The sequence below is a fragment of the Salicola sp. AFF1 genome, from assembly GCF_056783195.1.
The window spans coordinates 56,182-112,907 of the sequence record NZ_JBXAYL010000005.1 but is presented as its reverse complement, the minus strand read 5'-3'; the positions used below and the strand labels follow the sequence as shown (position 1 = coordinate 112,907).

Sequence of the window (56,726 nt, the reverse complement as noted above, 5' to 3'; positions counted from 1 at the left end):
CCGCCAGATTGTGCTGGCACTCGCGGAAGAGGTCGACAGTACGCGGGTTCAGTTGGTCCCCAGGGAAGGCGTACCCACGAATGTGATCAAGGATGTCGCCCCAGGCGTGCTGGCACGGCTTGAGCCGCTCAAGGGCGGCCCGCCAGGCGCCGACGTGGCCCTTTACCACCACTTTCCGGTGGTGGAACACCCGGACCCGGGCAACGGGCTGCCTGTACTGCTGTTCTTCTGGGAGGAGTCACTGGTACCAGCGGCGACCATTGCGCGGATCAATGCCGGCTACCGGGGTGTACTGGTGACCTGCTGGCTGGTCAAGAAGGCCCTTGTGGATTCCGGCTGCCGGGTACCAGTGGCGGTGGTGCCCATGCCGTTGCAGGATGGCCTGGATGACGCCCCGGAGGGCCCGGCGGGCGGGATGCGTTTTCTGCACGTATCGTCCTGCTTTCCGCGTAAGGGCGTGGATGTACTGCTGCGTGCCTTCGACCAGGTGCTTACGCGGGTGCCGGACGCAATCCTGACCATCAAGACGTTCCCCAATCCCCACAATGAGACCGAAGCACTGATTGAACAGCTGATCCGCCCGGAGCACCGGGAGCGGGTGGAGCTGATCCTCGACGATTACAGCGATGACGCGATGGATGCGCTGTACCAGAGTGCCGATGCGGTGGTGCTGCCCACGCGCGGTGAAGGACTGAACCTGCCCGCCATTGAGGCCCTGAGACGGGGTCTGGCACTGGTCACAACGGGCTACGGCGCGCAAACGGACTTCCTGCATGGCGACGGAGTCTGGTTCTGCAATTTCCGGTTTGCGCCCTCCCAGAGTCATGTAGGCCCGCCCGGGTCGGTGTGGGTGGACCCGGACACCGAGGACCTGGAACGCCAGTGCCTGGCCGTGGCGGAACGCCTGCGCGAGGGGCCACCCCCTGTGCCGGATGCCGCCCGCGAGACCGTCACTGAACGGTATTTTTCGCCAGAGTCGCGCCAACGCATGGCGGCCGCGCTGACGCAGCTGGCCCGTTACAGCCCACAGGAGCCGCCCGGTCTCTCCCGGTTGAGCCTGCTGAGCACCTGGGGCGATGCCTGCGGCATTGCTGAATACAGCCGGTACCTGGCGCGTGGCTTGCTGGAGGGCAGCCCGGCGCTGGCCCTGGAGGTGCTCGCCCCTCATCAAGGCGTTGGCGAGCAGCCACCGATGGCGGACGCACTGAGCGGCATTACCCCTTGCTGGGAACCACAGCGCCAACTCCCTGCTGCGCTGCTCAGCCGGCTGCGCGGCGATGACCAGCCGGTATGGCTGCAACATCACCCGGGACTCTACCCGCTGGATGACCCCCTGGCCGAGGCGGTTGGCAAGGCAACAGCCCACGGCCGTGTACGGGTGATCACCCTGCACGCGACCCGCCCGATACTGGCCATGAGCGCCACGGAACAAGCCGCCGTGGCGAACTGCCTGAACCGGTTCTACCGGGTGGTGGTGCACCATGTCTCGGACCTGAACGTTCTGCGCCAGCTGGGCGTGGTGGACAACACCCTGGTGCTTCCTCACGGCGTTGCCCGCGCCCCGGGAAGCGGCGCCGTTACGCCGGAACCGGTGGAGCCTGCACCCCTTAACATCGCCTCCTTTGGCTTCATGATGCCGCACAAAGGCATCCTGACGCTGATCGAGGCGTTTGGGGCCTTCGTCGCCCGCGCGCCGGAGGCACGTGCCGGGGCACGGCTGAACCTGCTCAACAGCCTCCATTCCAACCCCGACTCGAAAGCCCATCGCACCGCATGCAGCGAACGCATCAAGGCCCTCGGGCTCGAACAGCAGGTGCGGCTGGTGACGGAATTCCTGCCGGATGAGCAGGTGTTCCGCGAGCTTGGCGCCGCGGACCTGGTGATACTGCCCTATGAACAGACGCCGGAGTCCGCCAGTGGCGCCGTGCGCATGGCGGTGGCGGCCTCCGATCGGGTGGCGGTCACGCCCGCCCGGATCTTCGACGAAGTCCGCAACGTAACCCTCGCTATTGATGGTTACCACGCGGATGCGATTCAAGATCTGCTGGAAGAGGCCTGGCAGGGCCTGGATGAAGATCGCCTGGCAAGGCTACGCGAAACACGCCAACAATGGCTGGAAGAGCACGACTGGCGCCATGTGGCGGCGGCGCACCACCAGCTTCTGGAGGCGGCCGAAGCGGACACCAACTGGTTACACCTGAGAGGAGGTTGCTGATGGCGGCACTGCTGGAACGGCTCCGGTACTGGGCCTCCTACCGCTTCTTTGTGCTGAGCGCGGTCCGCACGGACATCAAGGCCACCTACGCGCGCAGCCGCCTGGGGCTACTGTGGATGCTGATCCAGCCGCTGGCCCTGGTGCTGATCTACAGCCTGATTCTGTCCAACCTCCTGTCCGCCAAGCTTCCGGGGACCGAAAGTATTTACGCATACCCCATCTACATCATGAGCGGCATCCTGGGGTGGACGCTGTTCTCGGAGGGGCTGAACCGGGGCATGCTGAGCTTTATTGAGCACGGCGACCTGATCCAGAAGGTGGCCTTTCCCAAGGGGCTGCTGCCAGCCATTGCCTTCGGGACGGTGAGTGTCAACGGCCTTTCGCTGCTGGCGATGATGCTGGTGGTCTTTCTTTTCCTGGGGCACTGGCCAAGCCTTGCGTTCCTGTGGCTGGCACCGTTATTCGTGCTGGCACTGGCGTTCAGTATTTCACTGGGACTCTTCCTGGGCCTGATCAATGTATTCTTCCGGGATGTACACCAGGCCGTATCCGTGGTCCTGCAGTTTGTATTCTGGCTCACCCCTATTGTCTACGCCCTGCCCATGCTGCCTGAGCCCTACCACATCTGGTTTGAGTTCAATCCGGTCAAGCACCTGGTTGAGGGCTTCCAGCAGGTTATCCTTTATCACAGCATGCCGCCGCTTTCCAGCGTGGCCCTGCTCACCGCCCTGACGCTTATTTTCATGACCCTGACGCTGCTGCTGTACCCGCGCGTCCATGACGAACTCGCGGACCACCTATGAACGCAATCGACATTCGCAACCTGGGCAAAGCCTTTCGCACCTACCCCAGCGGCCGCCACCGCATCATGAGCTGGCTCGGCTTCCGGGTAACCGGTATAGAGGAACACTGGGTGCTGCGCGACATCAGCTTCAAGGCCGAGCCCGGCGAGGCGGTGGGTCTGGTGGGCGAAAACGGTGCTGGCAAGAGCACACTGCTGAAGATGATTGCCGGCACCATGATCCCGACGGAAGGCGAGGTTCACCTCGAAGGGGATGTGCGCGCCATACTGGAACTCGGCATGGGATTCCAGGGAGAGTTCACGGGGCGTGAGAACGCGCGCCACGGTCTGAGCATGATGGGACTGGATGCCCGGGAGGTGGAGTCCCTGCTGCCCGAGGTGGAAGCCTTCGCGGAGGTAGGGGAATACTTTGACCGCCCCCTCCGCACCTATTCCAGCGGCATGCAGATGCGGGTCACCTTTGCGGTAGCGACCGTGCGCCGCCCCGAAGTGCTGATCGTGGATGAGGCCCTTTCAGTGGGTGATGCCTATTTCCAGCACAAGAGTTTTGAGCGCATCCGGGCCATGCAGCACGCGGGTACGACCCTGCTGATCGTTTCCCATGACCGGGGGGCCATCCAGCGGATCTGCGACCGGGTAGTGTTGCTGGAAAACGGACGGGTAAGCCAGGAGGGCGCCCCGGAAGCCGTGATGGACTACTACAACGCCATGCTGGCGAACAAAGGCAACCGCGAGCATCACGTTCAGACCCGGCCATTGGAGGACGGGCGCATTGCGACGACCTCCGGCACCTGGGAAGCAGAGGTCACCCGAGTGGCCCTGATGGACGCGGATGACGGCAGCCCCGTGGAGGTGGCCCGGGTGGGGCAGGAGCTGCTACTGGAGATCGAGGTTGCGGTGAACGAGCAACTGCCGGAGCTGGTTGTGGGCTATGTACTGAAAAACCGCCTGCGCCAGGAAATATTCGGGACCAATACATTCCAGCTTGGCGAGATTGTCCAGGATGCTGTGGCGGGGGAAACGCTGACCTACCGCTTCCACTTTGAGTGCCGACTGGGTGAAGGCAGCTATTCCCTCTCGGTAGCCGCCCACACCGGCGAGGCCCATGTGGAACGCAACTACCACTGGCAGGACCTGGCCTACACGTTTGAGGTAATCAACGTGAACCTGGCCCGTTTTCTGGGCAGTGCCTGGCTGCCTCCGAAACTGGAAGTGACCAGGAGGGCGCCTTCGTACTGAGTCAGCCCGAGGCAGCCATCAAAACAGCCAGATCCTGTTGCTCAAGGTTGCCACTGATCACCAGCAGCTCGAACTGGTGAAAAAGGTTCTCGTACGTCTTGGCAGCCAGCTTCTGCTTCACGTCTGAAAGGCGATTGCGGGCATCCAGCACATCGGTCAGGTCCCTAACGCCAGCCTCAAAACCGCTCTCCGCTTCCTCCAGCGCCGCTGAAGCCGATTCCATCGATGCGCGCAACGACTGGATGCTGGCGTGGCTGCCATCAAGATTCTGAAGGATGTTGCTCAAATCCACCTTAAGCCGCTCTCGCTGATGTGCCAGCGCGTATTCGGCGGCACGCAGCTCGTTGTTCGAAGCCCGCCTGGAGGCGGAAACCCGGCCACCACTATAAATGGGCACACTCAGCTCAAGTGCCAGCCGCGCCTCACGCCGGAGGTTGGTGGCCCAGGTATCGTTGTCCGTGTAGCGCGCACGCAGATGCAGTTCCGGGTAATGCTCAGCCCTGGCCCGGTCACGCTGAGCCTCACGCAGCTCAACGTCAGCGCGGCGTTTTTCAATACTGGCGGCGTGCTTGAGCACCTGCTCTTCCCAATCCCTGCGCGCAAGCAGCTCTGGCGTGCGCCGCCACAGGTCGGTATTCACTGGATCCAACCGCTCAAACCGGGTGGCCGAGAACTGGGTAAGACGGTTACGTGCCGTCTGCGCCTCATTACGGAGCCGCACCACCCGCGTCCTAGCCTGGTCAATCTGCGCCTGGGCCTCCAGTTTGTCGCCCCGGGTGGCAAAGCCGCGCTCACGCAGCCCTTCAATGCGCTCAAGCCGCTTGCGATGACTGGCCAGTTCCTCCTGGGCGACCTCAAGCTGGCGCTCTGAGCGCAGCACAGCCAGATAATGCTGGATCACACTGAGCTGAACATCCGTTGTCTTGGAATACTTCTGCTTTTTTGTGCTCTTGAGCTCCGCCTGGGCCTCGGTAATACCGCTGAACGCCTTTTGCGAATAGATGACCTGCCCCATCGTTATATCAAACCGCCGATGGGTCTCCCGGTCTTCTTCGGTCGTTCGCCCGCCGAGGGGGCTGTTGATGTTGCGCTGGTAGTCCGAGGTCCCGTAACTGGCGGTGGCCTCAATCTGGGGCTTAACGGCGGAATAGGCCTTGTTCACTCCTTCCCTGCTCGCCTCGACCTGCTGCTCGCCCTGGCGAATCTGGTTGTTACGCGCGAGGGCGTTCTCATAAGCGGTCACCAGGTCAAGCTGTGGTACTGGCCCCGCCGATACCGCACCAAACGGCGCCAGCGCCAGTAGCACGCAAACCGCCCGAACCGTTGCGCTTTTCGTGCCCGTCATCACTATTTACTCCTCGCGGAACGCCCGCTCGACCAACCGGGTAAACGGCTTCAGAAGATATTCCATGAAGGTCCGCTCGCCGGTGTTGATCATCACTTCCGCCGGCATGCCCGGCACCATGTACATGTCCTGCTTGCGCATGCGCTCCTTGCCGGCCTCAGTGAGCTGCACCCGGGCCTCGTAGTAGCGGCTGCTTTCCCGCTTTTTCTCGTCCTTGAGCGCATCCGCCGACACTCGCGTCACCCGGCCCTGAAGCCGTTGCGCCGTCTGGTAGTTGAACGCGGAGAGACGGATGTCCGCAGTCTGACCCACCTCGATGCGATCAATATCGGTTGGATTTACACGGGCTGTGATGGTGAATTGCTGGTCACTCGGAACAATTTCCATAATAGTGTCGCCGGGGCCAATCACCGCGCCCTCGGTGGAAACCTTCATGCCTACAATACGTCCCGCTGCCGGCGCCCTAACCGCCAGACGCTCCATTTTATCCTTGAGCGCCACACGGCGAGAACGCAGCTCAGCCAGCTTTTCCTGAGTCTTGCGCAGGTCACTGGCGACCTGCTCAATGAAATCCTGCCGCGTCACGAGCTTTTCAGCCCGGGTTTCACCAATGCCAATCTTGAGCTCACTGGCCTTGGACTGGGAAGTGATTTTCTCACCTTCCAGCGCCAGCTTTTCCCGCTGCATCTTGTTGATCCGAACCCGGTCGGACAGTTCCCGCTCGAAAAGCTCCTGCCATTCCGCGATTTCCTGTTCATAGCTGTTGATGCGCTGCTCCAGGTTGCCAAGCAGGGACCGATACCCCTCAAGCTGCGCCCGCTGCGATTCAATACGGGTGGTATAGATGTCGAGCTGGCCATGGAGGGATTCCCGGCGGGCCTGGAACAATTCCTTCTGACCCTCAAGGATGCTCTGGATTGAAGACTGATCCCGCCTTTCCAGCAGGGTTTCCGGGAAGTCGATGCTTTCGGCCCCGGAACGTTCCGCGAGCAACCGCGCCTCACGCCCAAGCGCCTCCCAGAGCTGCGACTCAGTGGTACGCAGCTGGGAGCGGGTCTGGGCACCGCTGAGGCGCATGAGCACCTCACCTTCTTTAACGCGGTCACCATCCTCAACCAGGATGTCGGAGACAATACCGCCTTCCAGGTGCTGGACGACCCGATTGCTCGAATCCACGATCACTTCCCCTGGCGCGATCGCTGCCCCCTCGAGGTGGGCAGTAACCGCCCAGCCACCAAATCCAATAAAGGTGACCAGCACTATAATCAGGCCGATGCGTGTCCGCCAGCTGGTATCCGCCGGAAGGGCATCGCCAGTATCAGCCGGCCCCTCACGCTCATTGCGGATGTATTCGCCGCTGAGCACGGCACTGCCTTCTTCGGTCTCGGCAGCGGCTTCACCCTGTTGCTCGCCGTTGGCCGGTTCAGGCTTATTCCGTTCGCTCATTCCGCGCCCTCCTTAACTGCAGGGCGGTTGTCTCCGACTTTGATGGTCCCCTCCTGAAGGCCACGAAGTACGTCATCCCGGGTGCCATAGGCCACCGCCTGACCTTCCGACAGAACCAGGATTCGATCCACGAGCCGCAGTATCGGGCGGCGATGGGAGATCAGGACAACGGTACAGCCCGCCGCCCGCAGGTTTTCGATGGCCTGAAGCAGTGCCTGCTCGCCCTGATCGTCAAGGTTGGAGTTGGGTTCATCCAGCACAACCAGTGCCGGCTTGTCGTAAAGGGCGCGGGCCAGCGCCACACGCTGACGCTGACCGCCGGACAGGGCACCACTGTCGGTCGTGATGTGGGTATCGTAGCCCTCCGGAAGCCGCAGAATCATTTCGTGCACCCCGGCCATCCGGGCTGCTTCAATCACCTTCTCGGAGTTCACTTCACCGAAACGACAGATATTTTCACTGATTGTACCTTCAAAAAGCTCAATATCCTGTGGCAGGTACCCGACATGGGGCCCCAGCTCCACATGGTTCCACTGGTGCACGTCCGCGCCATCCAACCGCACCTTACCGTTCGCCGTGGGCCATACGCCCAGCAGGGCCCGTGCCAGCGAACTCTTGCCCGCCGCGCTGGGCCCAACCACGGCGAGCACTTCACCCGCCGGCAGTTCAAAGCCAATACCGCGCAGCGCAGGGACATTGCTTCCCGGGGGAATCACAAACACACCTTCAAGGCTGACATGCCCCTCAGGCGCGGGCAGAGACATCCGCGGCTTTTCTGCCGGGTACCGCTCAAAAAGCTGGTTGAGGCGCTTCCAGGCCGAACGGGCGCTATTGAAGCCTTTCCAGGAGCCGATCATGGTATCCAGCGGAGAAAGCGCACGGCCCAGCAGTATGGAGCCGGCAATGACCATCCCCGGGGTGATTTCTTCGTGAATGGCAAGGTAGGCCCCGAGACCGAGCATCATGGACTGGAACATCAGCCGCAGGGTCCGCGAAAGGTTGGTCAGGATGGCAGCGCGGTCACTGGCTTTGGCCTGATTGGAGAGAAAACCGAGATGACGCTGCAGCCACTTGTGGCGGAGGTTGTTCTCCATGCCCATAGCATGCACAACCTCGGCGTTGCGCAGCGCCGCGCCAGCGTACTGGTTGGACTGGATGCTCAGGCCATTGGCTTCACTGAGGAGGTCGTTGGTGAGCTTCTCGTTCGCCACCGCGATAACCACCAGAACAATGGCCGCAAAAATCGCAAAGTAGCCGTACCAGGGATGGAAAAGGAACAGGACCCCGATGAAGATGGGAAGCCATGGGCCATCAAAAAAGGCGAACATTCCCTGGCCGGTGAGGAACTGGCGCAGGCTGGTCAGGTCCGAAATGGGCTGGGAACTGTGACCGCCGGGGTTGTCCACAGCGTAACGGAACATGGAGGAAAACAGCTGTGTATTCAGGTGCTGGTCCAGCCGGTTGCCGAGACGGACCATGAGGGCGGAACGAACCATCTGCAGCAACGCCAGCGTGATGAACAGCATAACCACAACGAGCGTGAGCATGACCAGCGTCTCAGTGCTGCGGCTGCCCAGGACCCGATCATAGACCTGCAGCATGTACAACGGGGGCACAAGCATCAACAGGTTAATGAAAAGGCTGAAAAAGCCTGCTGAAAGGAAGCCGTTACGACAGGTGTTCAGGGCGCGCTGGAGTTCCGTCAACTCCTCATCTTTCGCATTCAGGCGCTTGAGCATTGTTGATGAACCACCCGTTAGGGTCAGGGGTAAGTGGGGTGCAAGATAGGGACGCAATCCTAATGCGGCCCATATGAAGGTGTCAATTTAAGACGTGTTCAGGTTTTGGAGATTTACTTGTTGCAATTCCGGGGTAACTCCAATAATATTTTGTTTCGTCATGTAGCGAAGCCTCACCCTTCCTGAAGACCTCCCCGGCCGCTCAGCCTGCGCAGGGATGCACAGGTAGCCGGGTTTTGGTTGCGGGGATTACTCGACTCCAGGCCTCACTCCAGACCAAGCACATCCTGCATGTCGTACAGCCCAGCCGGTTGCTCAACAAGCCATTGAGCGGCACGCACTGCCCCTTGGGCAAAGGTCATACGGCTGCTCGCCTTGTGGCTGATCTCGATGCGCTCCCCCAGCCCGGCGAACATCACCGTGTGTTCACCAACAATATCCCCTGCACGCACGGTCTCGAAGCCAATGGCCTCGCGCGGGCGCTCGCCGGTAAACCCTTCACGCCCATAGACCGCACATTGCTGGAGATCGCGTCCGAGCGTATCCGCCACCACCTCGCCCAGGCGAAGCGCGGTCCCGGAGGGCGCGTCCTTCTTGTGCCGGTGATGCGCCTCAATGATCTCCACGTCAGCGTCATCCCCCATAACCCGGGCGGCGGTCTGAAGGATCTGGAGGAGCAGGTTCACGCCCACGCTCATGTTGGGCGCGAACACGACCTTCAGCCCCTCGCTTTTCGCTTCGAGCTGCTGTTTCTCGGCGTCACTGAAGCCGGTGGTGCCGATCACGGCGGCTTTCCCCGCCTCCCGGCAGACATCCAGGTGCTCCAGGGTGAGATCCGGGAAGGTGAAGTCGACGACCAGATCGAAGTCATCCACCACCTCGGCCAGATCCGCGGCCAGCAGCACGCCATTGCGGCCAACGCCGGCAATCTCGCCAACGTCCGAACCGATCAGCGAACTCTCCGGATGGACGGTCGCCGCCCCCAGCGTTACGCCCTCGGCCAGCGTTACCGCCTCAACCAGCGTCTTTCCCATTCGACCGGCAGCGCCGGTCACCGCAATGCGCGTCATTTGCCCTCCAAACCCGTGACCCGGGATCCGCAATCTAGAACTTCATGTCCTCGAAGAAGTTCTTCACGCCTTCAAACCAGGAGCTCTTGCGCGGCCCATGCTGCTTGCCGTCGCTGTCCTCCTGGAGCGTCGCCTCGAACTCCCGCAGCAGCTCTTTCTGCTTCTTGGTGAGATTAACCGGCGTCTCTACCACCACACGGCACAACAGGTCGCCGGGCGCACCGCCACGAACGGGTGTAACGCCCTTGCCACGCAGGCGGAACGTTTTACCACTCTGGGTTTCCGCCGGGATCTTCAGCTTGACCCGACCATCCAGCGTGGGCACTTCCAGTTCACCGCCCAGGGCCGCATCCGTGATGCTGATGGGCACATCGCAGTGCAGGTTGCGCCCGTCGCGATCAAAGATCGGGTGCTCCTTGACGGCGACCTGGACGTACAGGTCCCCCGGCGCCGCACCGTGCATGCCCGGCTCGCCTTCACCGGAGAGCCGGATCCGGTCGCCCGTATCCACGCCTGGCGGCACTTTGACCGAGAGGGTCTTTTCCTCTTCCACAAAGCCTTCGCCACGGCACGCCTTGCAGGGGTTCTTCACAATCTGGCCGGCCCCGCGACAGTTGGGGCAGGTCTGTTGCACGGAGAAAAAGCCCTGCTGCATGCGCACCTGGCCCATGCCGCGACAGGTCCCGCAGGTTTCCGGGCGGGTTCCCGGTTCCGCGCCACTGCCGTGGCAGCTGCTGCACTCGGTCGCACTGGGGATCTCGATCTTGACGTTCTTGCCGCGCACGGCGTCCTCAAGATCCAGCTCCAGCGTATAGCGCAGATCCGCGCCCCGGCCACTGCGGCCGCGGCCGCCACCGAAGATGTCACCAAAGACATCCCCGAAGATGTCGGAGAAGCTGGCGCCACCTCCGCCGCCGAAGCCACCGCCACCACCGGCGGAACCGTCCACACCGGCATGGCCGAACTGGTCATAGGCAGCTTTCTTTTCGGGGTCACTCAGGACTTCATAGGCCTCGCTGGCCTCTTTGAAGCGCGCTTCGGCGTCTTCGTCATCCGGGTTGCGATCCGGATGATACTTCATCGCCAGCTTCCGGTATGCTTTCTTGATCTCCTTGTCGTCAGCGCCCTGGGAGACGCCAAGGATCTCATAATAATCGCGTTTGGCCATGACAGTCTGTCAACCGTAATTCAAGTGTTCACAACAACGACGAACGCGGGAGAAGGCTCCCGCGAACGTCGCTCAAAGGGTGTGGATGATGCCAGCGGTTTTACCGCTTGTCATCGTCATCGACTTCCTCGAACTCGGCATCAACCGCATCATCCCCGCCGCCCTGGCTCTGGCCGGCTTCGGCCCCGGCGGCGCCTTCCTCACCTTCCTGAGAGTACATCTTCTGCGCCAGGCTGGAGGAGGCTTCGGTCAGGGCCTGGGTCTTAGCCTCGATCTGCTCCTTGTCGTCGCCCTTCATCGCCTCTTCCAGTTCGGAGATGGCGTTCTCGATGGCGGCCTTCTCTTCCTCGGAAGCCTGGTCACCGGCCTCTTCCAGGCTCTTACGGACCGCATGGATCATGCTGTCGCCCTGGTTCCGTGCCTGAACGAGCTCCTCGAACTTCTCGTCTTCCTGAGCGTTCTGCTCGGCGTCCTTGACCATCTGGTCCACTTCGTCCTCGGTGAGACCGGAAGAAGCCTTGATCTCGATGGACTGCTCCTTGCCAGTTGCCTTGTCCTTGGCGGAGACGTTCAGGATACCGTTGGCGTCGATATCGAAAGTGACTTCGATCTGCGGCGTGCCGCGCGGTGCCGGCGGAATGTCCTGAAGGTCAAAGCGCCCGAGCGACTTGTTCTGGTTCGCCTGCTTGCGCTCGCCCTGGACCACGTGAATGGTCACCGCGGTCTGGTTGTCCTCGGCGGTCGAGAAGGTCTGCGACTTCTTGGTCGGGATCGTGGTGTTCTTCTCGATCACCGGCGTGGCCACACCACCCATGGTCTCGATGCCCAGGGTCAGCGGTGTCACGTCCAGCAGGAGCACGTCCTTGACGTCGCCAGAGAGCACGGAGCCCTGCAGGGCTGCACCCATGGCCACGGCTTCGTCCGGGTTCACGTCCTTGCGCGGGTCTTTGCCGAAGAAGTCTTTAACCGCTTCCTGTACCTTGGGCATGCGGGTCTGGCCGCCCACCAGGATGACTTCATCGATGTCGCCGACTTTCACACCAGCATCTTCAATGCAGGTCTTGCACGGATCGATGCTGCGCTTGACCAGGTTCTCGACCAGGGACTCCAGCTTGGCACGGGTCACCTTCACGTTCAGGTGCTTGGGCCCGTTCTGGTCCGCCGTGATGTACGGCAGGTTCACGTCCGTCTGCTGGGCGCTGGAGAGCTCGACCTTGGCTTTCTCGGCGGCTTCCTTCAGGCGCTGCATGGCCAGGGAGTCGCCGCGCAGATCGATGCCCTGGTCCTTCTTGAATTCATCCGCCAGATGCTCAATCAGCGCCAGGTCGAAGTCCTCGCCGCCCAGGAAGGTGTCACCACTGGTGGCCAGCACCTCAAACTGCTTCTCGCCGTCAACATCCGCGATCTCGATGATGGAGATGTCAAAGGTACCACCGCCCAGGTCATAGACGGCCACGGTGCGATCCTTGCCCTGCTTGTCCAGGCCATAGGCCAGCGCGGCTGCGGTCGGCTCGTTGATGATGCGCTTGACCTCAAGCCCGGCGATGCGGCCGGCGTCCTTGGTAGCCTGGCGCTGGTTGTCGTTGAAGTAAGCCGGAACCGTCACAACCGCTTCGGTCACCGTCTCACCGAGATAGTCCTCGGCGCTCTTCTTCATTTTCTTGAGGACTTCAGCGGACACCTGCGGCGGTGCCATCTTTTCGTCCTTCACCTGTACCCAGGCATCGCCATTGTCGTTCTTCACGATGTCATAGGGCACCATTTCGATGTCCTTCTGCACGACATCGTCATTATAGGCACGGCCAATGAGGCGCTTGATCGCAAACAGCGTGTTCTTCGGGTTGGTCACCGCCTGGCGCTTGGCCGCCTGGCCCACCAGCGTCTCGCCTTCATCGGTGTAGGCTACGATGGAGGGCGTGGTACGGTCGCCTTCCGCGTTCTCAATCACCTTAACCCCGTCACCATCCGGAACGGCCACGCAGGAGTTGGTGGTGCCCAGGTCAATGCCGATAATCTTACCCATGGAAATCACTCCAATATTGTTTGATCGTTGAATTCAGATCCGGTATCCGGTTGCCGTTACTGCCTTTAATTGGGTTTAACGGCGCAATTTCAAGCCTGCTCGTCGACGTTTCCGCCCTCGGAATCATCCGCCTTGGCCACCATGACCATTGCCGGGCGCACCACACGATCATGCAGCAGGTAGCCTTTCTGCATCACCGCAATCACGGTGTTGGGCTCCGCCTCGTTGCTCGGGACCATGGACATGGCTTCGTGCTTCTGCGGGTCAAAGGGTTCGCCCACGGGCTTGATCTGCTCCACGTTGAACTTCGACAGGGCGCCCACGAACATGTCGAGCGTCATGTCGACCCCTTCCTTGATGCGGGTCAGCACTTCCTCGTTCTGAACTTCCTGGCCCTGGGTGCTTTCAACCGCCTTTTCAAGGCTGTCGACCACCGGCAGAAGCTCTTTCACGAACTTCTCGATGCCGAACTTGTGGGCCTTTTCCACATCAATATCGGCGCGCCGGCGAATGTTCTGCATCTCCGCCTTGGCGCGCATCACCTCTTCCTTCTGCTGCTCAAGCTGCTCACGCAGCTGGGCCGCTTCGCCCTCACCGCCTTCGGAGGACGCCGCCTCTTCCGCCGCCCCGGGTTCCGGTGCGGCGTCTTCCGCGCCCGCACTCTCACCCGTCTCGGCTTCGTTCACCTGTTCATCCTTACGGGTTTCGTCATCGCTCATGATCGACCTCATCGCTCGGTATCGGATTCGTTGGCCCGCTTGGGGACGTCTGCCGGCCAATATGGGGCCCCTGTTGCCGGTTTCAACCACCCCGTCACACTTTCTTGCCCCTGGCGTCACTGCGGCCAATTGAAGCACCCGCCCAATAGCTGTACAAATAACCATATACTGTATATGGATACACACCAGGAGCCGCTTATGCTGACGCACCTGACCGTTGCCAACTACGCCGTTGCGGAACGCGTGGAGCTGACCATCAAGGAGGGGATGACAGCGCTTACCGGCGAAACCGGCGCCGGTAAATCCATTGTCATGGACGCCCTGAGCCTGGTGACCGGCGCACGCGCGGATGCCGGCGCCGTGCGCGAGGGAGCGGACAAGGCGGACCTCAGCGCGGTGTTTGACGTGTCCCGCATTCCCGATGCCCGGGCCTGGCTGGCGGAGCGCGACCTGGAACAGGATGACGACTGTGTACTCAGGCGCGTGATCCGGCACGACGGGCGCTCAAGGGGCTACATCAATGGCCAGCCCTGCACCCTTTCCGACCTGAAGACCCTGGGCGGCATGCTCATGGACATCCACAGCCAGCACCAGCACCAATCGCTGCTCAAGCGCGAGACACACCACCGCCTCGTGGATGAGTTCGGTGGCAACACCGGATTGGCGGAACAGGTGCGTAACGCCTTCAAGCAGTGGCGCGACCTCAGCCAGCGCCTGGAACAGGCCAGCAACCAGCGTGACGAACGCAATGCCCGCACCGAGCTGCTGCGCTACCAGGTGGAAGAGCTCGACCGGTTGGATCTGGGGGCGGACGAACTGGCGCAGCTCGAGGCGGAACAGAAGCAGCTGGCCAACGCCGAGAGCCTTCTCTCGCAGTGCCATGAAGCCGCCCAGCACTGCGGCGAAGGTGAGCCTGCGGCCGCCGGCCTGCTGGATCAGGCACGCCAGAAACTGGAACGGCTGCCGATCGACGTGCCACAGCTTGCTGAAACCTCCCAGATGCTGGAAGAAGCCCGCATCCAGGTGGAGGAGGCCAGCGACAACCTGCGGCGGTTCATCGACGACTACGACTGCAACCCCCAGCGCCTCCAGGAAGTGGAAGAACGCCTGAGCTGGATCTACCAGATTGCGCGCAAGCACCAGATCCAGCCCCAGGCCATCCCTGAGCACCAGCAGGCTCTGCGTGCCGAACTGGAGGAGCTGGAGAATGGTTCCGAGAGCCTGGAGCAGCTGCACGAACGGCTTGAGGCGGCCCGTGCCGAGTGGGCTGGACTGGCGGATGAACTGAGCAGCGCCCGACGGGAGGCGGCGGAACGCCTGGACGCTGGTGTGGGCGCGGAACTGCGCCGGCTGAGCATGCCGGACATCCAGTTCCAGACGCATTTCGCCGCCCCCTCCCAGGACGGCCAGCCCGCCGCTTGCGGCCATGAAGACATGGCGTTCCTGGTCAGCACCAATGCTGGCCAGAGCGCCCGCCCCCTGGGCAAGGTTGCCTCGGGGGGCGAGCTTTCGCGCATCAGCCTTGCCATCCAGGTGGTCGTGGCCCAGACCTCAACCATTCCGACGCTGGTCTTTGACGAAGTGGACGTTGGTATTGGTGGCGGGGTAGCCGAGGTGGTGGGCCGCCTTCTACGCCAGCTCGGCGATAACGGCCAGATCCTGTGCGTGACACACCTGCCCCAGGTGGCCAGTCAGGCGCACCAGCACCTGTCCGTGAGCAAGTTCACGGAGGATGAACAGACCTATTCAACAGTGGAAAGCCTCGATTCCGAAGAGCGCATCAGGGAAGTGGCGCGGATGCTCGGCGGCGTTGACCTCACGGAGCAGACCATGGCGCATGCCAGTGAGATGCTCCGTAAAGGACAGGCAACCCATCACTGAGGCTGCAGCCACCATCGCCTGCCCATTGGGCAGGCGCGGCGGGGGTGTTCACAGGCGGCCGGCGCCGCCGTGATTGACGGTCATTCCTTGGGCTTCACGTACAGGATCATGCTGTGATCCACCAGGTCGAAGCCATGATCTTCGGCAATTCGACGCTGGCGCTCTTCGATGACTTCGTCATAGAACTCAATCACACGCCCTGTCTGGGTGCACACCATGTGGTCATGATGCTCTTCCCCGGCCAGCTCGAATACGGCATGACCGCCCTCGAAGTTGTGGCGCAGCACCAGCCCGGCCGCCTCAAACTGAGTCAGAACCCGGTACACCGTGGCCAGCCCCACGTCGTCCCCCGATTCCAGCAGCTTCTTGTAGACATCCTCAGCACTGAGATGGTGATCGCCTTCGGCATCTTCCGCGGCTTCCGCGGCTTCCAGGATACTCAGGATCTTGACCCGCGGCAGCGTAACCTTAAGGCCTGCCTTGCGCAGCTCGACGTTTTCTGGTGCCATGCTGAACCTAACCGTTGGTGATGGAGTGGGCTTTCGTTATCATGTGCGCTCGTCTTCAGGCGGGCAGCGCGCCTCGGAGCGGCACTCAAGATAGAGGATTTCCTTCCACGATGCAAAAGGCTTCCATTCCCGCCTGCCTGGCTGTTGTCACTCTGACGCTCAGCCTTGCAGCGTGCAGTTTTCCGGGCGTCTACCGGATTGATGTCCAACAGGGTAACATCATTGACCAGCAGGATCTTGATGAACTCAACCCCAGCATGACCCGGAGTGAGGTGCACGACCTGCTGGGTACCCCCATTACTGTCAGCAGCTTCAACCCCAATCGCGAGCACTATCTCTATACCTTCCAGGAAGGCGGCGGCGATATCCGCAAGCAGCACGTGACCATCATCTACGAGGGCAACCATTACCTCAAGCACAGCGCCAAGCTGCTTGAGAAGACGCCCGCGAACTGACCCCGGTCAGCGCCGCGTTCCCGCCCGTTTCGCCCTGGCCTCCTTGGGGTCCATCTCAAGGGGGCGATAGATTTCCACCCGGTCACCGTCACGCAGGCGATACGTCCCCGGATCCGCAATAACCTGACTGAACACACCAACGCTTTGTTGCGCCAGATCAATTTCAGGAAAGACGCTTTCCATACCGGACGCCCTGATGGCCTGCAGCGCCGTACTGCCTTCGGGCAACGTTACCGCAATCAGGCGCTGGGCTTGCGGGCGCGCATAGGCCACCTCCACGCGGATCATCCACCGACCCCCTCGTAAAGCGAGCTCGCGCGCTCACAGAACGCATCAACCATGGTGTTCGCCGCCTGGGCAAAGATCCCGCTGAAAGCCATGCGTGCCAACCCGCTCTGGACCGCAAACTCCAGGTTGAGCGTGACCCTGCAGGCATCCGCCCGCAGCGCCCGGAACCGCCAGACTCCTTCCAGATACTCGAAGGGTCCGTCAACCAATTCCATACGGATCGACTCAGCAGGCACCAGATGATTGCGTGTGGTAAAGCGCTGCCTCAATCCACCCCGCTCAACATCCAGCGAAGCCACCAGCTGATCCGCGCCCTGCTCATGCAGTACAGCCCCTCCACACCAGGGCAGAAACTCGGGATAGCGCTCCACATCGCTGACCAGGCGGAACATCTCGTCAGCGGAATGATGCACCAGTGCACTGCGCTCAATCTTTCGAGTCATTCAACGGTTACCCCATGGGGTTCGTCCTCAATGGGCACCACCGACTGCTCCAGCCCGCCACACAGCATGCCACCTACCAGTCGGCAATACCCCCCTCTGTAATCAACCACGGTAAAAGCAACCGCGATCCCCAGTACCAGCGGCACCAACCATGCCATCAGCCACCGCCATAGCCGATACCGCCACCCCGTCACGCCCAGAAAGGGCAACAGCTGGCCCGGGGGCAACTGCCATCCTGCAAGTCTAACGAGGGTCAGCACCGATACCGGCACCAGCACCAGCATGACCATCAACTCCATCAACGCCCAGGCATCCAGGAGGTCCGGTCGAGTGAAGCCGAATAGTGCCAGAGCGGAGGCGGCACCAGCAGGCGCCGCGGCAATCATGGCCGCCAGGGACCGGCGCCCACCCACCAGTTCTGTCACACAGGCAATCAACACCTCCAGCGCAAACAGCGCTGAGGTCCAGACCAGCAGCACCACAACGAGATAGAAGAGGCTGCCAACAAGCTGGCCACCCTCCATGGTCTCAAAAACCTGGGGCAGCACCACAAAAACCAGCTCAAACCCCGAAGCCAGGGGCATCTGCTGAGCCATGACCAACGCAGTAACCGCAACGCCCAACGCCAGGGTCACCAGCAGATCCACCACCGCCACACTGATGGCACAAACCGGCATGGAGGCATTGCCCGGCATGTACCCGCCCAGTGTCATGAGCACGCCCACTCCGAGTGCCAGCGAGTAGATGCTGAGCTGGAGGGCCAGCGCCACGCCATACCAGTCCAACTCCCCCCAGCGTGGCCAGAACAGCGACCAGGCCGCCTCCTGAGCCTTGCCGGAAAACAGCGCCAGGCACGCCAGAACCACAACGAGGACCACAAGCAACGGAACCACGGTGCGCAGGGAACGTTGCACACCCTGACCGAGGTTGCGCACGGCCACTGCCAGAACCACGCCCATGAACGCTACCTGCCAGGCGCCGAGCTGCCGGGCATCACCGGTAAAGTCCGTAAACAGAGCCACTGCCGAAGCCTCACTGCCCCCCCGCAACTCACCGAGCGCCGCCCGGAAAAGCCACGCCATGGAAGCCCCACCGAGCACGGAATAGAGGCCAAATAGAATCACCGCAGCCAGCACCATGCCGCGGCCCGCCCAGGGCAGTGCCCGGGTGCTCAGGCTCGAGGCCCCGGCGGCAGCTTTCAATGTCCGGCCAGGGCTATGACGGTAGCGCCGCGCAATGGCCAACTCCGCCATCATCAATGGCACACCCACAAGTGCCAATCCCACGCTATAGACGAACAGGAAAGCACCACCACCATGCTCGACCAGGGCCGGCGGAACCCGCCAAAGGTTACTCAGGCCCAGAACCACGGCGGCCAGCGCCAGCACAAAGGTCCAGCGGCTGCCCCAGGCAGTAACCGGCGCTACCGTATTGGAGGGCATCGACAGGCTCCTAATCGGATGGGAGACGGATTATAGCCCAGTATAGCCGCTTCGTTCAGCCGAAGTGCTTCAACCTTTGCCCAGAGGCAGGCCCTATGGGCTACAATACGCCGTTTGCAGAGACACCCATTCCGCCAGGCCGGATGACTCCCATGGCTCAGAAGAAAAAGCCCGCCAAGGGCGGCAGCACGATCGCGCTCAACAAAAAAGCACGACACGAATTTCACATCGAACAGACGTTCGAGGCCGGCGTCCAGCTGCATGGCTGGGAGGTCAAAGCGTTGCGCGCGGGCAAGGCCCAGATCACGGATGCCTATGTCCTGCTCAAGGATGAGGAGGCGTGGCTGCTGGGCGCCCATATTCCACCACTGCCGTCTGTGTCCACCCACATCAATCCGGACCCCACGCGCACCCGCAAGCTGCTGCTCCATCGCCGGGAGCTGGCCAGCCTGCTTGGCAAAACCCAGCAAACGGGCCACACCTGTGTACCGCTCGCGCTGTACTGGAAGAAAAACCTGGTGAAGTGCGAAATCGCGCTGGCCAAGGGTAAAAGGCTTTACGACAAACGCCATGCCGAGAAGGAACGGGACTGGAACCGCCAGAAGCAGCGCATCATGCGCGACACACTGCGCTGATTGTCGAATGCTTATTTTACCTGCTTTCACTTAGCAGTATACTGGCTGTTCACAACGCCAACATCACGGCAACCAGGGAGGGATCATGACTGCTCAGCGAACAGCCATGTCCTCGGTCGACACCGCCTGGTTGCGGATGGAGTCGCCTGAAAGCCCGATGATGATCGGTGCCGTCCTTGTGTTTGACGAACCAATCGAGCTCAGCGCGTTCCGCAACCTGCTTCAGGATCAGTTTCTGCGCTTTGAGCGCTTCCGCCAACGCGTCGTCTGTGTCAATGACCGCTGTTACTGGCAAGACGACCCATGGTTTGATCTCGACAACCACCTCCACCTGACAGCCCTCCCCGGAGACGCCGACCAGGCCGCGCTGCAGCGACTGACCAGCGACCTCAACAGCACGCCACTGGATTTCAATCACCCGCTGTGGCAAATCCATTATGTGGACAACTACCAGGGTGGGTGCGCGCTCATCATCCGCATCCATCACTGCATCGCGGACGGGATCTCGCTGGTGCGGGTGCTGCTGTCGCTCACCGATGAGCAGGACGGCACAGGCAACAGCCCGAAACAGGCAAAGCGCCGGAAGCGGGCCCGGAAACAAACGCCGGAATGGCGACAGACCCTGTTTCGTGCCCGCCGCAACCTGCGCCTGGCACGCTGGCAGCTGCGCCAGACGTTACGCACAATGCGGGAGGACCCCGCCTACCTCGTGCGTCTGGGGCGCGAATGCGTATTCGTGGGACGCGACCTGCTCAAGGTCGCCGTCCGCCCTCCGGACCCCCCAACCTCCCTGAAAGGCCCCCAGTGCGGGCGCAAGGAGGTGGCATGGTCCGAGCCACTGGACCTTGGCGAGGTCAAGGCCACGGCGAAGGCTCTGGACGGTACGGTCAACGATGTACTCCTGGCTGCAGCGACGGGGGCCATTCAGGCACACATCCAGCAAAGTGCGACACCACTACCCGAAACCGGCATCCATGTAGCGGTTCCCTTTAACCTCCGCCCCCTGGATCAACCAATCACACGGCTCGGAAACCAGTTCGGACTGGTGCTGGTCCCTCTGCCCGTCCAGACCCTGTGCCCGAGGGAACGCTTTGAAGCCGTACGCAGTGCCATGAACGACCTCAAGCGCTCCTACCAGGCCCAGGTTTCCTACGGGCTGCTGGATGTGCTCGGCCGCGGCCCGGACCTGATGGAACGCCGCGCCCTGGAACTGCTGAGCCGGCGCGCCTCGGCGGTGCTCACCAATGTGCCGGGTCCGGACAAGCCACTTCATCTTTGTGGCTCGCGCCTGCGGACACCGATGTTCTGGGTGCCCCAGACCGGCGATATCGGGATTGGACTGAGCATCTTCAGCTATGCGGGCGAGGTTCAGTTTGGCGTCATCAGTGATCGCCAGCTGATCGACTGCCCCGAAAACCTGGCCACTGCTTTCGCAGACGCCTTCCACCAGCTCCGTGATCTCGCGCTCTGTAACCGGATTCCCCTTGAGTCCACTCTCGGTCGCCCCTATACTGGCCCGTACGGGGACGATCCGGATTCGACGCCGGTGACAAAACCCGAGGTGCATGCCGAGACGGCAGCGAGTCTCGATAAATCAAAGCTGCTTTAAAATAGTCGCAAACGACGACAACTACGCACTCGCGGCGTAAAAACCGCTAGTGCCTGCCTGACCGGGGTGCCTGTCCCCCGCGTTTCACAGGCAGTCATAGCAGACAGGATCGCCGTTGCGTGATGCTCGCAACGTAACGGTTAAAATCTGGTGAGCTCGCCCCTTGCACCCTGACCTTCGGGTCGCTTGGGGTTAAAGCAATAGAAGGAACCTAAGCATGTAGAGCCGAGGGCGGAGTACCGGCGGACGCGGGTTCAACTCCCGCCGTCTCCACCAAACAGAAAACCTTAAAGCCCTGATTCGTCAGGGCTTTTTTTGTTTCTGCGCTTCGGCAATCCTTATATGTCCCGATACGGGACCCAACTGTCCTCCCCGCAAAACACCTTTTGCTATAGGATAAAGTCCCAATCCGTGCTCTGGGTATAGAGATCCTGCATTTCGGCCGAATCCACGAACTCCTGGGCCACGATTGCAAGGCTCGTGCCACTGTTCATTTCCGCCACCCAATAAGCCTTGCCGGAGGCATCGGAGGACCGGCCCAGGAGCTGCTCGTAAAGCAAATCCACCTTCTGGGCCGGGGATTCAAGAGCATTAATACCTTGACGCGAGTCGGTAAATTCCTCGGATGTAAGAAATTCGACTGCCACCTCGCCTAGTTCGAGTTTGCCACTTGCCAGAGCCTCAATCCAATACTGAAACCCATCCAGATCGGCCTGCCGACCCAACACTTGTTCGTAGAGAGTCGCCAGAGGATCCATGGCGGCGCTGTTTTCCACGGCGTGATCGCCATTATCAAACACCAGAGTCTCGGCATTGACCACCGTTGCTGTTTCACCGGTTTCTTTTTCCCGGACCAGGGTCTGGGCATGGTCTCTTATGATGTCGTAGTCAGCCATGCGACCGGCGAACAGGACTTCATCAATACCACTGCCACCATGGATAATATCCTCACCACCATGGCCCGCCAACGTATTGGATCCGCTACCCCCGCGCAGCATATCAGCGTAAGAGGTCCCCTCAGCATTTTCGGTGGATTCCAGCCTGTTGATTTCCCCATGACCATCCAGGGCAACGCCAGTGGCAAGGTTCACAAGTACGCCCTTAGGGGAAAGCCCTGTCTGGACAATTCCAATTTCCAGCTCACGACTGTAATCCGCTGTACCACCCCACTCGCCACCATTGGGCCTGTCTCCGCCAGCCGCACCGATCAGAAAGTCCCATTCCGTGCTCTGGGTATAGAGATCCTGCATTTCGGTCGAAGCCACGAACTCCTGGGCCACGTCCGCAAGGCTCGTGCCACTGTTCATTTCCGCCACCCAATAAGCCTTGCCGGAGGCATCGGAGGACCGGCCCAGGAGCTGCTTGTAAAGCAAATCCACCTGCTCGGCCGGGGATGCGAGAGCATCAATACCTTGACGCGAGTCGGTAAACTCCTCGGATGTAAGAAATTCGACTGCCACCTCGCCTAGTTCGAGCTTGCCACTTGCCAGAGCCTCACTCCAATACTGAAATCCATCCAGATCGGCCTGCCGATCCAACACTTGTTCATAAAGCGTAGCCAGAGGAGCCATGAAGGCGCTGTTTTCCACGGCGTAATCGCCATCATCGAACGCCAGAGTCTCGGCATTGATCACCGTTGCCGTCTCACCGGTTTCTTTTTCCCGGACCAGGGTCCGGGCATGATCTCTTACGATGTCGTAGTCCGCCCTGGCCCCCGCAAAAGACACCTCGTCACCACCGCCTCCACCATGAATCATGTCGTCACCGCCATGACCCGCCAACGTATTGGATCCGTTGTCCCCGCGGAGCATATCAGCGTAAGAAGTACCCTCAGCATTTTCGATGGATTCCAGCCTGTCGACTTCCCCATGACCATCCAGGGCAACGCCAGTATCAAGGTTCACAAGTACGCCCTTATGGGAAAGCCCGGCCTGGACCATGCCAATTTCCGGCTCACGACTGTAATCCGCTGTATCGCCCCCCTCACCACCGTTGAGCCAGTCTCCGCCAGCCCCTCCGGTCAGAGTGTCATCACCGCTTCCCCCGAACAGACGGTCGTCCCCCCCGGCCGAAGCAACCATGTCATCACCACCGGCGCCACGGATAATGTCGTCACCAGGACCGAAGAACAGGTCCTGATCGGTATTATCACCGAGCACGTTATCAATATCCGGCCCGCCCTCGGGAGAGCGTTCTTCATTGCCCTGGAAGGCACCGCTGCCACGCACCACCAGAGAGCCGCTACCGGCGATATTGATAGTGGAACCGCTGATTCCCCCGCCACCAGGATCATTGCCCCCTAGGTTACGGCTATCCACAATAACCAGGGGAGCCCCCCGTTCCCCACCATCATCCGAGGCGCCAATGGCAACAGAGATCCTCTGCTCATCATCACTTCCTTCGTTACTGGACTCCGAGTATGTTGGAACGATCTCCACCACCCCGGTCCGTTGGCCGGCTCTGACGGTTTCGTCCAGAAACGCCTCACGATCGGCCTCATCAATGCCGGACTCACCCCCAGAGGCGGATTCCCGGTCAATCACCGTGCGCACATTATCGCGGCTGTCGCTGGTGCGCCTTGTGGCAATCAGCCCGAGATTATCGGACAGGCTGGCCCGCACCCCACTGCCAATCTCGACATCCACATCCTCGGTGGCATCGTTATCATCCTGGCGCTCGTCGCCGGTGACCCGATCCACGACGGTGACCTCGACCGGTTCACCGGTATCACGGTCGGTCGTGGTGCCCCTCGTGCCCGGCGCTCCGTCGATGGTGGTATCCTCGAAATCATTGGTCTGATCAAGGCCCGTGTCGATGTCGTTATCCGTCTCGGCCTGGTCGTCGCCGTCAAAGAGGTCGTCATCCTCCCCGTCACCATCCGTGTCGTCCTCGTTCGGTTCTGGGTCAGGATCCGGGGGTGGAGGCGGAGGCGTCACGTCGATACTCAGTGAACCGGTCGCATCCCCGGCCCCGTCCTCATCGCCATCGCTCAGGGTGAAATCAAACGTCACGGTTCCGGCATTGCCCGGCGCGCTGAAGCTGAGGTTGCCGTTGTCGATGTCCTGTTGCGTGAAGGTGTCGTTCGCCCCCAGCGCCGTTCCCGAAAGGAATAACGTGCCGCTTCCAGGAGCCGAGGTCAGGGTGTAAGTCAACTCCGACCCATCATCATCGGGGTCGCCTTCCTCAAGGTTGCTGGTCCCGACAGTCACGCTCTGGCCAGCTTCAACGCTGGGCCCGCTATTGGTCTCGATCACTGGCGCATTATTCTCTCCCTGCACTTCCACACCAAGACTGGCCGTGGCCGTATTGCCAGCCAGGTCCAGCACCGTAACCTGGAATGAAGTGGTGGCTGTTTCCCCCACAGCTAAGCGCTCGAATTCACCATTGGCATCAAAGCTCACCGCGCCCGTCGGATTCACATCGAGCAGACCGCCATTCGAGCCAACAACCCCAGTGGCCGCGATGGCGCCAGCCGCACCCGTATCGTTGGCAGTGACGTTCAGGCCGCTCAACGTATTGCTCGTAGCGCTTTCAGGCGCGGTATACCCGGAATCCTCATTCGCGGTTGGCGACGTAACGTCCACGTTAAGGGACAGTTCCGGTGAGGCGGCGCTGTCATTCACACCGTCGGAGGCGACTACATCAATGGCATTGGTGCCCCCGCTGGGGAGATCCCCTGCCGAAAAGGTATAGCTCCAGTCACCGTTGCCGTCGGCTGCAGTCGTGCCCACACTACTGCCACCCACCCGCACGTAAACCGTTGCATTCGCTTCGGCACTGCCGGTGATGGTGGGTGTTGTGATAGTCGTGATGCCATCGTTGTTCGAAATACCACTGTCGTCACCCGCCAGCAGCTCGGGGGCGCTGGCCGGGGCGTCCGGCGTGTTGGCATCGACCACCAGGTCCTGGTTGTCCGCCAGGCTCTCGCCCGCCGGCACACTGAGATCCGCCGACTGAATGCCGTCGTCCAGGGTGGCGCCGCCGGTGAGCTCAATGCCCGTAACGTCAAGATCGGCGCTGTCGGTCTCGCCCTCGCTGATGCTGTAAGAGCCACCCACGCTGCTCTGGCCCGTGAAGTCGCTGCCCGCCAGCGTCACCGTCTCGCCGTTGGACAGCGTCGCCGCCAGGGTGCCGCCGTTGGCGCTAAAGTCGACAGACTTATCGAACGTGACGGTCACGTTCACGCTCTCGCCCACGCCATAGCTGCCGTCACTGGTGCTCGAGTCGATCCGGCTGACGCCCGGCGCGGGTTGGGTGATGACCGAGAAGACGTCGGCCTGGCTCAGGTCCGCGCTGTTGCCGGCCGCGTCCTCCACGCCGTTGAGCTTGAGGTCGATGGCCTGAACCACCTCGTTCACGTCAATGAGGTCGTCACTGGCGTAGGTAATGGCCAGGGTGTCGCCATCCAGGAAACTGTAGGAGGGGCTGGCCGTCAGCGTGTTCGTCGGATCCTCGCTGGGGAAACTGATCGAGGTGGGCGTGACCGCCTGGTTCATCGCCTCATTGAAATCAACGGTGATCGTGAAGTCATTCCCCAGATCGCTGTCGTTGATCGTGTCCCCACCGACGTTGGTGCTGACACTCGCAATGCCGGGCGCGCTGGTGTCGTGGGTCAGGCTCTGGGTCCCGGCGGATGAGGCGTTGCCAGCGGTGTCCGTCTGCACCACCGACACCGTCAGCGCGCCCTCGTCCAGGCCGGAGACATCCACCTCATTGCCGCCAGCCAGGGTCCAGTCCCCGTTGCCATCAGCGCTTACCTGCTGCGTGACCGCCGCGGTGGCGCCATTGCTGTCGTCGATCGTCACATCCACGCTGGCGCCGGCCTCTACGCCGCCACCGGCGACAACGACGTCGGTGTCTTCCGTGGCGTTGACCGCATCGTCACCCTCGATGGGCGTCGTGATCGTTGGCGCCTGCGCAGGCGCGGTGGTGTCCACGGTCACGCTCAGCGGCGTGGCGTCACCGCTGGTATTGCCGGCCAGGTCGGTGCTGGTGGCCGTGATGGCGTGGGTGCCATCGCCCAGCGCGCTGGTGGTCAGCGACCAGTTGCCAGCCCCATCAGCCGTCGTCGTCCCGATCACGCCGTTGATATCCGAGGATACCTGGACCATTCCGTTGGCGAGCGCACCATTGCCCGTCAAGGCCACGTTGGCTGCCTTCGTTACCTCGTCACTGTCCGAGGCGCCGGTATCAGACGAGGCGAGCAGATCGGCCTGCCCTGGCGCGCCCGGCGCGGTGGTGTCCAGCGTCAGCGACCGGGCCGCGGAGGCCGACCCAACATTGCCCGCCTCATCCGTCACACGCGCGGTCAGCGACTTACTGCCGTCGCTGCCCAGATCGCCATCGGTTACCGCGATATCGACATAGCCGTTGCTGATATCGCCCGCGGCCAGTGTCGCCGTCGCCGGCGTGCCAAGCGATGCCCCGCCAAGCAGCACCTCCACGCTGTCACCGGCCACCGCATTCGTGCCGGCCAGATCAACCCGGAGCGTTGGATCAGTGACATTGGTGACGTCATCGCCATTCGAGCTGCCACTGTCGTCACCCGCCAGCAGCTCGGGGGCGCTGGCCGGGGCGTCCGGCGTGTTGGCATCGACCACCAGGTCCTGGTTGTCCGCCAGGCTCTCGCCCGCCGGCACACTGAGATCCGCCGACTGAATGCCGTCGTCCAGGGTGGCGCCGCCGGTGAGCTCAATGCCCGTAACGTCAAGATCGGCGCTGTCGGTCTCGCCCTCGCTGATGCTGTAAGAGCCACCCACGCTGCTCTGGCCCGTGAAGTCGCTGCCCGCCAGCGTCACCGTCTCGCCGTTGGACAGCGTCGCCGCCAGGGTGCCGCCGTTGGCGCTAAAGTCGACAGACTTATCGAACGTGACGGTCACGTTCACGCTCTCGCCCACGCCATAGCTGCCGTCACTGGTGCTCGAGTCGATCCGGCTGACGCCCGGCGCGGGTTGGGTGATGACCGAGAAGACGTCGGCCTGGCTCAGGTCCGCGCTGTTGCCGGCCGCGTCCTCCACGCCGTTGAGCTTGAGGTCGATGGCCTGAACCACCTCGTTCACGTCAATGAGGTCGTCACTGGCGTAGGTAATGGCCAGGGTGTCGCCATCCAGGAAACTGTAGGAGGGGCTGGCCGTCAGCGTGTTCGTCGGATCCTCGCTGGGGAAACTGATCGAGGTGGGCGTGACCGCCTGGTTCATCGCCTCATTGAAATCAACGGTGATCGTGAAGTCATTCCCCAGATCGCTGTCGTTGATCGTGTCCCCACCGACGTTGGTGCTGACACTCGCAATGCCGGGCGCGCTGGTGTCGTGGGTCAGGCTCTGGGTCCCGGCGGATGAGGCGTTGCCAGCGGTGTCCGTCTGCACCACCGACACCGTCAGCGCGCCCTCGTCCAGGCCGGAGACATCCACCTCATTGCCGCCAGCCAGGGTCCAGTCCCCGTTGCCATCAGCGCTTACCTGCTGCGTGACCGCCGCGGTGGCGCCATTGCTGTCGTCGATCGTCACATCCACGCTGGCGCCGGCCTCTACGCCGCCACCGGCGACAACGACGTCGGTGTCTTCCGTGGCGTTGACCGCATCGTCACCCTCGATGGGCGTCGTGATCGTTGGCGCCTGCGCAGGCGCGGTGGTGTCCACGGTCACGCTCAGCGGCGTGGCGTCACCGCTGGTATTGCCGGCCAGGTCGGTGCTGGTGGCCGTGATGGCGTGGGTGCCATCGCCCAGCGCGCTGGTGGTCAGCGACCAGTTGCCAGCCCCATCAGCCGTCGTCGTCCCGATCACCCCGTCGATGCTCGACGACACCTGGACCGTCTCGTTAACAAGCGCGCCACCGCCCGAAAGCGCCAGGCTGTTCTCGCTCGTTACGTCGTCGGTATTCGAGGCGCCCGTGTCATCACCGGCCGCCAGATCGGGCTGGCCGGGCGCGGCGGGCGCCGTGGTGTCCAGTGTCAGCGACCGGGCCGCGGAGGCCGCCCCGACATTGCCCGCCGCATCCGTCACACGCGCGGTCAGCGACTTGCTGCCATCCGCCCCCAGGTCGCCATCGCTGATCGCGATATCGACGTAGCCGTTGCTGATATCGCCGGCAGCGAGCGTCGCCGTCGCCGGCGTGGCCAGCGCCGACCCACCGAGCAGAACCTCCACGCTGTCGCCGGCTACCGCGTTCGTGCCGGCAAGCGCCACCCGCATCGTGGGATCGGTGGCCTTGGTGACGTCGTCGCTGTTCGAACTGCCACTGTCGTCGCCCGCCAGCAGCTCGGGGGCACTGGCCGGCGCATCCGGCGGTGTGCCATCCACGGTCGCGTCCGAACTATCAGCCTGGGTGGTCGTATTGCCCACATCGTCAGTGGCCGTGGCGCTGACATTCAAATCGTTACCGACCGCCGAGGTGCTGTCGATCGTGTAGGTTGCGCTCCAGATACCACTCGCATTCGTCGCGGCCACGCTCGTCCCGCCGCCCAGGGCGCTGAAGTCGAATGTGACGCCACTAATGTCGCCATTATTATCCCCGGTGCCCCTATTGTCCCAGGAAGCGGTCAAAGTGTCGCCATTAATGAAAGCCCCACCATTCCCCGTAGCACCCGAGATCGAAATATTGGCATCCGTGACAATTGGTACGGTGTTATCGAGAGTGTACTCCTGATCACCGGTATGACTGCCATCACCCGCACCACTCGTGCCCACGCCACCGAGGGACGTCGTTGTGTCCTGGCTGTTGATGCTGTCATCGTCGGTAAGGTTAAGCCCCACAGTACCATCAAAGTTCGCAAGGTCGCCCCCTGAAACCTCGACACTCCAGGTAATGTCGTCACTCGTGCTAACGTTGGTCACTCCAGCACTGGTCCCGCCTGTCACGGTAAAATCCCCGGCATCCACGCCGGCAACAGCCTCGGAAAACGTTACAGCAAACGTGACCACATCCGCATTCGTGGTAGCGCTGCCCGGTATACCGCCGCGATTGATACTATTAACCTCGGGAGCATCATTCACCGTGACATTAACAGTGACCGTATTGGTGTCGGTCCCGTCTCCGATCTGGACGTCGAAGCTGTCGCTACCGGAGAAATCGGCGTTCGGTGTATAGGTCAGCCCTGTAGGTATTACACTGCCCCCATTCGACGTAGCCGTCGCATTGAATCCCCCAAGGCTCCCATTAGAAGGGCCTGCTACATCGACCCAAGTAAGCGGATCACCACTATCACGATCAGTAACAGACAGCAGGCTATTGATTGATGCTGCCGAACCATCCTCGTGAAGGGTAATACTAGGCGAGCCGGTATCGAAGGTAGGAGCGGTATTGGGGGGAACTGCTGGCTCGAAATCAATATCATCAAGAATAAAAGAAGGGGCATTGCTTGACCCAACCCCTGGATCGGTACCAGTTAGCCGAATTTTGGTAATATTTTCCCAATCCGAACCAAACGTTAAAACCCCACCATAATCGGCCTCTTTCGAATCAGCATAGGTAATCGAACCAGAACTATCACTAGTCGTGAAATCTACATTATCTGATGCAACAACATTATTGGACCCATCCCAACCTTCCACCAAAAAATTCTCTGAGCGATTAGCGACAAGCCCATCACTAACGCTCATAAAAATACTTTCAATTTTAAAAAAATCCCCATCTGAATCAAAGACCTCAAAATAAGTTGGAGGAGCGGATCCAACGAGCCCATTCAGGTAGATTACTTTTTCACTGGGAGATTTCGAGGGAAATGCAGAACTAACCCCAAGAGTAGACAGAGTCTCTATCGTCGCATCATTATCTCCCGAACCATCTGTAGTATACGTAATACCATCGACAGTACGACCACTATTCGTAATATCAATCAGCGCCCCATCACCTGGATTATCGGAGTAGTCTTCATCACTTGGTTGCGCAAGAACGGCCTGAAACGCTGAAGTACCCTCGAGTTCACTCGTTTCAATGGAGCCAGCAAGCGTCTCCAGATCCCAATCCCCGCCAAGGGCCTCCGCGCCCGTCAGGTCGTTGGAGGCTGCCACGTCCACATCAGTAAACTCCCCAATTCGGTCGATAAAATGACGCCCCTCGTCATCCCTCCCGACATTGCAACCGTAAAGTAATAGGTCCCCATCAGGTAAAAGGGCATTACCAAGGGTAGCAAGTTCTTCTTGGTGGGCGCTCAGGGCCTCGGTATTCAGTTGTGTGGCCCCAAGCTTTAATTCGCCAGCAGCACCATGAGACACGACGTGAACAGCCTCAAGACCCGAACGCTCCTCCAGCGCGGAGGCTATCTGGGCCAAGCCATTCGATTCAGGCTCAATGAACACCACGTCGGCACTATTGGGAATGATGTCTACCAAGTCCTGGTAATTCTTGACGCCCTTGTCGATGACAACAACCGTGCCCCCAGCCGAACCACCCTTGGAAGTAGACTTGAACGCTTTCATTGGTAAATCCCTTTTTACTTAACTTAACCTGACACCAAACCCGGAAACATGCTTAGACGCGTGGTGGATAGGTACCGTTCAGACAAATCAGAAAGCTAACCGCCAAACGCGGCCCTGAAGGATCAAAAGACTGTCCAGAGCCTGCGGCTCCAACATTCAATCTGTTTACATCGAACCCCGTGCTTCCCCCTTTGATCACCTGCTCATTCCCTGTGGCATTGGTATACATATCGGACGCTGTTAGCCCTTGCTTGGCCTGCCCAGCAAGGTAGGAGTCACTGTCTGGTTTGCTTTGGTCGGCACCAGTCGTTTGAACAGTCAGTCCTCCGGAACCATCTCCACCACCGTCCTGATAACTCACCCCATGCGAATGGGTCGGCAAATGCTGCTCGCCGAGCGTCATTTGCGGTGTGCCAAACGGCGCCCCCAATGGCAGTTGCTGTCCCCACTGCGTTGCGCCATGGCCCACCGGCGCACGACCGCGCAGGTCCGGTAGCCCCAGAGTGCTCCGACCATCCCCGCCAAAATTCATCCCAAGAATGCTGTACAGGGCTTGATATTGGGAGATCTGTAAAAGCTGCCCATTGCAGAAGCCAAAATCCTGGATCGCATAATTGCCGCCAAACATGATGATTTGGCCCATATACATCGTCGCCATTGGATCGCCCTCCGTTCTGGTGTTTGACGCGGCCCCTCGACCACGCCCTCTTTGATCAAGCCTCCTGCCTTCCAAGCGACTGGCTCAGTGGTTGGCAGTTAATTCATGACAATCTGGTACGTCATTAATGGTCGACCGCCCTCGTCAACTGGCGCTCCAGGTTCGATCACCGGCGTTATATGCACCGGTGGCAGTCCAGGAAGCGTGCTATGACAGAGGAAATAACACCCCGCTTCGACAGCCCAATCTCCGGGACCATGGAACAGCAAGCTGAACGGTTCCCGCCCATCAGTCCTGCATTGTGCAGCCGGTTGCCGGGAAACCCTCGCAAGCGTGAGATCCACCTGCCCATCAGCATCATCCGCCAAGGTCAGTGCCTCTCCCACCAGGGCCTCGAACACCTCCGCTGTCAGCTCTTGCAGTGCCTGGATCCGTGAGGCTGCGTCATCATCCATTCGAGCCAGACTCCCTTAGAGCACGTTTTACTGTTGGGGCTGCCCCCATACGTGATCGAATCATCATTATCCTAGCGGCCTTCCGCCGGCCTCCATTCGAGCCAGACAAAAGCTGCATTCGGGCGATCAACAGCCTGAAACCCGAGGTTCCCGTAGACCCGTAACGCGGGTGCATTCATGATCTGCGCCACCAGAACCACGGGTACACCAAGCTGTAAGGCAACGTTCTGCACCGCCTGGACAACCCTCTGACCAATCCCCCGACCCTGAGCTTCCGAAACCAAAGCCATATCGACGACATGGACCATGCCCTGACTGAAGTCCAGAACCAATCGACCGCAAGCGGTGTTGGCCCGCTCAATGATGTAGTAAAGAGCCTCGGGAAACTGCTCGCCGTAACCCTTGAACTGTGCCTGGTATTGCATCTCCACCAGGCTATGGATGAATTCAGGGTCCGCATCGGCAAGCCACAAGTCCCATCGGCTGGCATTGTGTACCATGCGCTCAAAGTCCCTATCCCCGGCGCGGCTCGGCCGCATCCCGACGCCGTTTCCCAGATCAAGCCTTGAAAGCATGCGTAATTGCTCCGTGTTGTGCCCTCACAGCATCTCGCTCCCTTAGGCCAAATGTGCACTTTTTGACCAGAAAAGGCAACCCATTGTTGTGCTTCAGCCTTGTATAGAATCTGTTCCCGTCGCAGGCTGGTTTGTGAACAAACCTTTCACAGTGTGAACCAGCCCAGGAGCACAGGATGGCTGCCAACGCTTAAGCCATCGGCACCACCGGTCATCCCTCATTTACAATGGCCAAAATGCGCCCAAAGGTTTGTCGTTCAAGCAATAAGAGGATTAGAATTCGTCAACTCCATGACGATGATAGAGGTGATGATGCGTACGATTTTTGACGCTCGAGGCGCGGTTATCCTGACCGCCGCAATGGCTCCCGGTCTTTCAATGGCAGGTGGTTTCTCGCTGAACGAGCAGAGCGCCAGCGCTATGGGCACGGCGAACGCCGGTGCGGCGGCCAACCCGGAAAACGCAGCAACCGTTATCTTCAACCCCGCCGGCATGACCCAGCTTTCCGGTACCAATGCCTCTTTTGGCGCTGCCGTGCTGGACATTGACGCGGAAGCCGACCAGGCAACGGCCACCAACCAGGTGGGCCAGCCCGTCCAGGGGAGCACCGGTGGTGACATTGCAGACCCCGCCTACCTGCCCAGTGCCTTCATGACCCATGAGCTCACCAACAACGTAGCGGTCGGCATTGGCCTGCACGCCCCCTATGGCCTGGCGGCGGACTACGAGGATGACTTTACCGGTCGCTATTTTGCAGACGAGACCGAACTCACGGGCATTGCCCTGGCTCCCTCCATTGCGGTGGATTCCGGAGACGGGCTGTCCCTGGGGGTGGGCGTGAACCTGATGTATCTGGAAGGCAAGTTGACCAAGTTCAATGATACAACAGGGATGATCGCGCAGCAGAACCCCAACATGACGCCCCAGCAGGTCACTGCGATGGCCGCCCAGACGCCCGACCCGCATTCCGACGTTGAAGGCGACTCGATTGAGTACACGCTGCGTATCGGCGCTCTCTATGAGCTCTCCGACAGGACCCAGTTCGGCCTGACCGCGGAGACCGGAACCGAGGCCTCCCTTCAAGGGGATATCACGATCACCAACTTCCCGGCTCCCACCCAGCAGAATCCGGCGAACACGACAACACTCAAGGAAGACGCCGAGGTGCCTCTGGATATTCCGCCGAGTGTGACCTTTGGTGCCCGGCATGAACTGACCGACAAGGTTACCCTGCTGTTCGGGGCTACCTGGGCACGCTGGAGCGACTTCGAAGAGCTGGATGTGTACTCCGACGAGGGCGGCACCGGCCAGGTCTCCGGCTCACTCAACCGCAATCCGATTACCCACATCACGGAGAGGTGGCAGGACACCATGCAGTACAACCTTGGTGCCACCTGGCAGGCCAATCCGGAATGGAAGCTTAAGGCCGGCTATGCCTGGGATGAATCGCCCGTGGACAACTACAGCACGGCACGGATTCCGTCCCAGGATCGCCACTGGCTGACCCTCGGCACGCAGTTTGCGCCAGTGAACAGTGACTGGACCGTGGACGCAGCAGTGGGCACGCTCATCTTTGACGGCGATGCCGAGTTTACCGAGCAGGATTACAGCCACCAGACGCCCACAACCCCCTCCAGCGCTGCGACCTATAATGGCTCCTACGACCTGAGCGCATGGAGTGCCTCCGTGGAACTCAGCCGCTCCTTCTAACGGACCCCTTTCCAGGCTCCAGGGAAGGAGCTGCCCCATCCTTCCGTTTCGCCCTCACTCAGCATTCATTGAATACTTTCGAGCGCAACGCCCGCCGCTCTTCCCGCAAGCGATTGCCCGTGGGCTCCTGGTAACCGCTGCGCAACCGGTCATTGATCTGCTTCAACCGCGCCTCATACTCCTGGCAACGACGCTCCTGGGCAGCCTTTTCGCGCTCCCTGGCTATCTGCTCCCGATCCTGCTCTTCAGTATCGTCCGTGTGCTCCGGTGCCCAGGTACCTGGTTCCGGCAAACGCGCTGGCGAATTCACCAGGTCTGGACGGACTTTTTCCTGGTGAGCCTCAGCCTCGGGTCGTTCATCGGTGAAATGCGTCACACCCTGGTCGTCGGTCCATGTGTAGAGCTCCGCCCTGCAAGGGGCGACCAGCACGACGGTAAGCGCGGCTACGAATGCGGATAGGCGTTGATGTGGCATGCCCCGTTCTCCCTGAATGAGTCTGAAATCCCTGACTAACGCAAGAATCCTGGCTCAGGTTTCAGGTGTCAAGCCAGGGCGAGCGTGCCGATAGCCTGCTATGATGGCAGCAAATCGACGGACGCCGGAGCACACCCCCTCGATGGATGGTTTTTCCAGCCTCCTGATTGGAGATCACAGCGACACGGAACGCACCTACCAGCTGGAACTGAGGCTGGGAGCGGATCACGCACGCCAACGGCTGGCCACGGAGCGTGAGCGTGAATCACTGTTTCTCAGCGGCTCCGGCAAGCATTTTCACCTGGAAAACCTCTATTCCATGCCGGCCCTGGTGCGGCTGGCTCTTCGCTTGGGTGGTCTCTACCGGCGAGCGGTGCGCAACAGCCGGGCCCTGAGGGTAACGACCAACCGCTTCATCATTCCCAATCTGCCCACCGCGCTTGAGGGCTATACGCTGCTGCAGCTCAGCGACCTCCATGTGGACATGGACGAGGCCAACCTGCACGCAGTCATCGAAACGGTGCGGGGACTGGAGTACGACCTCTGCGTGATCACCGGCGACTACCGGCGCGATACCTGGGGGGACATCACCCCGGCCATGGAAGGCATGCGGCGGCTGCGCAACCACCTGAAAGGGACGGTTCTGGCCATCCTGGGCAACCACGACAGCGTGCTGATGATTCCGGAGATGGAAAGCATGGGCTATCGCATGCTCATGAACGAAAGCCTCTGCGTGGAGCGCGCCGGAAGCGAACTGTGGATCGCCGGCGTCGATGACCCCCACCTTTACCAGACCCATGACCTGCAGGCCGCGACGAGCGCCATCCCGCCAGGCGCGCTGTCACTGCTGCTCAGCCATACCCCCGAGATCCATCGCGAGGCGGCCCACGCCGGATTCGACCTCTACCTGTGCGGGCACACCCATGGCGGCCAGCTGTGCCTGCCGGGCGGCATACCACTGACCCTGGATGCGACGATTCCACGCCGCCTGGGCCGCGGGGCCTGGCAGGAGGACGCCATGCAGGGCTACACAACAACGGGCGCGGCCACCTCGATCCTCAACGTGCGCCTCAACTGCCCACCGGAAGTCACCCTGCACCGGCTGACTGCTGGGCCGGATGCTCCCCGTTAATGGGGCCGTTGGCGGAGCCCCAACCGGTAGAGAAGCGGCGATCCCCAGATATTGAGCCCGCAGAAGATCAGCACCGCCAGAAGGGCTGCCCAAGCGCCAACGCCCAGCCAACACCAGGCCACAAACGCAGGCAACACCCCTTCCGGCGCCTGATCCAGACCCAATGCCCGATCACCGGCCTCAAGCCCCAGGCGACGCTTGATAAAACTTGAAGCCAGGTCGCCGAGCATGGCGGCCGCGCCAAAGACAGCCCCGAACAGGACGCCCAACCCGAACAGCCAGGCCAGCACAGCGGTGGCAGCAACCGCCACAGCCACCCCGCGCCAGCTCTTGCTGGCACCGAACAGCCGGCGGCCATCAGGCAACCGGCAACCGCCATCCACCGGCAACCCCGGCACGCCCCGGAGCCGGCTCAGCACCATGGGCGCACCATTGGCCACCAACAGCAGCGCGACCAGCTCGGGGATCAACAGCATGACGTGCTGCCTGGCAGCGTACGCCGATCAGGCGTCCGGCAGGCCTCCCTGGGTCTGCTTGATCGGGTCGAGCAGCGCCCGCAGCTCGTCTTCCGGCACATCCGTCTCTTCCTTCGCCACCTCCAGAATGGAGCGGCCGCTCGCATAGGCCTTCTTGGCCACTTCCGCCGCCTTGGCGTAGCCGATCACCGGGTTGAGGGTGGTCACCAGTACCGGGTTCTTACCAACCGCTTCGGCCATAACCTCACTGTTGACGGTAAACCCGGCAATCGCCTTGTCCGCCATCACCCTTGCAGTATTGGCCAACAGACCGTTCATTTCCAGCAGGTTCCAGCCCACCAGCGGCAGCATCACATTGAGCTGGAAGTTGCCGGACTGACCGGCCGTGTTGACGGTGGCATCCAGGCCGGTCACCTGGGCCGCCACCATCGCTGCGGATTCAGGGATCACCGGATTGACCTTGCCGGGCATGATGCTGGAGCCGGGCTGCAGCGCCGGCAGGGTGATCTCGCCCAGGCCATGGATGGGGCCGCTGTTCATCCAGCGCAGGTCGTTGGCGATTTTCATCACCACGGTCGCCAGACCACGATACGCGCCGGACAGCGCCACCGGCGCATCAATGGCACTCTGACCCACGAACGGATGGTCCATCGGAGTGAAATGCAGATCAGTGAGCGCACTGAGCTCTTCCGCGAACAGGCGCGCAAAGTCCGGATGCGCGTTCACGCCCGTCCCCACGGCGGTGCCGCCCTGGGGAATGCGCAGCAATCCCCTGGCTGCCTCTTCCAGGCGATCCCGGGCATTGCTGATCTGGTCGCGCCAGGTTCGCAGTTCCTGGGACAGGGTCACCGGCATGGCGTCCATCAGGTGGGTGCGACCTGTCTTGACCACGGACTCCGTTTCTTTCTCGCGACCGGCAATGGTCTGCATCAGGTGATCCAGCCCCGGCAGAAGGGCGTCGTGCACCTCGGTCACCGCGCTCAGATGAATAGCGGTGGGGATCACGTCATTGCTGCTCTGGCTCATGTTGACGTGATCGTTGGGGTTGACCGGCTCGCTGTTGTGGCCGGAAGCCAGACGCGCGATCACCTCGTTGACGTTCATGTTGGTGCTGGTACCGGAACCGGTCTGGAACACGTCCACCGGGAACTGGTCAGCATGGGCACCACCGAGCACTTCGTCGCAGGCCGTCTCGATGGCCTGGGCACGGCCCGCGTCCAACAGCCCCAGCACAGCATTGGCGCGGGCTGCGCTGCGCTTGATCCGCACCACGGCGTGGATGAAGGCGCCGGGCATGGGCCGGCCGCTTACCGGAAAGTTGTCAATGGCGCGCTGGGTCTGGGCCGCCCACAACGCATTGGACGGGACTTCCACCTCGCCGAGGCTGTCTTTTTCGATACGCTTGTCACTCATTGGGACCTCCGTCAGGTTTGACCAGGCAGTTCAAAACTGCGGCTATAGTGCCTTTCGAAGGCCCGGTTTTCCAGTCATTGGCCCTCAGGCACTGGTCGCAGAAGCGGATGCGCTGCCGCGTGATCGCTGTCTCAACAGCCAATGCTGTTACACAACTTAACGCCCAATCCAGAAACACTTCTATAATGTAAGGTAAAGATCGTGACATAAGCCGGTCACATAAAAGGTGTAATGCCGCGCCGATGCAAGGGGGCAGATGCGATGAAAGCCAGTGACATCCGCAAGCTCAAGAAACGGATCGAACCCGCCTACAGCGAAATGTTCTCCGGCCGGGTGCACGAAGTCGGTTCCGGCGCTGTCGCAGTACGCAACCACAGTGGCGAAGTCCAGCACACAGTGATCGGCGTGCATGGTTTTCTGGAAAACCAGTGCTATTTCACCCAGCTTTACCAGGAGCCCACCACCGAGCTGATCCTGTTGACCTGCTCCAACTATCATATCCCGGTAAGTGGCCCCAACCTGGAGCGGCCGGACTGGGTGGTGCGCAACCCCCACCCGGAGGCCACCATTGAGTACGATGCCCGCATCCTCATCCAGACCATAGAAAACCTGCCGTCCTCAACCCGGATCCGGGTTCACGGTCATTCGCGCGGCGGCGGCGTGATCGTGGAAGCCGCCCGCCAGCGGCCCGAACTGTTTGAAACCATTGATGTGGTTCTGGAAGCACCGGTACTGCCCCAGGGGCAGCTCCATGCCCTGGTGCGGGCCATCCTGGAGCCGGTAAGCCACGGCATGTGGCCCTGGGTGGTGCGCGCCATCAACAGCACGCCCTCATCCGCGTATGCCCAGACCTTCTTCGGGCGCATGAACCCGCGCAAGAAAACGCTGTTGAACCGGATGTTCTCGGCTACCCAGGACCATCTCACCATTGTGCGCAATATCGAGAACATCATCGCCTGGATGGAGCAATGGGATACGGATGTTCTCGGCAATATCCGCCAGGGCACCATCCTGATCCCGGAAACGGACCGTATACTCGATCGTGACATGATGATGGCCGCCGCCCGACAGTCGGCCACTTCGGTGCGGATCGTGGAAACCGAGAGCACCAGCCATTTCATTACGCTGGACAGCGAAAGCTGGGTGCCTTCCATGAATGACATCCCCTGGGCAGCCTGAGCGCCATTGTCCGGCGCCGCTGCCCCCACTAGAATGCCCGTCGCCATGATTGGAGGACGGGCGTGTACCGCTACAAGCTGACCCAGACCCAGACACGGACTCCCAATGCGCGCCGGCTGCAGGAGCTGATGCTGAGCTATCACGATTTCCGGCAAAAGCGGGTAGGCCATCCCCTGGAGCCGTCGATCGAGGCCCTGGGCTGCTGGCAGGCGCAACGCCTGCGCGAGACCCATCGCGACCTGTACGAGTCTCCGCGCTACCACGAAGCCCTGGATTTCCTGTTGGAGGACCTTTACGCGCCCCAGGATTTCAGTCGCCGGGATGACGACTTTGACCGGATCTTCCCCTACCTGATCCGGCTGAGCCCGGACAGTGCCCTGTTCACCCTCTCACAACTGGTGGAACTCAACCTGATCAGCCAGCGCCTTGATCTGGCCATGGCGGAATGGCTTACTCATGATCAGGGCCTGGATCCAATTGGCATTGAAACCCTTTCCGACGCTACTTACGCGGAAGCCTATCGGGCCTGCGGGCAGGTGGATGAACGCCAGCGCCAGATTGAGCTGATGGACAACGTGGGGCGTGACCTGGAACGTTACGTGGACAGTCGGTCACTGCGCATGGGGCTGAAGATGATGCACCAGCCCGCACGCATGGCCGGGCTGGGCGACCTCTATCAGTTCATTACGGAAGGGGTTCATGCTTTCCGCGCCATGGGGGACGTAAGCGAGCTTCTGGAAACCATCCGCAAACGCGAGACCCGCATCATGAAGCACATTCTCGCAGGCGGCGCCCTGCCACGCCACGGCGCGCCACAAAACTGACCGCCTCAGCTGTGGCGCGCCAGAATCGACTCCAGATGATTGACCACTTCCTGTTCAATCCGGCTCTTGAACGGTCGCAGCATCATGCCCAGCGCCAGGTCCACACCAATCTCTTCCGGGTAGATGGCCACCTCCCCGTTGAGCCCGGCACGACGCAGCTTCAGGCGCTCCCCCTCCCAGTGCCACTCAAAGTCGTAGTGTTCCGTCATCTCCCGAGCCAGCTCATCGGCCACCCGCAGCGCGTGATCATGGTCCATGGCATGCGTGCGGCGGATCTGGATTCGGGACATCGGAACTCCTCGACTGACTGCGGTAACGAGCGGTGCGCGATATTTTACGCAACTGCAGCCCCGGAGGCGAGCCCTGGCCAGGCGGCGAAGACAAGCTGCTCATCCGGGGTTAGAATACGCCAAAGCATCAGCGGAGGTCCCCATGGCGGATCAGGACACCACCCATTTCGGCTACCGCAAGGTGTCGAAGCAGGACAAAGCGAAGCACGTCGGCCAGGTCTTCTCATCGGTGGCCAGCCGGTACGACCTCATGAACGACCTGATGTCCATGGGCATCCACCGGCTCTGGAAGCGCTTCACCATTGAGCTCAGCAGTGTCCGGCCCGGCCACCGGATCCTGGACATTGCCGGCGGTACCGGCGATCTGACCATGCAGTTTGCCGACAGAGTCGGCGCCGAAGGAGAGGTGGTCCTCGCGGATATCAATCAGGAGATGCTGGAGGTGGGCCGGGAACGGCTGATCGACCGCGGCTACGCAGGGCGCGTGGACTACGTTCAGGCCAACGCCGAATACCTGCCCTTTCCGGACAACGCCTTCAACGTGGTCTCCATTGCCTTCGGTCTGCGAAATGTCACCGACAAGGATCTGGCCCTGCGCGAAATGACCCGGGTCCTCAAGCCCGGCGGCAAGCTCCTGATCCTGGAATTCTCCAAACCGGTCAACCCGCTGCTCAACCGGGCCTACGATGCCTACTCCTTCACGGCCCTGCCACTGATGGGCCGGCTGATAGCCGGGGACAGCGAGAGCTATCAGTACCTCGCCGAATCCATCCGCATGCACCCCGACCAGGACACGCTCAAGGGCATGATGGAAAGCGCGGGCCTGGTCCAGTGCAAGTACCACAACATGACCGGCGGCGTGGTCGCCCTGCACGCGGGGGTTAAGCCCTGATGGGACTGGGCGCATCGTTGCTGGACCGCGCCACGACGCTGGCCGCTTCAGCGCTGAACCGGGCTCTTGAAGCAGACCCGGCGGCGCGCGACATCCTGCTTCAGGAGCTGGTGGCGCCCATTTCGGTCACGCTGGTGCCCTTCGGCGCCACGCTCACTCTGGCCCGTTCCGGAAACCAGCTCGCGCTGGAACAGGGCACACCGGTCCGCCACCCAGAAACCCACATCAGCGCCACGCCCCTGGCACTGCTGGCGCTGGCTGGCGGCGACACCAGTGGCCTGGATCAGGGCCTGATCGGCATTGAAGGGGACCCCGAGCATGTCCGCCGACTCGCACAGCGCCTGCACGAACTGGCACCGGACTGGGAAGCGCTCTTCGCCCGGACCATGGGCGATGTGCCCGCCCACGTCATCGCGCAGCGCCTGCGCGATGCCCTCCACTGGAGCCAGCAGGCGCGTGCCTCCATCCACGCCAATATCGAGGATTACCTGCACGAGGAGTCCGGGCTGGTGCCAGGCCGCAGGGAAGCCGAGGCCCGCTTCAGTGACATCCGTGACCTCGAGGCCCTTACCGAGGCCCTTGAGAACCGCCTGAACCAGCTGGACCCGGAGGCAGACCGTTGATCAACCCGGGCCGCCTGCTCCGGATCCTGTGGGTGTTCAGCCGCTACCGGCTGGACACCTTCCTGCGCCTGCTGGCCCTGCCCGCTGGCATCCGCCTCCTGCTGGCCATCGCCCCCTGGCGGCTCTTCCCGCAGCCGGAAGCCGACCGTGGCGAGCGCCTGCGCCAGGCCATGGAGGAACTCGGTCCAGTGTTCATCAAGTTCGGCCAGATCCTGTCCACCCGGCGCGATCTACTGCCGGCAGACATGGCCGACTCACTCAAACATCTCCAGGACCGGGTCGCCCCCTTTGACAGCAATGACGCCCGCGCCATCGTGGCGTCGGACCTGGGGGCGGCTATTGCCGACAGCTTCAGCGAATTCGAACAGTCCCCCCTGGCCTCGGCCTCCGTGGCACAGGTCCACGGAGCCAGGTTACTGGACGGCACTCCTGTGGTGGTCAAGGTCATCCGTCCGGGCATCGAGAAGACCATCCGCCAGGACATCCGCCTGCTCTACCTGATGGCGCGACTGCTGCAGCGATTCTGGGCCGAAGGCCCGCGCCTGCGCCCGGTCGAGGTGGTTGCGGACTACGAGAAGACCATCTTCGATGAGCTCGACATGCAGCGTGAGGCGGCCAATGCCAGCCAGTTGCGTCGCAACTTCCCGGACTCGCCACTGATTTACGTGCCCCAGGTATACTGGTCCCATACCGGGCGCCGGGTCGTAACCATGGAGCGGGTCACCGGCATCCCCATCGGGGATACCGAGGCTCTGCATGAGGCGGGCGTGGACATGAAAGTGCTGGCCGAAAAGGGCGTGGAGATCTTCTTCACCCAGGTCTTCCGGGACAGCTTCTTCCATGCGGACATGCACCCCGGCAACATCTTCGTTGACGCCTCCAACCCGGCGGATCCCCAGTACATCGCCCTGGATTTCGGCATCGTCGGCACCCTGGGCCCCTCGGACAAGAACTACCTCGCACGCAACCTCCTGGCCTTCTTCCGCCGCGACTACCATCAGGTGGCGGTACTGCACATCCAGTCCGGCTGGATCCCCGCCGATACCCGGGTGGACGAGTTCGAAGCCGCCATCCGGACGGTGTGCGAACCCATCTTCGCCAAACCCCTGCGTGACATCTCCTTCGGTCATTTCCTTCTGCGGCTGTTTGAAGTGGCCCGCCGCTTCCGCATGGAAGTCCAGCCGCAGCTGGTGCTGCTGCAGAAAACACTGCTGAATGTGGAGGGCCTCGGGCGCCAGCTCTACCCCGACCTTGATCTCTGGGCCACGGCCCAACCCTTCCTCGAAAACTGGATGCACCAGCAGATGGGCCCTCCCGGCATGATACGCTCACTGCGCGAGCACCTGCCGGGCTGGGCCGAACAGGCCCCGGAGATGCCGCAGCTGGTCCATGACGCGCTGGAGCGCGTTGCCACGGATCAGGGGCCGCTCCAGCCAAGGCCTGAGCCACCCGCTGCTTCCCCTCGCCGCCGACTCTGGCCTTTTGTTGGAGGCGGTGCCTGTGTGGTGGGCGCGCTTGCCCTAGCGGAACCCGCCATCCGCGAATGGCTTCAGACGCTGCCGGTGGCAAGCTGGATTCTGCTCGGCGCTGCGACCGTGTTATTGTGGTATGGGAAACGAAGTAATGGGCACTGACATGACAGCAAACGCCTACCCGGAGTGGATTGGGGAAGTCGTCTTCAATGACGACGGCCTGATTCCTGCCATTGCCCAGGACGCGGCCAACGGGGACGTACTGATGATGGCCTGGATGAACGCCGACGCCCTGGCAAAGACCGCGGATACCGGCGAGGCCATCTATTACTCCCGGTCACGGGACCAGCTCTGGCACAAGGGCGAGCGTTCCGGCCATGTTCAGAAAGTGCACGAAATGCGGCTGGATTGTGACTCGGATGTCATCCTCCTGAAGGTCGAACAGATCGGCGGCATCGCGTGCCATACCGGCCGGCGCCACTGCTTCTACCGCCGGCTTGACAACGGCGTCTGGCAGGAATCCGGAGCGGTTCTGAAATCCCCCGACACCATTTACGGAACGGAGCAGGGCTGATGGACACCGTATTGAGCCAGCTCGCCCAGGTACTTGAGGACCGGCGCCACAACGCAACGCCCGATGAATCCTATGTGGCGAGGCTTCACGACAAGGGACTCAACAAGATTCTGGAGAAAGTGGGCGAAGAATGTACCGAAGCCTTGATCGCCGCCAAGGACGCGGAGCGCTCAAAGGACAATAATGACCTCATCGCGGAGACAGCGGACCTGTGGTTTCACAGTCTGGTCATGTTGTCCCATCAGGGTGAAGGGCCTGAAGCCGTGCTCAACGAGCTGGCCCGGCGTTTCGGTCTCTCCGGCCTGGACGAAAAAGCCCGGCGCACGCCGGAATCCTGAACAGGAGGAATGATTATGGGTGGAATCAGTATCTGGCAGCTTCTGATCGTCTTCGGCATTGTCGTGCTGGTGTTCGGTACCAAGAAACTGCGCAACATGGGCGGCGATGTTGGCAGCGCCATCCGCAACTTCAAGCAGGCCATGAATGATGGCGACAACGAGACCTCCGAGGCCGATAAGAAGGACGCAGATTCCGGCGGGCGCACCCTGGAACAGCAGAACACCGAGGAGACGCCCGAAGCGGAGAAGCGCCGCGACCACGAGCACTCCTGAGGGCCCTGAATGTTTGATCTCGGGTTCCTGGAACTCTTTCTCTGCGGCGTGATCGCGCTGCTGGTGCTGGGCCCTGAACGCCTACCGGCAGCGGCGCGCACCGCTGGCCACTGGATCGGCAAGGCCCGCCGCATGACCCGCCAGTTCTCCGAGGAGCTCGACCGCCAGGTCAAGGCCGAGGAGATCCGCGAACAGCTACGGCGGGAGAAAAGCGATATCGGGTATGAGGACATTCAGCAGAATGTGCGCGAAGCACTGGACGAAGCAAAACTGGATGAAGACTACCTGAAAACCGGAACCGGCGACGGGACCGGTGGCAACCGGACTGACGCACCCGATCCCAACAACGCCCAGAACCGCTCATGACCCAGCAGGACGAGCACCCCGACGAAGAAACCATGCCGCTGGTGGCGCACCTGGTGGAGCTGCGCAACCGGCTGCTCAAGGCGATCCTCGCCATTCTGGTTATTTTCCTGGCGCTCTACCCCTTCGCCAACCAGCTCTACACCTGGCTTTCCGGGCCACTGCGGGCCTATCTCCCGGAAGGCAGCAGCATGATCGCCACCGATGTGGCCGCTCCCTTCTTTGCCCCGCTCAAGCTGACCCTGGTACTGGGAACCTTCCTCGCCATGCCCGTCGTGCTTTACCAGATCTGGCGTTTCATGGCCCCAGGACTCTACCGGCACGAGAAACAGATCGCCTTCCCGCTGCTGGCATCGTCCATCATTCTGTTCTACCTGGGCGCGGTGTTCGCCTACTTCGTGGTCTTTCCGCTGGTGTTCGCATTCTTCACCTCCGTGGGGCCGGCGGAAGTCACGGTCATGACCGACATGAGCAGTTACCTCAGTTTCGTGCTCAAGCTGCTGTTCGCCTTTGGCATCGCCTTCGAGATCCCGGTCGCCATTATGCTGATGATCCTCAGTGGCGCCACGGATACCCGCTCACTTGGCGAAAAGCGCCCCTATGTGGTCGTGGGCTGTTTCGTGGTGGGCATGATGATGACGCCCCCGGACATGATCTCCCAGACCCTTCTGGCCGCGCCCATGTGGCTGCTGTTCGAAATCGGACTCATCTTCGGCCGCATGGTCGAACGCCGCCGGCCACCAGAGGACGTGGACGTGGCATGAACCTGCTCCTGCTGCAACCGGAACAACAGATCACGCCACAACAGGCGCGTGTTACCGGACGCCAGCTGCAGCATCTGCACGCGGTTCACGGGGCCCGTACCGGTGATCGCATCAAGGTAGGGGTGCGCGATGGCGCGATGGGCGAAGGCCGCATCGAGACGCTGGACCACAATGAAGCGATACTGAGCCTGGTCCTGGACGAGGCGCCCCCGCAACCACTGCCACTGACGCTGGTCCTAGCGCTGCCACGACCCAAGATGCTGCGCCGGATCATCCAGTCGGTAGTGGCCATGGGTGTCAAGCACCTGGTTCTGATCAACAGCTATCGGGTGGAAAAGAGTTACTGGCAGACCCCCTGGCTGCAGCCGGAATCGCTAACCGACCAGATCACGCTGGGCCTGGAGCAGGCCCGGGATACGGGCTGGGTCAGCATCGAACAGCGGCCCCGTTTCCGGCCCTTTGTGGAAGACGAGCTGCCCTGGATCGCCCACTCAACCCGGAGACTGATCGCCCACCCCGGGGTCACACCCGCCTGCCCCGCCGGCCTGAGCGAGCCGGTTACCCTTTGCATGGGGCCGGAAGGTGGTTTCATCCCCTTCGAGGTGGCGCTGGTTTGTGATCAGGGCTTTGAAGCGGTACACATGGGATCGCGGATCCTGCGTTCCGAAACCGCGGTCCCGGCACTACTCGGACACCTTTTTGACCTGAGCGTGGCGTAACCCAAGTGGAGGCAAGCAAGACATGACCAACGCATCAACACCCTCATCCGAGGAGGCTCCCGACGACACCTGGCACACCCGTCGCCACACACCGCTGAACGCCGGCACCATGCTGGCCCTGGCGGTTGTGGTGGGCGTATTCGGTGGCTTCAGCTCAATCATCTTCAAGGCAATCATCGCCTTTTTCCGCAACCTGTTCTTCTACGCCGATTTCAGCCTTGTCTTCAATCCGGACATCTACATTGCCCCCAGCATCTGGGGAATCGGGATCATCCTGGTCCCGGTTGTCGGGGCCCTGCTGGTTAACTGGATCACCGAGACGTTTGCCCCCGAGACCCGGGGCCACGGGGTTCCCGAGGTCATGAACGCCATCTACTACAGTCAGGGCCGCATGCGCCCGACCGTGGTCATCGCCAAGGCCCTGACCTCTGCCATCTCCATTGGCAGCGGCGGCTCGGTAGGGCGCGAGGGGCCCATTGTCCAGATCGGTTCGGCGTTCGGCTCCAGCCTGGGCCAGGTGATCCGTATGCCCGCCCGTCAGCGGGTGGTGCTGGTGGGCGCCGGCGCCGCCTCGGCCATTGCCGCCACCTTCAATGCGCCCATTGGCGGGCTGGCCTTTGCCATGGAGCTGATGCTGGTCTCCATCAGTGCCCGAACGGTCACCGTTGTCGCCGTTGCGACGGTAACGGCCACCTACATCGGCCGCTTCTACAGCGGCCTGGAACCTTCTTTTGACGTACCGGAACTGGTGATCTTTGAAAACCACCTTGTTGGCTTCTTCTCCCTGCTGGCCTGTATCCCGCTCGGGGCCTCCATTGGTCTGATCTCGGCCGGATTCATCCGCTCCATCTACGCCCTCGAAGACTGGTTCGAAGCCCGCTTCAGTAACACCTACGTCCGCCACGCACTCGGCATGCTGGTCGTGGGCCTTATGCTGTACGGCTTCCTTCTCTACGCGGGAGAATACTACACTGGCGGCGTGGGCTACCCCACGATACTCGACGTGCTGCGCCGCGCTCTGACGGACCCGCTGTTCCTGGGGCTGTTGTTCCTCGGCAAATGGCTGGCGACCGGACTCACCCTTGGCTCCGGCGCGTCAGGCGGTGTGTTTTCCCCTTCCCTGTTTCTCGGCGCCACCTTCGGGGCGCTCTTCGGTCATGTCATGGCGATGCTGTTCCCAACCATCGGTATTGATCCGGTGGTGTTCGCCATCGCGGGCATGGCCGGCATGGTTGCTGGCACCACCGGGGCGGTCCTGACGGCGGTGATCATGATCTTCGAGCAGACCGGGGATTACGCGGCCATGCTCCCGATCATCGCGACCGTCTCTCTGGCCTATGTGGTGCGCGCCAAGCTCACCGAGGAGAGCATCTATACCCTCAAGCTTGTCCGGCGCGGCTTTTCCGTTCCCCAGGGGCTGCAGGCGGCCACATCCCAGCTGCATAATGCCGGTACCATCATGAGCCAGTCCTTCGACCTGGTGGACGCCCAGCTGGCCCGCCAGTGGGAAGCGTCCCATGAACCCGGCCAAACGCGGCGCTATGCCGTCCTGGTCCGCAACGGGCTCATTGAGGGCGTGGCCCACGAAAACCTGCATTACCTGTCCGACCCCAACCGGGCGGTATGGGCGGTTGAGGAACGCTACATCAAGGTCTCCGAGCAGTCACGCTGGACAACCTTCCTCAGGGAAATGCAGTTGCACGATTGTGAGGTTGCCCTGGTCATGCGGGACCGGGAAAGTGAGCGGGGTGATGATGTTTTGGGTGTGATCACCCACCGTGAAATTGCCCAGGCGTCGCGCGAAGACGCGGACCTCATGGAGTGAGGTCGCGCTTTCAGAACGTCGGCAAGGGATGACGGGTTCCCATAGCCTCAGCGGCGATCCGGTTCTTGATCCCGGTCTGGCCATCCAGCCAGCGCATCCCGGCGTTGCGCAACCAGCGCAACGCCAGTTCGTCCCGCCCGAAGAGCTGCTTGAAGCCTTCCATGGCCGCCATGAGTGACAGATTCTCGACCTTGCGACGGCGCTGATAACGCTGCAACGCGCTGGCGTGCGCCGGTTCCAGACCGCGCTCCATGGCCAGGCGGATTTCGTCCGCAAGCACGGCGGCATCCGCAAAACCGAGATTCACGCCCTGGCCAGCCAGCGGGTGAATGGTATGCGCGGCATCCCCAACAAGGGCTACCCCTGGACGGGCGTATTCGCGGGCATGGCGCTGACGCAACGGCAGGGCATGGCGCGTTGAAACAGCTTCCACCGACCCCAGCGTCCACTCCAGTGCCGCAGCCAGCTCAGCCGCAAAGGCGCCATCATCAAGGTTCATCAGGCGCGCGGACTCCCCCACGTCCTGGGACCAGACAATGGAGACGAACCGGTCACTGCCCGCCTCATTGGCCAGGGGCAGGTAGGCCAGCGGCCCCGTGGTCATAAACCGCTGCCAGGCGGTGCGCTGGTGGCCGTACGCCGTGCGGGCCGTGCACACAATCGCCTGCTGGTCGTAATCCCACTCCCGAGTCGCCAACCCGGCCCACTGGCGTATGCGCGAGTTGGCGCCATCCGCCCCCACCACCAGCCGCGCCTCAAGCCAACGGCCATCACTGAGCATCACCGCCGAGCCGGCGCCAGTGGGACGCCAGTGGCGCACGTATTCGCCATCCAGCCAGGTCAGCCCCGGTTGCGCCACCATGGCCCGGGCAAGCGCGCCCAGCACCACGCGGTTCTCCACGATACTGCCCAGTCGTGACAGCTGCAGTTCCGCGGCCTCGAAATGGATACTCCCGGTCCCCTCAGCATCCCAGACGCGCATATCCCGGTAGGGGCAGCAACGCCGGGCCTCGATTTCAGGCCAGATGCCCAGGTCCTCCAGCAGCTGGCGGGTGCCTTCGGTCAGGGCGCTGACGCGTGGCTCGAACTCATCCACCGTCGTCGCCGGTTCCATCTCATGAAGCAGCGCGTCCCTGGATTGCGGCTCCACAACCGTGACCTCCAGGCCCAGGCGCGCCAGAAGCAATGCCAGGGCTCCGCCTACCAGGCCGCCCCCCACAATGGCAATGGTGGTTCTTTCCGTGAGGGCACTTTCAGTCATGGCCAAGGGAACTCCGTCTTGTGTTCAACCCCATGTTGCGCTGGGCCAGCCATTGGCGGGCGCCGGGGGTGGCGTCCAGCGCCGCCAGCCCCAGGTCCCGCAGCACCCCCGGAAAGCCACCCTTTTCAGAGAAGACGCGCACCAGGCCGTCGGAGAAACCAACAACAGCGTCCACGTCAGCCTGATGGCGCGTCAGCCAGGGAGCCAGGGTCTCCGGCTGGCCCAGGGATGCCGGATTGGCCGCGGCCTCGCCCAGTCGGCTGCTGAGCCGCATCAGCCCGCGAAGCGCCAGATTGAAACCCTGCCCCGCCACCGGATGCAGCGAATGGGCCGCATTACCCACCAGCACGGCCCCGGGTCTCACCGGGTGGGCCACCTGCTCCAGTGCCAGGGGATAGCTGTGGCGCTGACCCACGTGCCTGAACCGCCCCTGGCGCCACCCAAAGCGCTCCTGCAACTCAGCCAGGAAGGCATCCGCTTCCAGCGTCATCCGGCGCTCGATAGCACTGTTGTCCATGGTCCAGACCAGAGCGTAATCATGGGAGCCCCTGTGGGGGAGCAATGCCACAGCAGCCCCATCGGAAAACCGCTCATACGCCTGGTTGCGGTGTGGCTCATCCGTGGTAACGGTGGCAACCAGCGCGTGCTGGCCATAGGACTCACGCCTGGGCTGGAACCCCAGATGCTCCCGCAACCCAGAACGACCGCCGTCCGCCACCACCAGCAGCCGGGTCTGCCACCACTGCTGCTCATGCCCCTGTTCCACCATCACGTGCGCCCCGTCACCGGCGGTTTGCGCCGTCACCACCCGGGCCGGACAGAGCCAGTGTGTGGCCGTATCCTGCAACGCGGCTACGAGATTCAGCCCCAGCCAACCGTTATCCACCACATACCCCAGAGCCGGGGTACCATGCTCCGAGGCATGCATTCGGGTGGTGCCGGGGCGACCGCGGCTGGAGACATGGATGTGTTCGATGGGCGTGGCCGCCTGGGCCAGTTCCGGCCACACGCCAAGATCCTCGTAGATCAGCCTGGATCCATGGGCCAGTGCCGTCGCTCGGGCATCATAGCTGGGCTGGAACTGGGCCTGGGGATCCACCGACGGATCCAGCGGTGAGGATTCGACCACCGCCACTTCCAGTGATGGGGCATGGCGGGCCAGCCCCAGCGCCAGCGAGGCGCCGGCCATGCCGCCGCCAACAATGAGTACGTCGCAGTGCCGGGTGGAGGCCGCCGGATCACTCATCCGCCATCAATGCCTCAATCGCCGCTATGTCCTTGGGCACATGAGTGGTGAGATTGCGATACCCGGACCGGGTGACGGCAACGTTATCCTCGATGCGCACGGCAATCCCCTGCCAGCGCTCATCCACGCCTGTCTGCCCCGGAGCAATGTAGAGGCCCGGCTCAATGGTCATCACCATCCCGGGCTCGAGCACACGCCAGGCGCCGCCAATGCGGTAATCGCCCACGTCGTGCACGTCCATGCCCAACCAGTGGCCGGTGCGGTGCATAAAGAAATCCCGGTAATGGCCCTGTTCGATGACCTCCTCCAGAGTGCCGGAGAGAATGCCAAGATCCAGAAGCCCCTGACTCAGGACCTCCACGGCGGCCTCGTGGGGCTGGTTCCAGTGGTTCTCGGGTTGCACCTTCTCAATAGCCGCCTTCTGGGCCGCAAGCACAATCTCGTACACCGCTTTCTGCTCACCCGTGAAACGGCCGTTGGCCGGGAAAGTCCGGGTTATGTCCGCAGCATAGCCGTTGTACTCACAGCCGGCATCAATCAACACCAGCTCACCGTCGGCCAGCATGCCCTGATTCTCGGTGTAATGGAGCACACAGCCGTGGGAGCCGCTCGCGACAATGGTCGGGTACGCGGGGGCACTCGCTCCTTCGTCCAGGAAACGGTACAGAAGCTCCGCTTCCAGCTGGTATTCCCGCAGCCCCGGCTGAGCACGGTGCATGGCCTGGCAGTGGGCGTCAGCGCTGATCCGGCCGGCGCGTTCCATCACCTGCAGTTCCGCCGCACTCTTGTACAGCCGCATGTCGTGCAGGGTGTATTCCAGGGCTACGAACTCACCCGGTGGCTTGGCGCCGCTGCGCACCCGTGCCCGGATGCTGTTGACCCATTCCATGACCCGGCTGTCGAACGCCGAATCACGGCCGATGGAATAATAGACCCGGGAGCGCCCCTCGATCAGGCCCGGCAGGATGTCGTCGATGTCACTGATCGGGAAGGCATCGTCCATGCCGTAGTCGGCCACGGCGCCATCCGGCCCTACCATGAACCCGTCCCAGAGCTCCCGGTCCGGATCACGCTCCCGGCAGAACAGGACCGACTCCCCGTGCTCACGGCCGGGAATCAGCACCAGCACCGCGTGAGGCTCCTGGAAACCGGTCAGGTAGAGGAAGTCGCTATCCTGGCGATAGGGGTATTCCGTATCCCGGCTGCGGGTGCGCTCCGGGGCCGCCGAGACAATGGCGATGCTGTCCGGCGCCATCTGCTCCATCAGACGGCGCCGGCGGCTGGCGTGCTCGTCGCGGTCGATAAGGCAATGGGTCTGCTTGCTTGCGGCGGTCATCGGCACTCCCGGTTCAGTGCAGTGTCTGTTGGTCAGCCTCGGAATCCGGCTGGGGATGGTTGAACTCGGCAAAGACATTAAGGACGCCAACCCGGATGTACTCAGAGACCTCCTCAATGTCGCGATCGCCCTCCTCCTCGCCATCGTCCGCGTCGCTTTCCACCTGGCTGATGGCCACAAAGTCCCGGATCAGTTCACGGATGTCATCAGGCGCCCGGCTCAGGCCGTCGCCCGCGGCCCGGGCCATCCCCTCGAGGAAGCCCCTGACCCAGTTGGAAAGCGCTTCAAGCCGCTGGTTCAACGGCGCCTGCTCCGGGGGCAGCAGCAGCTGGAAGTCCATGTCCTCAGACTGCAGGGCGGCCAGGGTAGCGGCATAGAACGCATGCAGAAGGGCACGGGGGGACACCTGCTCATCACCCTGGTCATCCTCCTGCGGTTCTTCCAGTCGGTCGCAGCCCAGATGTTCCAGCGCCAGGTTTTCCCAGCGTTCACTGGACAGGCGCTCCCCTGCGGCCAGTTCTCCCGCCAGCAACCCGTGCAGTTCGCTGGGGTGGTTGATGGCACCGTGGCGTCCATGCAGATCGGACCACAGGTCAAAGTCATAGACAACGTCGTGCAGACGCTGCGTATCGTTCTCGTCGGTTCCGCTCATGCGGTGATCAGCTCCGGGTCTTGGATTACAGGTATCAACTGCCAGATTATGCAGGCATTCAGACTATCATGCAGTGAGGGACTGTCGTACCGCAAATTGACCGCTCCCCAGGCGCCCACTATAGTGATTCTCCAGAGGCGATTCCCGGAGAGACGTATCATGGAGCAAGCGGAACTCGAGGCGCTGGCCGCCCGCATTGAGCGGCTGATCGAGCGCAATCGCCAGCTTGAAGCCGAAAACGCGCGCCTGCGCCAGGCCCAGGAGGACTGGCAACAGGAGCGGGTCCAGCTCATGCAGAAAAACGACATGGCACGTCACCGGATCGAAGCAATGATCTCACGGCTGCGCTCACTGGAGCATCACTGATGGCAGAACATACGGATAAGGAAACAGTCGCGGTCAACATCCTCGATAAGGAATACCTGGTAGCCAGCCCGGGCGAGGCTCGTGGCGAACTGGAGCGCTCCGCCAGGTATCTTGACGAAAAGATGCGCGAGATCCGGGCCAGTGGTCGCGTCTTTGGCACCGAGCGGATCGCGGTCATGGCCGCGCTCAACATCACCCATGAACTGCTGCAGAGCAGCAGCAACATGCCGGAATCCGCGGAGCGCACCCTGCGCGAAATGGATAACCGGGTGCGTGAGGCGCTGGAGCAGTCGCAAACGGGCACGGATTCCTGATAGGGCCGAACGCCACCATTGCATTCACCCCCTCCAATCGGCCTATAATCACATGGACTCTCTGGGCTGTGCGACTTTACTGGATGTTGTCCTCGAGCCGATGCGCACAATCAAAGGGAGCCGCTCCCTGGTGATGTGAGCAGGTCCTCCATGCAGAGGAAAGCCTAATTCACCATCCAGGGGCTCCCGCCTTGAACTCTAGGGTTCAAGGGCACAATCCGGTCCGGCAGCCCGGAGGGTCTCATTACCTGCCTTGCCAGAGTCTCCATGACGAACCATCAACCGACCCGAAAACAGCTCCGGAAGGAACTGCGCGCACGGCGACGCGCCCTCCGCCCCCAGCAGCAGCGACGCGCCTCACGCAGGCTTTGCCGGAACCTGCTGGCGAGCCGGGAGCTGCGGGATGGACGCAGCATTGCTCTTTACTGGCCCAACGACGGCGAGATTGATCCGCGCCCGCTGCGACCAGCGGCGGAACGCATGAACAAGACCTGCTATCTGCCCGTACTCCACCCCATACTGGGCAACCAGCTCTGGTTTCTGCGAGTGGACGCGAGCACCCGGATGACCCCCAATCGCTTTGGCATACCAGAACCCAGCCTTCACCGGGCTGCTTCCCGGCCCGCCTGGGCCCTGGACGTGGTTCTGATGCCTCTGGTGGGGTTTACAGCGCAAGGAGACAGGTTGGGGATGGGGGGCGGCTTCTACGACCGGACGTTCGAATTCCTGAGCCAGCCCCACCGGCATAAGCCACGGCTGATTGGACTGGCTCATGAATGCCAGCGTGTTGAGGCCATGCCAACAGCCAGCTGGGACATTCCCATGGATGCGATTGTGACAGACCAGGGGTATTACCCGGTGAGGGCCTGACCTGTTACGCGGGGTCAGTTAACTGCCCTTTCCTCAGTCCCCTGGCTCAGGATCACCTCCTGCGCTGCATCGGAGGTCAGTCTGGGCTCATCGGATACCGCCAGGGATGTCAGCCCACTGACCAGCAGCCCAATGGCGAACACTACCACCAGAACACGGATGACGTCAGGTTGTCGGTTCATTGTTGATCGTCTCCTGCCAGCACCTGCTTCCTACTGTGATCGCAACAGTGCCCGCAAAACAGCTGAGTATTTCGGTTTTTTCGTACAGCATGAGAGAGTTTAGCAGTAGTGGCCTTTTTTACAATTCCAAAACATTGTCGGTTCATTATAAGTTTGCAAAGTTTTGAAACTTACTGCCCCAGAAACAGGCGGTAGGCCGGATCGTCGCCAATCTCTTCATACTCAAAACCGATCTCATCCAACATGCCCCGGAAGTCATCCAGATCCTCGTCCTCAACCTGGGCGCCCATGAGGATCCGGCTGTAGGCGGCGCCGTGGTTGCGGTAATGGAACATGGAGATGTTCCAGCGGCTCCCCAGCGACATCAGAAAGGTAATCAGCGCTCCCGGGCGCTCCGGAAAGGTGAACTGAAAGACTTTCTCATTGGTGACCGAGGGCGCATGACCGCCTACCATGTGCCGGATATGCTGTTTGGCCAGGTCGTTGTCGGTCAGATCCAGGACCGGGTAGCCCAGATCCGTAAGCTCACTCACCACTTCGTTGCGGCCAAGGCCACCAGCCTGAATCTGGACCCCCACAAAGATATGGGCCTCGTCCGCGGAGGAATAACGGTAGTTGAACTCCGTGATGTTGCGCTTGTGCAGCGCCTGGATGAACTGGCGGAAGCTGCCAGGCTTCTCCGGGATCGTGACCGCCAGGATGGCCTCCCGCTGCTCGCCCACTTCCGTGCGCTCGGAGACATAGCGCAGCCGGTCAAAGTTCATGTTGGCGCCACTGAGGACCCCGATCATGTTCTCGTCCTCCACTCCCTGGCGTTGGACGTACTTCTTGAGACCCGCCACCGACAGCGCCCCCGCCGGTTCCTGGATGGAACGCGTATCCTCAAACACATCCTTGATCGCGGCACAGATTTCATCGGTGGTTACGGTCACCACCTCGTCCACATGATCCTTGCAGATATCCCAGGTATGGTTGCCGATCTGTTTCACGGCCACACCATCGGCAAAGATTCCCACCTGCGGGAGCGTTACACGCTGGCCCGCCTTCAGGGCCTCTGAAAGGCAGGCTGAATCCTCGGGCTCCACCGCAATAACCCGTGTCTCCGGGCGCAGATACTTGATATAGGCGGCCATACCCGCGATCAGACCGCCGCCACCAACCGGGATGAACACCGCGTGTATCGGTTTTGTGAACTGCCAGAGCAATTCCATCGCCACCGTGCCCTGGCCGGCAATGGTATCCGGGTCATCATAGGGATGGATGTACGTGTAGCCGTGCTTCTCAATCTGTTGCTGGGCGTAAGCGGCGGCCTCGTCAAACGCGTCGCCGATCAGCACCACTTCGGCGCCACTGTCGCGCACGGAATTGACTTTGATCTCCGGCGTGGTACGCGGCATGACGATGGTGGCATGAATACCCAACCCGGTAGCCGCCAGTGCCACCCCCTGGGCGTGATTACCGGCGGAGGCGGCAATCACGCCACAGGCTTTCTGGGCATCCGAAAGCTGACTGATCTTGTTGTAGGCCCCACGCAGCTTGAAGGAGAAGACCGGCTGCAGATCCTCGCGCTTGAAAAAGATGCTGTTATTGAAGCGGCGGGTCAGGTTGCGCGCATGGGTTACCGGTGATTCGATCGCCACGTCGTAAACGCGTGCGTCCAGAATCTTGCGGATATAGCGGTCGGGCATGGTGAGGCTCTCTCTGGTCAGACAGCCTCACAGTGTAAGAAGGATCCGGGCACCACGTCCACGCATGATGCCCGTTTATCCGTCATTCAACAGCTTCACCGAGCATGTAATCGACAGCCGCCTTCATTTCCGAATCGGAACAGTCACCACAGGTGCCCTTGGGCGGCATGCCCTTGAAGCCATTGATGGAGTGCTTGTAGAGCCCTTCACGGCCCCGCTCATCAAGCCGGCTCTGCCACTCGTCCCCGGCATCGAGTTTGGGCGCGCCAGCTGCACCGATCTGGTGGCAGGTACTGCAGTAATTGCTGTAGATCTTCTCGCCGGAACGCTCCTGGGCTACCCCGGTACTGGCCGCCCCCATGGCAAGGATAGCGCCGAGGATCGCAATCGGTTTAACGGTAGCCTTCATATCAGCTCCTTTATTTTCTTGGTCAGTTGAACAGGGCTTGCCTTGGTTACATCCTACAGAGACCACCCCACAATAACATTGACCTGCCTCAACTCAGTCCAGGCAACCAGGATGGTTATGAACACACTAGCCCGCATGACTCCATAAAACCACATGCCCGCCCGCAGGCGACCAGCAGGGGCGTTTTTCAGCAGCCCGGCACTTAACATTCATCCCGGATACAGGTATTGTCATCCGCACGCTCATGCCACTGGAGAGACGCAATGCATGGATCAGACGAAACACTGACCATCCATACCCGGCGCAACGTTGAAGCCGCTATGTTATGGCTGCATGGCCAGGGCACCAGCTCCGAAGACCTGACGCCCCTGTTCAAGAACCTGGCGGCCTCACGGGAACTGGGCCTGCGCTACCTGGCACCCAACGCACCGATGCGCCGGCTGCAAGCACTGGGCGGGCGCATGGGTCGGGCCTGGTACGACGTGGCTGCAGCGGACTCCGGGGAAGCGGATGCGGAAACGCTTTGGGAAAGCCACACCCAATTGACCGGGCTGCTTGATGCGGAACGGGAAACCGGCATTCCCCCGGCCAGGACCCTTGTGGGCGGTTTCTCCCAGGGCGGTGCCATGGCGCTGCATACAGCCCTTCAGTATCCCTATCCACTGGCAGGCATCATCGTGCTGTCCGGGGAGCTGCTCCACCCGGAGGCGCTTGCCGGGGCAATCCACCCTGCCAACGCAGCCACCCCGATCCTGATGATCCATGGTACCGGTGATGAGCTCATCCCTGTGGAAGAAGCCAAGACCAATCGTGACCGGCTGCGGGATCTGGGCCTGCCCGTGGCCTGGCATACGCTGGCGCTGGGCCACGAAATCAGCATGGACACCATCGCCCTCGTCGACCAGTGGACCGAGGCCCGGCTGGCCGC

General features: G+C 61.7%; 50 protein-coding genes, 2 other RNA genes and 2 pseudogenes (2 of these 54 only partly in view). 27 read left to right on the top strand and 27 right to left on the bottom strand.

The features are described from left to right. The 3 genes in view from AC1RQI_RS04990 to AC1RQI_RS04980 are tightly spaced (each overlapping or abutting the next) and all read left to right on the top strand, a layout consistent with a single transcriptional unit that may run on beyond the window. Window positions 1–2,215, top strand: the 3' portion of a protein-coding gene (locus AC1RQI_RS04990; RefSeq protein ID WP_481903904.1) for a glycosyltransferase. It extends 1,250 nt beyond the left edge of the window; 2,215 of the gene's 3,465 nt are visible here — the last part of the coding sequence; its start codon lies beyond the left edge, outside the window; its stop codon occupies window positions 2,213–2,215. Continuing rightward, a complete protein-coding gene (locus AC1RQI_RS04985) occupies window positions 2,215–3,018 on the top strand; it encodes an ABC transporter permease (protein WP_481903903.1) in 804 nt (267 codons plus the stop codon). The genes AC1RQI_RS04990 and AC1RQI_RS04985 overlap by 1 nt, the downstream gene beginning before the upstream one ends. Continuing rightward, the gene (locus AC1RQI_RS04980) at window positions 3,015–4,256 is read left to right on the top strand and encodes an ABC transporter ATP-binding protein (RefSeq protein ID WP_481903902.1); all 1,242 of its coding nucleotides are present in this window, start codon (window positions 3,015–3,017) and stop codon (window positions 4,254–4,256) included. The genes AC1RQI_RS04985 and AC1RQI_RS04980 overlap by 4 nt, the downstream gene beginning before the upstream one ends. Window position 4,257: 1 nt before the next feature. Here the strand turns inward: AC1RQI_RS04980 and AC1RQI_RS04975 are convergent, their stop codons facing one another. The 7 genes from AC1RQI_RS04975 to grpE all read right to left on the bottom strand — a co-directional run bounded on the left by AC1RQI_RS04975 (window position 4,258) and on the right by grpE (window position 13,766). Beyond that, window positions 4,258–5,601, bottom strand: coding sequence for a TolC family protein (locus AC1RQI_RS04975; RefSeq protein ID WP_481903901.1), 1,344 nt, complete (start codon window positions 5,599–5,601; stop codon window positions 4,258–4,260). Window positions 5,602–5,607: 6 nt separating this feature from the next. Beyond that, the gene (locus AC1RQI_RS04970; RefSeq protein ID WP_481903900.1) at window positions 5,608–7,047 is read right to left on the bottom strand and encodes an HlyD family type I secretion periplasmic adaptor subunit; all 1,440 of its coding nucleotides are present in this window, start codon (window positions 7,045–7,047) and stop codon (window positions 5,608–5,610) included. Continuing rightward, window positions 7,044–8,786 carry a type I secretion system permease/ATPase gene (locus AC1RQI_RS04965; RefSeq protein ID WP_481903899.1) on the bottom strand — a complete coding sequence of 581 codons (1,743 nt, stop codon included), beginning with the start codon at window positions 8,784–8,786 and terminating at the stop codon, window positions 7,044–7,046. Before AC1RQI_RS04965 ends, AC1RQI_RS04970 begins: the two co-directional genes overlap by 4 nt. Window positions 8,787–9,052: 266 nt before the next feature. Then, complete coding sequence (gene dapB / locus AC1RQI_RS04960; RefSeq protein WP_481903898.1) at window positions 9,053–9,856, bottom strand: 4-hydroxy-tetrahydrodipicolinate reductase; 804 nt, start codon at window positions 9,854–9,856, stop codon at window positions 9,053–9,055. A 34-nt stretch (window positions 9,857–9,890) separates the two neighbouring features. Beyond that, window positions 9,891–11,024: a molecular chaperone DnaJ gene (gene dnaJ / locus AC1RQI_RS04955; protein WP_416633371.1), complete on the bottom strand. Its 1,134-nt coding sequence runs from the start codon at window positions 11,022–11,024 to the stop codon at window positions 9,891–9,893. A 100-nt stretch (window positions 11,025–11,124) separates the two neighbouring features. Then, a complete protein-coding gene (dnaK, locus tag AC1RQI_RS04950) occupies window positions 11,125–13,047 on the bottom strand; it encodes a molecular chaperone DnaK (protein WP_481903897.1) in 1,923 nt (640 codons plus the stop codon). Window positions 13,048–13,136: 89 nt separating this feature from the next. Beyond that, window positions 13,137–13,766 (bottom strand): nucleotide exchange factor GrpE, encoded by a 630-nt coding sequence (gene grpE, locus AC1RQI_RS04945; protein ID WP_481903896.1) that lies wholly within the window; start codon window positions 13,764–13,766, stop codon window positions 13,137–13,139. A gap of 198 nt (window positions 13,767–13,964) precedes the next feature. Here grpE and recN point away from each other — a divergent pair, with 198 nt between their 5' ends. Next, window positions 13,965–15,647, top strand: coding sequence for a DNA repair protein RecN (recN, locus tag AC1RQI_RS04940; RefSeq protein WP_481903895.1), 1,683 nt, complete (start codon window positions 13,965–13,967; stop codon window positions 15,645–15,647). An 80-nt stretch (window positions 15,648–15,727) separates the two neighbouring features. On the opposite strand, the gene fur is transcribed toward recN, so the two are convergent. Further along, a complete protein-coding gene (fur, locus tag AC1RQI_RS04935) occupies window positions 15,728–16,156 on the bottom strand; it encodes a ferric iron uptake transcriptional regulator (protein WP_481903894.1) in 429 nt (142 codons plus the stop codon). A gap of 110 nt (window positions 16,157–16,266) precedes the next feature. On the opposite strand from fur, the gene AC1RQI_RS04930 reads away from it, so the two are divergent. After that, window positions 16,267–16,611 (top strand): outer membrane protein assembly factor BamE, encoded by a 345-nt coding sequence (locus tag AC1RQI_RS04930; protein WP_481903893.1) that lies wholly within the window; start codon window positions 16,267–16,269, stop codon window positions 16,609–16,611. 6 nt (window positions 16,612–16,617) lie between these two features. On the opposite strand, the gene AC1RQI_RS04925 is transcribed toward AC1RQI_RS04930, so the two are convergent. From AC1RQI_RS04925 to AC1RQI_RS04915, 3 genes are read right to left on the bottom strand one after another with little or no spacing between them, the layout of a single operon-like run. Then, window positions 16,618–16,899: an RnfH family protein gene (locus AC1RQI_RS04925; RefSeq protein WP_481903892.1), complete on the bottom strand. Its 282-nt coding sequence runs from the start codon at window positions 16,897–16,899 to the stop codon at window positions 16,618–16,620. Continuing rightward, complete coding sequence (locus AC1RQI_RS04920) at window positions 16,896–17,342, bottom strand: type II toxin-antitoxin system RatA family toxin (protein ID WP_481903891.1); 447 nt, start codon at window positions 17,340–17,342, stop codon at window positions 16,896–16,898. Before AC1RQI_RS04920 ends, AC1RQI_RS04925 begins: the two co-directional genes overlap by 4 nt. Beyond that, the gene (locus AC1RQI_RS04915) at window positions 17,339–18,784 is read right to left on the bottom strand and encodes a sodium-dependent transporter (RefSeq protein WP_481903890.1); all 1,446 of its coding nucleotides are present in this window, start codon (window positions 18,782–18,784) and stop codon (window positions 17,339–17,341) included. The genes AC1RQI_RS04920 and AC1RQI_RS04915 overlap by 4 nt, the downstream gene beginning before the upstream one ends. A 152-nt stretch (window positions 18,785–18,936) precedes the next feature. Between AC1RQI_RS04915 and smpB the strand changes: the two genes are divergently transcribed. From smpB to ssrA, 3 genes and pseudogenes are all read left to right on the top strand, one after another. Then, complete coding sequence (gene smpB / locus AC1RQI_RS04910) at window positions 18,937–19,419, top strand: SsrA-binding protein SmpB (RefSeq protein ID WP_416633362.1); 483 nt, start codon at window positions 18,937–18,939, stop codon at window positions 19,417–19,419. A gap of 85 nt (window positions 19,420–19,504) precedes the next feature. Continuing rightward, window positions 19,505–20,824 (top strand): annotated as a pseudogene (locus tag AC1RQI_RS04905) (wax ester/triacylglycerol synthase family O-acyltransferase); the annotation flags it as partial. Window positions 20,825–20,941: 117 nt separating this feature from the next. Beyond that, window positions 20,942–21,304, top strand: a transfer-messenger RNA (tmRNA) gene (gene ssrA, locus AC1RQI_RS04900). A gap of 113 nt (window positions 21,305–21,417) precedes the next feature. On the opposite strand, the gene AC1RQI_RS04895 is transcribed toward ssrA, so the two are convergent. The 5 genes and pseudogenes from AC1RQI_RS04895 to AC1RQI_RS04875 all read right to left on the bottom strand — a co-directional run bounded on the left by AC1RQI_RS04895 (window position 21,418) and on the right by AC1RQI_RS04875 (window position 32,132). Then, window positions 21,418–28,947: an Ig-like domain-containing protein gene (locus AC1RQI_RS04895; RefSeq protein ID WP_481903951.1), complete on the bottom strand. Its 7,530-nt coding sequence runs from the start codon at window positions 28,945–28,947 to the stop codon at window positions 21,418–21,420. 84 nt (window positions 28,948–29,031) lie between these two features. Further along, window positions 29,032–30,444: pseudogene (locus AC1RQI_RS04890) on the bottom strand (DUF4347 domain-containing protein); the annotation flags it as partial. A 52-nt stretch (window positions 30,445–30,496) separates the two neighbouring features. After that, entirely contained in the window at window positions 30,497–31,102 is a 606-nt protein-coding gene (locus tag AC1RQI_RS04885; protein ID WP_481903889.1) for a phage tail protein, read from the bottom strand. Between the two features lie 98 nt (window positions 31,103–31,200). Continuing rightward, entirely contained in the window at window positions 31,201–31,557 is a 357-nt protein-coding gene (locus AC1RQI_RS04880) for a DUF6916 family protein (RefSeq protein ID WP_481903888.1), read from the bottom strand. 71 nt (window positions 31,558–31,628) lie between these two features. Next, entirely contained in the window at window positions 31,629–32,132 is a 504-nt protein-coding gene (locus AC1RQI_RS04875) for a GNAT family N-acetyltransferase (protein ID WP_481903887.1), read from the bottom strand. Window positions 32,133–32,441: 309 nt separating this feature from the next. Between AC1RQI_RS04875 and AC1RQI_RS04870 the strand changes: the two genes are divergently transcribed. Then, window positions 32,442–33,842 carry an OmpP1/FadL family transporter gene (locus AC1RQI_RS04870; RefSeq protein WP_481903886.1) on the top strand — a complete coding sequence of 467 codons (1,401 nt, stop codon included), beginning with the start codon at window positions 32,442–32,444 and terminating at the stop codon, window positions 33,840–33,842. 58 nt (window positions 33,843–33,900) lie between these two features. Here AC1RQI_RS04870 and AC1RQI_RS04865 read toward each other — a convergent pair whose 3' ends face one another. Continuing rightward, on the bottom strand, window positions 33,901–34,317 hold the full coding sequence (locus AC1RQI_RS04865) for a DUF4124 domain-containing protein (protein WP_481903885.1): 417 nt from the start codon (window positions 34,315–34,317) through the stop codon (window positions 33,901–33,903). Between the two features lie 100 nt (window positions 34,318–34,417). On the opposite strand from AC1RQI_RS04865, the gene AC1RQI_RS04860 reads away from it, so the two are divergent. Beyond that, entirely contained in the window at window positions 34,418–35,449 is a 1,032-nt protein-coding gene (locus AC1RQI_RS04860; RefSeq protein WP_481903884.1) for a metallophosphoesterase, read from the top strand. On the opposite strand, the gene AC1RQI_RS04855 is transcribed toward AC1RQI_RS04860, so the two are convergent. After that, on the bottom strand, window positions 35,446–35,925 hold the full coding sequence (locus tag AC1RQI_RS04855) for a CDP-archaeol synthase (RefSeq protein ID WP_481903883.1): 480 nt from the start codon (window positions 35,923–35,925) through the stop codon (window positions 35,446–35,448). The genes AC1RQI_RS04860 and AC1RQI_RS04855 overlap by 4 nt on opposite strands. Window positions 35,926–35,952: 27 nt before the next feature. Then, on the bottom strand, window positions 35,953–37,338 hold the full coding sequence (locus tag AC1RQI_RS04850) for a class II fumarate hydratase (protein ID WP_481903882.1): 1,386 nt from the start codon (window positions 37,336–37,338) through the stop codon (window positions 35,953–35,955). A 261-nt stretch (window positions 37,339–37,599) separates the two neighbouring features. On the opposite strand from AC1RQI_RS04850, the gene AC1RQI_RS04845 reads away from it, so the two are divergent. Together AC1RQI_RS04845 and AC1RQI_RS04840 are read left to right on the top strand one after the other, a co-directional pair. Next, window positions 37,600–38,517, top strand: coding sequence for an alpha/beta hydrolase (locus AC1RQI_RS04845; RefSeq protein ID WP_481903881.1), 918 nt, complete (start codon window positions 37,600–37,602; stop codon window positions 38,515–38,517). 62 nt (window positions 38,518–38,579) lie between these two features. Then, entirely contained in the window at window positions 38,580–39,341 is a 762-nt protein-coding gene (locus AC1RQI_RS04840; RefSeq protein WP_481903880.1) for a DUF8198 family protein, read from the top strand. 5 nt (window positions 39,342–39,346) lie between these two features. On the opposite strand, the gene AC1RQI_RS04835 is transcribed toward AC1RQI_RS04840, so the two are convergent. Continuing rightward, window positions 39,347–39,631, bottom strand: coding sequence for a polyhydroxyalkanoic acid system family protein (locus AC1RQI_RS04835; RefSeq protein ID WP_416633352.1), 285 nt, complete (start codon window positions 39,629–39,631; stop codon window positions 39,347–39,349). Window positions 39,632–39,773: 142 nt separating this feature from the next. Here AC1RQI_RS04835 and ubiE point away from each other — a divergent pair, with 142 nt between their 5' ends. Genes ubiE through AC1RQI_RS04785 form a run of 10 tightly spaced genes read left to right on the top strand, consistent with a single transcriptional unit; the run spans window position 39,774 to window position 47,474 of the window. Continuing rightward, a complete protein-coding gene (gene ubiE / locus AC1RQI_RS04830) occupies window positions 39,774–40,523 on the top strand; it encodes a bifunctional demethylmenaquinone methyltransferase/2-methoxy-6-polyprenyl-1,4-benzoquinol methylase UbiE (protein ID WP_481903879.1) in 750 nt (249 codons plus the stop codon). Further along, a complete protein-coding gene (locus AC1RQI_RS04825; protein WP_481903878.1) occupies window positions 40,523–41,146 on the top strand; it encodes a ubiquinone biosynthesis accessory factor UbiJ in 624 nt (207 codons plus the stop codon). Before ubiE ends, AC1RQI_RS04825 begins: the two co-directional genes overlap by 1 nt. Next, on the top strand, window positions 41,143–42,780 hold the full coding sequence (ubiB, locus tag AC1RQI_RS04820) for a ubiquinone biosynthesis regulatory protein kinase UbiB (protein WP_481903877.1): 1,638 nt from the start codon (window positions 41,143–41,145) through the stop codon (window positions 42,778–42,780). The genes AC1RQI_RS04825 and ubiB overlap by 4 nt, the downstream gene beginning before the upstream one ends. Continuing rightward, the gene (gene hisI / locus AC1RQI_RS04815) at window positions 42,770–43,192 is read left to right on the top strand and encodes a phosphoribosyl-AMP cyclohydrolase (protein ID WP_481903876.1); all 423 of its coding nucleotides are present in this window, start codon (window positions 42,770–42,772) and stop codon (window positions 43,190–43,192) included. Before ubiB ends, hisI begins: the two co-directional genes overlap by 11 nt. Then, complete coding sequence (locus AC1RQI_RS04810; RefSeq protein WP_416633348.1) at window positions 43,192–43,530, top strand: phosphoribosyl-ATP diphosphatase; 339 nt, start codon at window positions 43,192–43,194, stop codon at window positions 43,528–43,530. The genes hisI and AC1RQI_RS04810 overlap by 1 nt, the downstream gene beginning before the upstream one ends. A gap of 15 nt (window positions 43,531–43,545) precedes the next feature. Then, a complete protein-coding gene (tatA, locus tag AC1RQI_RS04805; RefSeq protein WP_416633347.1) occupies window positions 43,546–43,803 on the top strand; it encodes a Sec-independent protein translocase subunit TatA in 258 nt (85 codons plus the stop codon). A 9-nt stretch (window positions 43,804–43,812) separates the two neighbouring features. Then, window positions 43,813–44,169 carry a Sec-independent protein translocase protein TatB gene (gene tatB / locus AC1RQI_RS04800; RefSeq protein WP_481903875.1) on the top strand — a complete coding sequence of 119 codons (357 nt, stop codon included), beginning with the start codon at window positions 43,813–43,815 and terminating at the stop codon, window positions 44,167–44,169. Next, a complete protein-coding gene (gene tatC, locus AC1RQI_RS04795) occupies window positions 44,166–44,930 on the top strand; it encodes a twin-arginine translocase subunit TatC (RefSeq protein ID WP_416633345.1) in 765 nt (254 codons plus the stop codon). The genes tatB and tatC overlap by 4 nt, the downstream gene beginning before the upstream one ends. Then, the gene (locus tag AC1RQI_RS04790; protein ID WP_481903874.1) at window positions 44,927–45,649 is read left to right on the top strand and encodes a 16S rRNA (uracil(1498)-N(3))-methyltransferase; all 723 of its coding nucleotides are present in this window, start codon (window positions 44,927–44,929) and stop codon (window positions 45,647–45,649) included. The genes tatC and AC1RQI_RS04790 overlap by 4 nt, the downstream gene beginning before the upstream one ends. A gap of 22 nt (window positions 45,650–45,671) precedes the next feature. Then, window positions 45,672–47,474, top strand: coding sequence for a chloride channel protein (locus AC1RQI_RS04785; RefSeq protein WP_481903873.1), 1,803 nt, complete (start codon window positions 45,672–45,674; stop codon window positions 47,472–47,474). 10 nt (window positions 47,475–47,484) lie between these two features. Here the strand turns inward: AC1RQI_RS04785 and AC1RQI_RS04780 are convergent, their stop codons facing one another. The 4 genes from AC1RQI_RS04780 to AC1RQI_RS04765 are packed head-to-tail and all read right to left on the bottom strand — an operon-like array spanning window position 47,485 to window position 51,969. Continuing rightward, the gene (locus AC1RQI_RS04780; protein ID WP_481903872.1) at window positions 47,485–48,735 is read right to left on the bottom strand and encodes an FAD-dependent monooxygenase; all 1,251 of its coding nucleotides are present in this window, start codon (window positions 48,733–48,735) and stop codon (window positions 47,485–47,487) included. After that, window positions 48,728–49,981, bottom strand: a complete 1,254-nt coding sequence (gene ubiH / locus AC1RQI_RS04775; RefSeq protein ID WP_481903871.1) for a 2-octaprenyl-6-methoxyphenyl hydroxylase — start codon at window positions 49,979–49,981, stop codon at window positions 48,728–48,730. Before ubiH ends, AC1RQI_RS04780 begins: the two co-directional genes overlap by 8 nt. Next, on the bottom strand, window positions 49,974–51,317 hold the full coding sequence (gene pepP, locus AC1RQI_RS04770; protein ID WP_481903870.1) for a Xaa-Pro aminopeptidase: 1,344 nt from the start codon (window positions 51,315–51,317) through the stop codon (window positions 49,974–49,976). Before pepP ends, ubiH begins: the two co-directional genes overlap by 8 nt. 13 nt (window positions 51,318–51,330) lie before the next feature. Beyond that, window positions 51,331–51,969: a UPF0149 family protein gene (locus AC1RQI_RS04765; protein ID WP_416633339.1), complete on the bottom strand. Its 639-nt coding sequence runs from the start codon at window positions 51,967–51,969 to the stop codon at window positions 51,331–51,333. 159 nt (window positions 51,970–52,128) lie between these two features. On the opposite strand from AC1RQI_RS04765, the gene AC1RQI_RS04760 reads away from it, so the two are divergent. The 4 genes from AC1RQI_RS04760 (at window position 52,129) to AC1RQI_RS04745 (ending at window position 53,519) form a co-directional block, all read left to right on the top strand. Then, complete coding sequence (locus AC1RQI_RS04760) at window positions 52,129–52,335, top strand: TIGR02449 family protein (protein WP_416633338.1); 207 nt, start codon at window positions 52,129–52,131, stop codon at window positions 52,333–52,335. Further along, window positions 52,335–52,649, top strand: coding sequence for a cell division protein ZapA (locus AC1RQI_RS04755; RefSeq protein ID WP_416633337.1), 315 nt, complete (start codon window positions 52,335–52,337; stop codon window positions 52,647–52,649). The genes AC1RQI_RS04760 and AC1RQI_RS04755 overlap by 1 nt, the downstream gene beginning before the upstream one ends. A gap of 55 nt (window positions 52,650–52,704) precedes the next feature. After that, window positions 52,705–52,891, top strand: a non-coding RNA gene (ssrS, locus tag AC1RQI_RS04750) — 6S RNA. A 25-nt stretch (window positions 52,892–52,916) separates the two neighbouring features. Next, a complete protein-coding gene (locus tag AC1RQI_RS04745) occupies window positions 52,917–53,519 on the top strand; it encodes a 5-formyltetrahydrofolate cyclo-ligase (protein WP_416633336.1) in 603 nt (200 codons plus the stop codon). A gap of 14 nt (window positions 53,520–53,533) precedes the next feature. On the opposite strand, the gene AC1RQI_RS04740 is transcribed toward AC1RQI_RS04745, so the two are convergent. The 3 genes from AC1RQI_RS04740 to AC1RQI_RS04730 form a co-directional block, all read right to left on the bottom strand. Next, on the bottom strand, window positions 53,534–53,701 hold the full coding sequence (locus tag AC1RQI_RS04740) for a hypothetical protein (protein WP_416633335.1): 168 nt from the start codon (window positions 53,699–53,701) through the stop codon (window positions 53,534–53,536). A 170-nt stretch (window positions 53,702–53,871) separates the two neighbouring features. Further along, window positions 53,872–55,389 carry a threonine ammonia-lyase, biosynthetic gene (gene ilvA / locus AC1RQI_RS04735; protein WP_416633334.1) on the bottom strand — a complete coding sequence of 506 codons (1,518 nt, stop codon included), beginning with the start codon at window positions 55,387–55,389 and terminating at the stop codon, window positions 53,872–53,874. Window positions 55,390–55,471: 82 nt separating this feature from the next. Further along, on the bottom strand, window positions 55,472–55,798 hold the full coding sequence (locus tag AC1RQI_RS04730) for a c-type cytochrome (protein WP_481903869.1): 327 nt from the start codon (window positions 55,796–55,798) through the stop codon (window positions 55,472–55,474). A 263-nt stretch (window positions 55,799–56,061) separates the two neighbouring features. Between AC1RQI_RS04730 and AC1RQI_RS04725 the strand changes: the two genes are divergently transcribed. Then, window positions 56,062–56,726 carry the 5' portion of an alpha/beta hydrolase gene (locus tag AC1RQI_RS04725; RefSeq protein ID WP_481903868.1) on the top strand. The gene runs 31 nt beyond the window's last position, so the window shows 665 of its 696 coding nt (coding positions 1–665); the start codon lies at window positions 56,062–56,064; its stop codon lies off the right edge, out of view.

Bases quoted from the DNA above. Each gene is read 5' to 3' on its own strand.
- fur (WP_481903894.1), bottom strand. From the start codon at position 16,156: ATGGCACCAGAAAACGTCGAGCTGCGCAAGGCAGGCCTTAAGGTTACG.
- AC1RQI_RS04930 (WP_481903893.1), top strand. From the start codon at position 16,267: ATGCAAAAGGCTTCCATTCCCGCCTGCCTGGCTGTTGTCACTCTGACG.
- AC1RQI_RS04780 (WP_481903872.1), bottom strand. From the start codon at position 48,735: ATGACTGAAAGTGCCCTCACGGAAAGAACCACCATTGCCATTGTGGGG.
- AC1RQI_RS04915 (WP_481903890.1), bottom strand. From the start codon at position 18,784: ATGCCCTCCAATACGGTAGCGCCGGTTACTGCCTGGGGCAGCCGCTGG.
- AC1RQI_RS04865 (WP_481903885.1), bottom strand. From the start codon at position 34,317: ATGCCACATCAACGCCTATCCGCATTCGTAGCCGCGCTTACCGTCGTG.
- AC1RQI_RS04760 (WP_416633338.1), top strand. From the start codon at position 52,129: ATGGAGCAAGCGGAACTCGAGGCGCTGGCCGCCCGCATTGAGCGGCTG.
- ubiH (WP_481903871.1), bottom strand. From the start codon at position 49,981: ATGAGTGATCCGGCGGCCTCCACCCGGCACTGCGACGTACTCATTGTT.
- AC1RQI_RS04860 (WP_481903884.1), top strand. From the start codon at position 34,418: ATGATGGCAGCAAATCGACGGACGCCGGAGCACACCCCCTCGATGGAT.
- AC1RQI_RS04835 (WP_416633352.1), bottom strand. From the start codon at position 39,631: ATGTCCCGAATCCAGATCCGCCGCACGCATGCCATGGACCATGATCAC.
- AC1RQI_RS04810 (WP_416633348.1), top strand. From the start codon at position 43,192: ATGGACACCGTATTGAGCCAGCTCGCCCAGGTACTTGAGGACCGGCGC.
- AC1RQI_RS04875 (WP_481903887.1), bottom strand. From the start codon at position 32,132: ATGCTTTCAAGGCTTGATCTGGGAAACGGCGTCGGGATGCGGCCGAGC.
- AC1RQI_RS04740 (WP_416633335.1), bottom strand. From the start codon at position 53,701: ATGAACCGACAACCTGACGTCATCCGTGTTCTGGTGGTAGTGTTCGCC.
- AC1RQI_RS04985 (WP_481903903.1), top strand. From the start codon at position 2,215: ATGGCGGCACTGCTGGAACGGCTCCGGTACTGGGCCTCCTACCGCTTC.
- AC1RQI_RS04755 (WP_416633337.1), top strand. From the start codon at position 52,335: ATGGCAGAACATACGGATAAGGAAACAGTCGCGGTCAACATCCTCGAT.
- dapB (WP_481903898.1), bottom strand. From the start codon at position 9,856: ATGACGCGCATTGCGGTGACCGGCGCTGCCGGTCGAATGGGAAAGACG.
- AC1RQI_RS04970 (WP_481903900.1), bottom strand. From the start codon at position 7,047: ATGAGCGAACGGAATAAGCCTGAACCGGCCAACGGCGAGCAACAGGGT.
- tatC (WP_416633345.1), top strand. From the start codon at position 44,166: ATGACCCAGCAGGACGAGCACCCCGACGAAGAAACCATGCCGCTGGTG.
- AC1RQI_RS04885 (WP_481903889.1), bottom strand. From the start codon at position 31,102: ATGGCGACGATGTATATGGGCCAAATCATCATGTTTGGCGGCAATTAT.
- AC1RQI_RS04870 (WP_481903886.1), top strand. From the start codon at position 32,442: ATGATGCGTACGATTTTTGACGCTCGAGGCGCGGTTATCCTGACCGCC.
- AC1RQI_RS04925 (WP_481903892.1), bottom strand. From the start codon at position 16,899: ATGATCCGCGTGGAGGTGGCCTATGCGCGCCCGCAAGCCCAGCGCCTG.
- dnaK (WP_481903897.1), bottom strand. From the start codon at position 13,047: ATGGGTAAGATTATCGGCATTGACCTGGGCACCACCAACTCCTGCGTG.
- ilvA (WP_416633334.1), bottom strand. From the start codon at position 55,389: ATGCCCGACCGCTATATCCGCAAGATTCTGGACGCACGCGTTTACGAC.
- smpB (WP_416633362.1), top strand. From the start codon at position 18,937: ATGGCTCAGAAGAAAAAGCCCGCCAAGGGCGGCAGCACGATCGCGCTC.
- ubiE (WP_481903879.1), top strand. From the start codon at position 39,774: ATGGCGGATCAGGACACCACCCATTTCGGCTACCGCAAGGTGTCGAAG.
- AC1RQI_RS04765 (WP_416633339.1), bottom strand. From the start codon at position 51,969: ATGAGCGGAACCGACGAGAACGATACGCAGCGTCTGCACGACGTTGTC.
- AC1RQI_RS04920 (WP_481903891.1), bottom strand. From the start codon at position 17,342: ATGACTCGAAAGATTGAGCGCAGTGCACTGGTGCATCATTCCGCTGAC.
- dnaJ (WP_416633371.1), bottom strand. From the start codon at position 11,024: ATGGCCAAACGCGATTATTATGAGATCCTTGGCGTCTCCCAGGGCGCT.
- AC1RQI_RS04730 (WP_481903869.1), bottom strand. From the start codon at position 55,798: ATGAAGGCTACCGTTAAACCGATTGCGATCCTCGGCGCTATCCTTGCC.
- AC1RQI_RS04785 (WP_481903873.1), top strand. From the start codon at position 45,672: ATGACCAACGCATCAACACCCTCATCCGAGGAGGCTCCCGACGACACC.
- AC1RQI_RS04845 (WP_481903881.1), top strand. From the start codon at position 37,600: ATGAAAGCCAGTGACATCCGCAAGCTCAAGAAACGGATCGAACCCGCC.
- AC1RQI_RS04980 (WP_481903902.1), top strand. From the start codon at position 3,015: ATGAACGCAATCGACATTCGCAACCTGGGCAAAGCCTTTCGCACCTAC.
- AC1RQI_RS04825 (WP_481903878.1), top strand. From the start codon at position 40,523: ATGGGACTGGGCGCATCGTTGCTGGACCGCGCCACGACGCTGGCCGCT.
- recN (WP_481903895.1), top strand. From the start codon at position 13,965: ATGCTGACGCACCTGACCGTTGCCAACTACGCCGTTGCGGAACGCGTG.
- hisI (WP_481903876.1), top strand. From the start codon at position 42,770: ATGGGCACTGACATGACAGCAAACGCCTACCCGGAGTGGATTGGGGAA.
- AC1RQI_RS04880 (WP_481903888.1), bottom strand. From the start codon at position 31,557: ATGGATGATGACGCAGCCTCACGGATCCAGGCACTGCAAGAGCTGACA.
- AC1RQI_RS04790 (WP_481903874.1), top strand. From the start codon at position 44,927: ATGAACCTGCTCCTGCTGCAACCGGAACAACAGATCACGCCACAACAG.
- AC1RQI_RS04745 (WP_416633336.1), top strand. From the start codon at position 52,917: ATGACGAACCATCAACCGACCCGAAAACAGCTCCGGAAGGAACTGCGC.
- AC1RQI_RS04975 (WP_481903901.1), bottom strand. From the start codon at position 5,601: ATGACGGGCACGAAAAGCGCAACGGTTCGGGCGGTTTGCGTGCTACTG.
- AC1RQI_RS04965 (WP_481903899.1), bottom strand. From the start codon at position 8,786: ATGCTCAAGCGCCTGAATGCGAAAGATGAGGAGTTGACGGAACTCCAG.
- AC1RQI_RS04850 (WP_481903882.1), bottom strand. From the start codon at position 37,338: ATGAGTGACAAGCGTATCGAAAAAGACAGCCTCGGCGAGGTGGAAGTC.
- grpE (WP_481903896.1), bottom strand. From the start codon at position 13,766: ATGAGCGATGACGAAACCCGTAAGGATGAACAGGTGAACGAAGCCGAG.
- tatA (WP_416633347.1), top strand. From the start codon at position 43,546: ATGGGTGGAATCAGTATCTGGCAGCTTCTGATCGTCTTCGGCATTGTC.
- pepP (WP_481903870.1), bottom strand. From the start codon at position 51,317: ATGACCGCCGCAAGCAAGCAGACCCATTGCCTTATCGACCGCGACGAG.
- AC1RQI_RS04855 (WP_481903883.1), bottom strand. From the start codon at position 35,925: ATGCTGTTGATCCCCGAGCTGGTCGCGCTGCTGTTGGTGGCCAATGGT.
- tatB (WP_481903875.1), top strand. From the start codon at position 43,813: ATGTTTGATCTCGGGTTCCTGGAACTCTTTCTCTGCGGCGTGATCGCG.